The organism is Rufibacter ruber, assembly GCF_014138425.1.
GTDB classification, from domain to species: domain Bacteria; phylum Bacteroidota; class Bacteroidia; order Cytophagales; family Hymenobacteraceae; genus Nibribacter; species Nibribacter ruber_C.
Genome location: NZ_JACJIQ010000025.1, coordinates 1 through 51,608, shown reverse-complemented (window position 1 = coordinate 51,608; position 51,608 = coordinate 1). Strand labels below are relative to the sequence as shown.

The following is a 51,608-nucleotide window of genomic DNA, read 5'->3' as shown; positions in this document are numbered from 1 at the left end:
AATCTGTTTACAATTTTTACGTTTTTCTGGGGTAAATTCAAACCTGGCGCTTGGCTCTTTTTATAAACCCCCGATGTTTGTTTTTGGCCTGTTTTCCGGAAAACAGGCCAAAAACGCACGTCAAGATTCTTATGCGAAAGCTACACTTCGAACAAAAAGAAAGGCAAGGCCAACCCCGCCTTCTGCAGAATGGGTTTGGCCACATTGAAAACTTTAACGCCCTTTGAGGTCTGGCCCTCTAACGTGCCCACGTGGGCATGGCCATGAAAGCAGGCCACCACATTCTGCCGGTTCAAAGGCTCTGCCAGGCGGGAGCAGCCCAGAAACGGGTGAATGGCATCAGGCTCGCCTACCACGGTGGCTTTGATGGGCGCGTAATGCATGATCGCGATTTTTTTCACATCTGGGTGCTCAGAGTCCAGGCGCGAAAGAGCGCTTTCCAGTTTCAGGGCTTCGTCTACGGCGGTCTGCACAAAGGCTTTGTTTTCGGCCTCGCCGAACATGGAGAGCATGTACTGGTCAAACCCGCCGCCGTAGCCTTTGACTCCGGCAAACCCCACGTTGCCAATCACAATAGAATCTCCGTCTAAGAAATGCACGGTATCTTTCACCAGGGCTTTCCTGATGGCCTGGTGATCATTCTTGTCATGGTCATGGTTGCCCAGCACGCAGATCACCGGAATGGTGCAGGCCTTCATCTCCTCGCAGAGCACCTCTGCCTCAACCGCATAGCCATGGTCTGTGAGGTCGCCGCAGAGCAGCAGCACGTCTGCCTGCTGCGAAGCTGACCTGAAGAAGTCCACCCACTTGCCCTTGTCGGTTTCGCGCACGTGAATATCGCCCACGGCGGCAATCCTGAACGGCCTTGCCGGCTCTTGCGGTATGCCGGGCTGTTCAGAAACCATTTGCTGCGGGGGCTGCTGCGGCTGCGCCGATGCTGGGGGGACCGGCTGCAGGGTGTTCACGGGTTGCGGGTTGGTGAGGGGCTGTTGTTCCATTCTAGTTTAGATTTTAGACGCTAGACTGCAGATGTTAGACATCTTTGACAGACATAGAATACGTTCTATGGATAGGTGTTGGTTTAAAAAAGTCTTTCCTCCCTTTCTGGGAGGCGTATTGAAAAAATCCCCCTTGCCCGCAAAAGGCGAGCGAGGGGGATTTTTCATATAGCATCACTCAAAGCAAAGCTCCAGTTATTTCCCTACAGCATAACCAACCTCTACAACCTGGCTTCTACCTTCTTGCGTCTCTTTAAATAGTTACACTGGTGATGGCTTTGAAGCCCCACTCAGTCACCGCCGGCGCGTACTGGGTCTGGTCAAAGAGCAGGCCACGGCACACTTTCTCAGTGGGCGGGGGCATGTCAAACTGTTCTTTGGCGCGCAGCAGCAACTCGTCAAAAATGTCTCTGGGAATAATGTCGCGCTCAGACGGGTACACAAACTGAAACGACATGAACTGGGCCAGCAGCAGGTGCCAGTGGTGCTCCAGGGTTTCAAAAATACGGCGCCAGTTCATCTTGTCACCGTAGCGCAGAATGAGGTGGTTCAGGTCTGAGCCGTCATAGCGCTCCCGGTTCTGCACGTAGATTTTGCACTTGAACAGGTCCTCGGCCGAAATATATTTCACGGGTACCCCGAACTCGGTGCCCTCAGTGGTGTGCCGGTACCAGTTGTCATTCACGGGGGTAAAGCTGCCGGGGTTGTTGAAGATAAAGTCAACGTACTTGCCGTCTTTGAACGCCTTGGCCAGCCAGCGGGCATCTACCAGCTCGGTCTCAAAGCCTTCATCTGCAAACAGCTTGAGCAGGCGCGGGCAGTCGCCGGCGGTGCAGAACACATCCATGTCTTTCATGGCCCGCTGCATGCCGGTGTATTGGCGCAGCGCGAAGCCGCCGCCCATCATAAACGGCAAACCGCTCTCGTGCAGCATTTTCAATGCCTGCGGATAAAACTCCAAGGCCACCTCTGGGGCCATATCATCCAGTTCCATATGTATATCTTGTTTTGAAAAGTAGAAGAAAACGCCGCCGTTCTGGCCGCGCCGCCACCCGCTTTTCTTTGGCATACGCCGCAGGGCCGCAGCCGGTTAGAGCAAGTGGTATAGCATTTACTGAATTCTTGGAAAAATGTTATCCCAGAAAGGCGCGGCAGCGGCAGAAAACTGTGAGATTCCTGTTTTCGGGCTGTTTTTCTGAAAAAAGGTCAAAAACAGGAATCTGGCTTACAGACTCTAGTTGCGCTGGGATCTATGTGTTTAAAACGAACTTATTTTCTGACAATTGTTTTTCTCAATTGCAATTTCTGTGTGTTTGTCAGGGGCAAGCGTGCTCTGGCACAACTTTCTTTTTTCCTGCATCTGCCTAATCTTCTGTTCACCAGTTGGCAAACAGACTTACTATACAGCTAAGAAATATCCTTTTCTATATAATTCTCAATTAGTTGGGCAGTAAATTTTATTTATAGAAACATGTCAAAAACTCCCTTAATCGCTTTCAGCGGAAGGATATTTTCTTTTTATTTGCTGTAATTATACGTATAAATACGGTTTAACTTACTGCACTACCACTATCATAAGTTATTGATTATAAAATTATTAAACCTTCTCTTATTCAGAAATAAGCAACTTTAACTTTCTTTCGCCGTCACTCCCCCACCTCGGCAGATTACCCTTGGCGCACAGAACTGTGTACTGTCTGCGCGCCCTAAAACTTTACCATCTGGACCGGTAACTCCGCGAGGAACTACCTTTTCAGTTTTCTAATATACATCTATTACCGTTGGCCCAACCTCGTGGTTTTGACTTTCGAGTGTTGGCCGGCATTGCATGACCACCCTTATTCTTCAACACCACCAACCCCTACCCTTTATGAAACAGCTCTACCCCCGTTTCCTTTGCTTATTTCTGTTCGCTTTCCTGTTGTTAGGTAGCGTGCCAGCGCTTGCGTACAATTGGTTTTATGAGATCTATCACAATAAAGCCGAGGGCAGAATTTACCTAAAAGTGGCAGTACAAGAATATGATTGTCTGGTCTGTGATGACAACTGGTTAAGTGACCTGGATATTGATTACAGCCTGGATGGAGGCGCCACCTATTCCAACATTTTACGCGATGCCCAAAAAGATAATCGGCGGATGGGCGCCTCTAATAATGGCTGGATTGTCAACAATGGCACTAGCGGAAATGATGATTATTCTTTTCAACATTATTACATTAATGTGCCTTCTGAATGGTTAGGTAAAACAGTAAAAATAAGATCCCATTATTACTGGGGTGATAAAGATGATGTATCTGGCGACAAATATAATGACTTTACCATTGATGGCCTGGCCACGCCCACCATTGCCGCCTCTAGCTCCAACGGTGAACAAACCACTTTAAGCCTCAACTGGAACAATATTTCAGACAACGGGTACGGTTCTGGGCAGATTAAATATGAGATCATTCGTAACGGAGCATACCTGGCAACTGTGAACCATGGCACCACCAGCTATGTAGACAATACTGCCGCTGATAGAACCAAATACAACTACAAGATACGGGTTAGGGTACACTATACGGTAGGCTCTAGATCAAATACTATAGACGGTCCGGAAAAGCAAGTCTGGAAAAACCCCAGAATGGTGTTGAACAGAACCCAAAACCCCTGTGAGGCTGGGGTTACCTTAACCTGGACCAAGCCCAACTTAGACGCCACCTATAGTTACATTATTAAACGTAGTAGTAGTGCCAACTTCTTAGATGATGCCACCGAATTCTCAGTGCGGGACATCAACCAGGAAACCTACAAAGACAACACAGACCTTGAGCATAACAAGAGTTATTATTATAAGATATTAGTTATACGCTCAGACAGAACGGAAATCACCGCTTTAACTTCTGCGGCCATAAACCTTACCACAGTGCTTACCCCCGCCGCACCAGTGCTTGCTACGCCGGTAAAGGTGAGTGCAGACAAGTACACCGTTTCCTGGCCAAACTACAACTGCTCTAATGTTTCTGGTTTTGAATTGGTATATACTACCTTTCAAGGCAATCTGGAAGGGGTAGAGAAACGGGTTACTTTGGCCGCTAACATTAGCAGCTACACGCTAGAGGGACTTCGTTCTTGCCATACGTACAAAGTGAAGGTATATGCGCTTAACAGGTACCAGCAAAAGACCGTCAGCAACCTGGTTTCTATCACCATTTCAGAAACCATAGAAAATGCCTTCGCCCTGAGCACGACAGACAGGCAAGACCAGAGCCACGCCTTCTACAACCATGATTACAAGTTCAAAGCCTCTAAGGGTTTTTACACCAATTACATTCAGTTGCAGTGGGACGCTCTCTACAAAAGTACGATCCAGAGCTATGACATTTACCGCCGCATTGCTGACAACGGCACCGCCTTTGAGTTGGTAAAAGTAATTGAAGGAGGCAGCGCCACTATCTGGACCGATGAGTTCACTGAATCAAACACTATTTATGAATATAAAATAGTGGGCAACGCGCCCTGTGACGGGCAAATCATCAATACGGCACCGGCGTATGCCTTAGGGTTTAGAGCACCATTTGGTACTATTAATGGTAAGGTTTCCTTTGAAGGGGGCCAAGGCGTAGAAAACGTGCAGGTAAGGGTGCGGAGCAGTGATGGCCAATCAGGCAAGTCCATCCGGTTTACAAACACTACCTCCAGTATTGACATTGCGGCCTCGGCTGCATTTGTCCCCAGCCAGAAAGGCTGGAGTTTTGAGGCTTGGCTGCGCCCAGATGACGCCAATGCGAATTTTGTGCTTTGGGACCATCTGGCAGACGGGAAAGGCATTAAACTGGCGTATGTCAACAGGGAGTTTGTGTTAACCTCTGGCACCGAGGAACGGAAGATCACGCCGGGCACCCTGTTCAAATCAAATGAGTTCAGCCATGTGTCAGTGAGTATTGACGCCACCACCCTAGATGTGGTATGGGCTATCAATGACTCTGTATTTGCTGAACAGAAATTAGTGAATGGGCTTATACGGCACTCCAATAACAACCTTCCGCTTTTTGTGGGGAACAGCCGCACCAAAGACCAAGGGTTTAAAGGCGTGATAGATGAGATCAGGCTTTGGTCTATCCCGCATACCGGAGCCCAGTTCAAGCGCAACCACAACAGATTCCTGGTAGGCAACGAGACGGGCTTGACGGCTTACTGGAAAGCCGATGAAGGATTTGGGAACTATGCTTTTGACGGTTCAAGGGTAGACAAAAAATACAATGAAAACCACGCCCAAATAAAGGGCAGTTACGAGTGGTCTACCATTATCCCTTCTGAGAACCAACTGGCCAACGTAGCCTACACAGATGCCAAAGGTGATTACAAAATGACCGGGATCCAGTTCAGGGGTTCAGGCGAAGCCTTTGAGATTACCCCAATGCTGGGCGTGCATAAGTTTGACCCAACCTCCATGCAAATCTTTATTGGAGAGGGTTCCCTGAGCCACAATGGAAAAGACTTTAAAGATGTGTCTTCCTTCATCGCCAAAGGCACCGTTTACTATAAAGACAATTCTTTCCCGGTACAGGGTGTGCAGGTTCTGGTAGACGGCAAAGCCATTATCAGTTCTGAGAATACCCCGGTCATGACCAATGCCTTAGGAGAATTTGAAGCCCAGGTACCTATTGGCAAGCACACGCTCTCTTTCGTTAAAAACGGCCACGTTTTTGAGAACGGGTACTGGCCCGCTAAAAATGTAACCCATGATTTCCAGGAACACCTGAGAGGCCAATTAGAAATCATAGATACCACCAAAGTCTTGCTGAAAGGCAGAGTGGCCGGCGGACAGGTAGAAGAAGCCAAACCGTTGGGCATGGGCCTTTCTGTTAACAACATAGGGCAAGCTTTGATCACGCTTGAGCCAGAGAAAGGCGGCTATTATGACTCAACAAAAACCGCTAATCACAGGGTGTTAGAATTCACCACCAATCTGGCTACCGGCGAATTTGAAGGCTGGGTGATTCCAGAACGTTTTATCATTAAGAAAGTAGAAACTGTTAAAGCCAAAACTGACGGTTCCAGATACACGTTCCCAGAACAGGCCGTCCTGGATTTAAGCTTACCGGTACAGAGTTTCACCTGGGATTACCGCCTCAATGACAAAGGGGTAAAAGTAGACTCTGCCAAGTACCATTTCGCCAAAAAAATCACGCTGCATACGCCTGCCCAATGGGCTATCAACAATGGGGATTTAATTGGAGAGACGTCTATGAAACTGAGTGAGACTGGCCCTGAGATTGACCTTTCTTCCAAGCCTTTTGGCGCGCCTATCCTCAGAATGAACACGCAGTACGCTTTCCCGCTCAGTTTCTTTGAAGAGTATGAAAACGCCGATGACAAAAGCATTTCTAAAGTAGCCATTACCAATGCTACCATCAGCTTGAATAATAACTGGAAGGCCGGGCCAGCCCGGGAAGACCTGGTTTTGAACAACCAACAAGGCATTCTAAATTATACCTTCAGGGCGGGTGCCCCTAACTTAACGGGTTCATTCACTCATAATTTATCTGCCACCATTAAGATTAGTGACCAAGCCCCTATCACCTTCCCTGCAGTATCTGCCTATATTTTAGGTGAAATTACCTCTGGTGCCGGTTTCCTAACCAAAGGCCCAGATGTAGTAGAGTTTGTATTGCGTGACCCACCTGGAACCGGCAGTTACGCCTTCTTAAGCAAAGGCTCTTCTACCACTAAGAAAATGTCTGTTAGCAGAACAAATGGCAGTACTCAGGAAATAAACCCTACCCTCCATTTAGGAACGAAAGCAACTTTAGGCACAGGTTTGGGAGTATTTTTGGTTACAGAGAGTGAAGCCAAAGCCCAGGTATCTAATGAGGAAATCATAAGTGAATCCCATAACAAGGAAGGGGAGTTCGTTGAAACCATTGAGATAGGCGAAGGCTGGGAAACCAGTTCCAGCCCAGACATGGTGGGCAGCATGGCAGACTTGTTTGTGGGCAAGGCCATGAACTTCATTATAGGCAAGACAGAGAACCTGGAACTTTTACCGTTAGAGGGTGCTTTTGCCCAATTGCCTCGTTCCCAAAACACCTTTACCTATCAAGGCAAAGAATACGCCTTGGTGAGAAGACAAGGAATTGCCGCCGCACAGGACAATTTCAGTACGCGGTTCATGTACACGCAGCACCACATAGAGAACACGCTTATCCCAGAATTGAAGAAATTCAGGAACAACCTGTTCACCCGTGGCGATGGGGTATATGTCTCTAAACAACCCAAGGAATCAGAGAACTATGGTGCTGATAATTACGATGAACAAGCATTCCCTTCTTCCTTTCTTGCAAAATCATCTGAGGGTGTAGCTTCCCGGGGCCAATATACAGGCCCAAGCTACACCTTTAACCCCAAAAAAAGCACCGACCCGGACTCTGTCTATTTAATTAATCAGCAGATCAAGCTTTGGGAGAAAACCTTGCGGGACAATGAGAAAAACAAGCTTGATGCCAAGACCATTGGTTCAAAGGCAGATAACGTCTCTTATGACGGAGGTACCAATTACACATGGGAAAAAAGCCTGAGTTCAGAATGGGGAATTGCTAATACGTTTGAAGTAACCGCTGATGCCTCTTTAGAACTGGTAACTGGGTACCTGTTCAACAAATTTGGGATAGAGATGCGGGTAAAGGCAGAATATAACCATTCATCCACAAGTACTACCGGAGATTTTGAGGGCAGGAACCTAAAGTTTGGGTATGTCTTGTCTGACGGCGACAAAGGCGATTACTACAGTGTAGATGTCATAGATCCTTCCAAAATAACCTTTACTACGAATACGGAAGGCCAAGTAAACTGGGAAGATTATTATGACCTGGAAAAAGGACAGAAAGACCATAAAAATGGCTTCTACTCCCCCATGTTCTATACCCGCGGTGGTGTTACTTCCTGCCCTTATGAAGGGGAAGAAGTAACCAGATACTACCAACCGGGCAAAACCTTGAATGCGGCTACCATGCAACGCGAGAAACCGCAGTTACTTGTGGACAATGCCAGTGTATCTGGGGTACCGGAAACCAATGCCGCCGTTTTCAGACTGAAACTGCAGAACAACAGCGAGTCTGAGGAAGACATGTGGTATGGCATTCAGCTAGATGAAGCCTCTAATAAAGATGGTGCTATCTTACAAATTGACGGCTCGTCCCCTAACAGAGCGTTCAATGTGCCTTACGGTAAAACTGTTGAGAAAATACTCACCGTGAGAAAAGGGCCTGGCGCCGTGTATGAATACAAAGACCTGGGTATTATCCTGGCCTCTTTGTGTCAGCCAGAGGAAATCGCGGACACCGTCAGGGTTTCAGCTTATTTTGAGCCCGCCTGTACGCCGGTTACCATGCTATCGCCTTTAAACAATTGGTTGGCAAATGTAGACTCTAAGGGAGTGGTGCCTATTCAGGTAAGCGGGTATGACATTAACATGGGTACGTTTGTAAGCGTAGAGTTACAATACAAATCTACCGCCTCTAACACGTGGGCCACTATACAGTCTTATTACAACCACGTAGATGATTATAACGCGGCCCTTGATAAAGGGGAGCCCGCTGCTTTGATAGACGGTAAAACCACCATTACCTACTCCTGGAACATAGCAGACTTGCCAGACCGGAACTATGAACTCAGAGCCAAGTCTACCTGCGCCGATGGTTCGGTGGCCTATTCTGAGGTGAAGTTGGGCTTGAAAGATGCTACCCCGCCTTTGGTTTTCGGCACACCGCAGCCCGCAGACGGTATTCTTTCTCCCAATGACGAGATCATGATCCAGTTTGCTGAGCCCATTGAGGCCGGTCTGATCACCAAAGCCAACATCAACGTGACGGGCGTATTGAATGGTTCTAACCGGGCACATGGCAGCTTCCTGAAATTTGACGGGCAGCAAGCCTCGGTGCGTATTCCAGATGGTGTGCGCTTAGATGACCGGTCTTTCACGGTAGAGTTCTGGGCCAGAAATGCCCCGGCCACCGGAGACCGGGTAGTGATTGCGCAGGGCGAAGGAGACCAAATGCTGCACATCGGGTTTGACGCCGCCGGCAGACTGTACACAGAATGGAACGGCCTGCCAAGGGTAACCGCTAACAGAGCCCTTGCCGCCAACACCTGGCACCATTACGCCATCAGTTTTGACTTGGCCAGTAGCCGCTTGAACCTCTATGGCAATGATGAGAGCCTGGCAGAACAAAACCAAGCCAGCAAATTTGGAGGATCGGGTTCTATGTTAATCGGGAAAACAGCCGCTGGCGCCAAACTCTATGCAGGTGACCTGTATGCCCTGCGTACCTGGGACATCTATAAGAGCCGTGACGAAGTATATGCCCTACAGTCAAAGAACCTAAACGGGACCGAACGGGGCCTTACCGGCTGCTGGCCCATGGATGACCTGAAAGGAACCGGGGTGAGAGACCTGGCCCGGGCGCTGCACGGTATCTCTACCGCACAATGGGTAGCCGAGCCTGCCTCCCATGCCGTTCAGCTTTCTGGCAACAGCTATCTAACCGTACCCAGCGGCCATACTCCTATTACCAAAAACGCAGACTTTACCCTGGAATTCTGGTTGAAAGCCGGGGCTAGCGCCCGTGAGACTTCTTTGTTTTCTGCTGCCCTCCCTAACACGGATATGAAATGGTCTTTAGACCTTGACAACAAAGGCAGCCTATTCCTGAGAAACCATGAACTGTTATTCAAAGGAATTGACAATGATGTGTTGGATGACAAATGGCACCATATTGCCATGGTGGCAGACCGCAGAGGCAACTTGTCTTTCTACTTAGACGGTGAACTCAAAAACTCCAGAAAAGCAGATGCTCTCACCAGATTAACTGCTGACAAACTGTACTTTGGGGTGCGCTATGATGCCTTCTCAGACGCCAACGGCACGCCACAGACTACACTCACCCGCCACTTTAAAGGCAACCTGGACGAGATAAGGCTATGGAATTCGGCCAGAAGCGCAGAGCAGCTCAACAGGTCTATCCATAAAAAGCAGCCAGACAATCTGCCTGATTTGCAAATTTACCTTCCGTTTGAGGCTTACCAGAATAACAGCGGGGTCATGTTGTCTACGACTTCTGCCAAGGAACAAAGTGGTAAAACCAAAGACGTGTCTGCTACTTTTACCAGCGCTTCTTTCACCTCAGAATCACCGTTGATTGACCGGCCACAGCCGCAGCAGAAAGTTGATTTCACCTACGTGATTAACCAGGACAAGATTCTGATCACGCTCAATGAACCTGCACCGTTGGTAGAGAAGACCATTCTGGACATTACCGTGAACGGAATCATGGACAAGAACAGCAATGCCATGCAGGGGTCTAAAACGTGGTCGGTGTTTATAGACAAGAACCAGGTGAAGTGGGCAGATTCGCGCCGCCAGTTTGAGAAAGAACTCTACAAAGGGCTCACCTTTGAGGTAGACATTGTCAACCAGGGCGGCTCTCAGCAGAACTTCAGCATTGAAGGACTGCCTGGCTGGCTTACGGCCGTGCCTGCCTCTGACATTATTGAACCCAACAGCCGCAAAACCATCAAGATCACGGTAGAAGAAAGCCTGAACATTGGCAACTACAGCAAAGACCTGTACTTGCGCACGGGTTTTGGGTATGATGAAAAACTGGCCTTGGATCTGAAAGTATTCGCCGTTCCGCCGAAGTGGGTGGTCAACCCGTCTAACTTTGACAAGTCTATGAGCGTGACAGGGATGGTGAAAATAAACGACCGCTTCTCTACCAACGCAGATGACAAAGTTGTAGCCTTGGCAAACGGCGAAGTACGGGGCGTGGCGCAACTCCGGTACGTGGCAGGCTATGACCGCTACATGTTCTTCATGGATGTGTATGGCAACGTGAACGAAACCGAGAAGGTGAAATTCAATATCTGGAACGCCAGCCTGGGCGTAGTACACACAGACGTCACCCCTGCCCAACTCACGTTCCGGGATGGCGAAGTGTACGGGACCCCGGCACAGCCCCAAATCTTGACGGCTTCCAATGAAGTGTACCAAGACATCGCCCTCAAGAAAGGCTGGAACTGGATTTCCTTCAACGTGAACGTTAACCAAAAGCCCATTGAAACCGCCTTTGACCCTGCCCTCCTGAACCGGAACAGCGTTTTAATGGCCGAAAATTGGTTTGCAGAGTACTCGGCAGGCATGTGGTCTCCGCCGGGTAAAACCCTCAGCAACGCAACCAGTTACTTACTGCGAGCCGATGCCGCCGCCCAACTTACCATGAAAGGCGGATTGCTGAACACGGCCAATGAACCTATCACCCTAAAAGAAGGCTGGAACTGGGTAGGCTATACGCCACAGGCCAGTATGCCGGTGAAAGATGCCTTGGCCAGTGCTATTCTAAACCCTGGCGATATTATTAAAGGGCAAACCGGTTTTGCCATTTATGACACCTACATGGGGTGGGTAGGCAGTTTGTCTTACCTGAAGAGCGGGGAAGGCTACCGGGTAAAATCTTCTAAAACCCAAAACATCACCTTCACTTACCCGAAAGCCTCTGTCAACTCTGGCGGCAGAACGGGCCAGACCGAGCAGGAAAAAGCGTTTGCAGCTACCAATCAGTTCTTCAGTATCCTGGTGCAGCCTACCCAGTTCCGGCACAATATGTCTCTGCTGGCACAAATTGACTCAGACCAAATACTACCCGGTTCTGTGATCATGGCCACCAACGCCAATGGGCAGCAGGTAGGCTGGGGCATAGGCCAGGAGTTGGGTGACAAGGTGGTTTTCTTTATTACCTTATTTGGAGACCAGCCGCAGCAAGAGCTTTCTTTTGCTTACTATGATGCCCAAGGCAAACAGCTGATAGGGTTACAGGAGAAAGTAACGTTCAGGCCTGACCAGACACAAGGTTCCTTAGCCGCTCCGTTTAAGTTCAGCACTTCCGGAGAGCTCAAAACCCAAGTACGTCTTACGTCTTTCGCCCAGGTGTTCCCTAACCCATTCTCAGAAAAAGTAACCATTGTTTGGGCTAACACGCCTGACCAGGAAACTACTCTGGAACTCTATGACTTGGCCGGCCACAAAGTAGCCACCCTCTGGAAAGGCAGCCAATCTGCAGAGACCGGCACATTTGTCTGGGAACAGCAAACCCAACCTGTAGCAGCCGGCATGTATCTGCTTCGCGTTACCCACGGGTCTAAACAAGAGATCATTAAAGTAGTGAAGTGGTAACGCAACCTGCCTCCAACAAGCTCAATTGATATACCAACCACCTGTCCCCCAGTAGCCTATTGTCTACTGTGGGACAGGTTTCATACCCTTTATAACATCATGCGGAATAGAATTAGCGGAATCATAGCATTCGTGCTTTGGCTCTGGACTTTTGAAGCCAGCGCCCAGGCACCCAACTGGCAGGTAAGCGCGCAGAATTACCAGTACCAAATGGTAACGGTAGGCGCTTTAAACCTGAACGGAATAGAATCAACAGACACCAATGACCTCTTGGGAGCCTTCATCAACGGAGAGTTACGCGGGGTGGGCCGTCCGGTGTACATTGCATCAGCGAACCGGTACTTGGTGTATATGAACATCTACCACCATGACGGCAGCGGGGAAGTAAGCTTCAAGATCTATGATGCCAGTGAAAACAAAACGGTAGACCTGGAACAGAAAGAGGCGTTTGAGATTCAGGCAGTCAGGGGCACCACCACCGCCCCGGTGGTTTACTCCCACCCCAGGCTGAGCAGTGAGGCTAACTTTCTCACGTTTACTTTGCCCGGCCAGGAAACTTCAGTCATCAACGGTTCCAACATTACGGTCACCATGCCTTACGGCTATGACGTGAGAAACATTGCCCCGGTCTACACCACATCGGCGTTAGCCAAAGTTTTGGTCAACAACTTGGTGCAGAGCAGCGGTTTTTCAAGCCATAATTTCACGAACCCTGTGTATTACCGGGTCATAGCCGCAGACGCTACCTCTGAGAAAAACTACACCGTTACCGTAAAATTTGCATCGGCGCCGCTAGAAGGAGTAGTATTAAGCCGGACCCAGCTGAGCGAATCATCTGCTCCTGGCACTACGGTAGGCACGTTGCGGGCCATTGACCCAGACGGCGAAGGCACGTTTACCTACCACCTGGTCAACGGTACCGGAGACAAAGACAATTCCTTTTTTGAGATCACCAATGACCAATTAGTCCTTCGGAAGAAAATGGACTATGAGACGCAGATTACCCACTCCTTGAGGGTAAAGGCCATAGACGAGAACAATAATTCCATTGAAACGGTCCTGCAGGTAACGGCCCTCAATGAAAACGATGAAAAGCCTTTACCCGTCAGCGCAACTGTCCCAATCCCCGAGAACCAACCTACCAGCACCTTGGTGCACACCATGCAGGTAACAGACCCAGACGGTCCTTCTAATTTCACCTACAGCATTTATGACGGCAACATAGACGGTAAATTCTCAATCCATGCCCAAAAAGGCGAGATACGGGTTGCCAAACTCATGGACTTTGAGCTGGAGAAAAGAATCTACGAGCTGGATATTCTGGTTTCTGACGGCATCAATGAGAACCACGCCAGCCTCACCTTCCAGATTTTGAACGTAAATGACAACGCACCCACGGTGACCGTAGAAACCTTGAGCGTACAGGAAAATGCCGCCGTGGGCACCATCATCCATACCTTAAGCCCAACAGACCCAGACGGCCCTTCTACGTTTACCTACCGGTTACTAGACAGCCAAACCCCGTTGCAGGTAGAACCCAATGGTGCCATTACGGTAGCCAATGCCATTGATTTTGAAAAGAACCAGAGCTACACCCTCAAAGTAGGCATTAGTGACGGAGTGAATGAAGGCAGCTTCCAGTTTCCGGTACAGGTAGTGAACCGCAATGACGAGGCACCGGTAGTTATTGGCAAAGCGTTAACCCTTTCTGAAAAAGCCGCTGTTGGCACGTTGGTCACCACCGTAGAAGCTACTGACCCAGACGGCCCCACCACGTTTGCGTTCCGGATTACAGAAGGCAACGCAGATGGCAAATTCGCTATAGACGCCACTACCGGTAAGCTTACCCTGCAGAACGTGGTAGACTATGAAAAAGTCACTTCCTACGCATTAAAGATAGCCGTAAGCGACGGTGTACAGGAAACCTCTGCTAATTTTCCGGTACAGATTATCAATGAAAACGATGAGAAGCCGCTGCCAGTCAGCACCACGGTAACTATCCCCGAGAACCAGCCAAACGGCACCTTGGTGCATACCTTGGCCGTCACAGACCCAGATGGCCTTAGCACGTTCAGTTTCAGAATTCTCGCCGGGAACGGCGAAGGGAAGTTTTCCCTGCACGAGCAGAAAGGCGAAATAAGAATACTGCGGCTTATTGACTACGAGACAGACAACCGGGTTTATGAACTGGATATCACCGTATCAGACGGCATCAATGAGAACCAGGCAACCATCACCTTCAACCTCCTAAATCTGAATGATGTAGCTCCTACCGTTGCCATTGAAACCCTGCGTATCTCTGAAACCGCCGCTACGGGAACCGTTTTCCATACCCTCACGCCTTCAGACGCAGACGGTGCCAGCACGTTCACCTACCGGGTGATAAACACCTTGCCCGTTCCGTTCGCAGTGAATGCGGCCGGGGCCATTTCGGTGACGGGGGTGTTAGATTATGAAAAAGTGAAAACTTACTCCTTGCAGATTGGCATTAGTGATGGGATCAATGAGGGCACCTTCACGTTTCCGGTGGAAGTAGTCAATGAAAATGATGAAGCCCCCGTGGTGGCCGGTAAGTCTGTAACGTTGTCAGAAAAAGCGGCAATAGGCGCCCTGGTAACCACGGTAGAAGCTACTGACCCAGATGGCCCTACCACTTTCTCTTACCGAATCACAAGCGGCAACGCCGACAACAAATTCAGCTTAGAAGCGAATACTGGCAGAATCACCCTCCAGAACCTGGTAGACTACGAGAAAGTAACGGCCTACCAATTACAAGTAGCCGTGAATGATGGCCTGCGGGAAACCTTGGCCAACGTAGCCATACAGGTGCTGAATGAAAACGACGAGAAACCGGTACCGGTGAGTGCGTCCGTAGACATCCCAGAAAACCAGCCAACCGGCACCCTGGTACATACTTTAGCCGTTACTGACCCAGACGGAACTAGCGCGTTTACCTTCAAAATTTTGGCGGGGAATGATGACGCCAAGTTCACCATCAATGAGCAAAGGGGCGAACTGAGAATTGCCCGACTGATTGACTTTGAAACCGACAAGAAACAGTTTAACCTAGAAGTACAGGTTTCTGACGGGGTAAACACCAATGAAGCCATCATCACCTTCAAAATTCAGAACATAAATGATGTAGCGCCTACGGTGGCGGTAGAAACCATCTCTGTGAGTGAAACAGCCGCGTTGGCCACTTCTATCCATCAACTGCATCCAGAAGATGCCGATGGGGCTAGCACCTTCACCTACCGCATTCTCAATACCCAGGTTACCCCGTTTGCAGTAGATGCCACCGGTAGCATTACCGTTGCGACCCCATTAGACTATGAGAAAGTAAAAACGTACTCGCTGCGCATAGGCATTAGTGACGGGGTCAATGAAGGCCAATTCACCTTCCCGGTGGAAGTACGGAATGAGAACGATGAAAAACCGGTGGCCATTAGCCGGAACCTCACGGTTTCAGAGAATTCCCCCATCGGGCACTTGGTGCACAAAGTAGAAGCTACTGACCCAGATGGAGCCACGGCGTTTACTTACACCATCACGGGCGGCAACGCAGACAACCGCTTTGCCCTGGAAGCACAGACCGGCGAACTGAAACTGCAAAGCCTGCTGGACTATGAAAAAGTGACAGCCTATACCCTTACGGTAGCGGTAAGTGACGGCGTGCAGCAGACTACGGCTACCTATCAGGTACAGGTGCTCAATGAGAATGATGAAAAGCCGCTTCCGCTCAGCAAATCCATCACTATCCCAGAGAACCAGCCAACGGGCACCTTGGTGCACACCATGGAAGTAACCGATCCAGACGGCAGCACTAGTTACAGCTACCGCATCTATGACGGCAACCTGGAAGGCAAATTCACCATTCACCAGCAGAAGGGCGAACTCCGGATTCTCCAACCCATAGACTATGAATTTGACAAGCGCAGCTATGAACTGGAAATTCTGGTGTCTGATGGCATCAATGAAAGCTTTGCCACCATCAGCATTCAAATAGAGAACCTGAATGACAACAAGCCTTTCGTGGCCGAGAAAGCGCTGACCGTGCAGGAAACCTCGCCTATAGGTACCCTCCTGCACCGCTTAGAGCCCACCGACCAGGACGGTGCCACTACCTTTACCTACCGCGTCTTGAACCCGGCTACTACCCCGTTTGCCGTAGACGCAGACGGTATTGTAACGGTGGCCGCCGCCCTTGATTATGAGAAGATAAAGAAGTACGACCTCAAAATTGAGCTAAGTGACGGCCTGAACAAAGTGACCTACACGTTCCCGATACAGGTAATCAATGAGAATGATGAAAAGCCTGAACTCAGCTTTACCACCGCAGACGTGATGAACACTGCCGCACCGGGCACCCAGTTTGCCCAGCTGCAGGCCACCGACCCAGATAATGACGGTAGCCCGATTACCTATTCCCTCATCACCACCAACACTCCGTTCGCGCTTACCCCAGACGGCAAGTTCACCATCACCCAAGCCCTGGCCTTGACAGACCAGAACCGCTACGTAGTGAAAGTGGGCATTACCGACCAGGTGAACACCCACGTGCAGGAGTTCACGGTGAATGTGATGGATGAAGGCGAGTTTGACATGGAAATCGCTAATGTGCTCACGCCTAACAATGACGGGTACAATGACTTTTGGGAGATTAAGCGCGGGTACCTGTACCCCAACTACATCTTCCGGGTATTTGACACCCGCGGGCAGGAAGTGTTCTTCAGCAAAGGCTACCGTGAAAACTTCTGGGACGGCACTTTCCGGGGCAAGAAACTCCCTACCGGCACCTACATCTACACGGTTCAGTCTGAGAACAAACGCAAAGTGTACAAAGGCACACTGAACATTCTGCATTGATTTATCCCCATACAAAAAGACAGACAAGCGCCTGGCGCTCCTAATACAATACAAATATGAAGAGGTATATATGGTCACTGGTTTTTCTGGCAATGGCGGGTGCGGCACAAGCACAGTCTGTACAGGATTACTTTTTTAAGAGCTGGGACCTTTCTTACGTAAGTGCGGCCGCACTCACGCAGGAAGGCGGGCTAAAAGGAAATCTCTATTACCAACAAGACCGCGTGGGCAGCGTGAACAGCAATGAGGGCGGTCTGCTGCAGTTGCACACCAATGTGGGGCGCAACCATGGCGTGGGCATTACCATGCAAAGCACCCGATCGGGCATTTTGCGGAGCAGCAACATTGGCGCCGGGTACGCGTACCGCGTGCAACTGGCCCAGAACCAGACCCTTTCGGCCGGGGGCCGATTCAGTTATTTCCGGTACAGCCTGGACCGGGCCGCCGTGACCCACGCAGACGTAGCCGACCCTATCCTGTACGGCGACATGTTCCAGCAGAACAGCTTATTGCTTTCTACCGGCATTCTGTATGAATGGGGACTGTTCAGATTGGCCGTCAACGCCCCGGAGCTGGTTCCGCTGGAAGGCGGGCGTTACGCCAAGAAGCACTTCAGCGCCTACACAGACTATTCTTTCCTGCTGGACAACTGGCAGATTAGGCCCAACGTGTACTATGAGCAGTTGGCCGCCCTGGGCGGATGGTTTGAGGCCAACCTTTACACTTCATTCAAAGACCGGGTAGCGGTAGAAGTGGGGTACACCTCTGAACATGCCATCAGGGCCAAGGCCAGCGTAAACTACAGCGCCTTTACGGTGGGCTACGGCTACAACGCCGGCAAATCTGCCAACGAGGGATCTTCCAGCCAGGCGGGGCATAGAATTTATCTGGGCTATACCTTTGGGGATGTGTTTGAGAAGCGCAAAAAGCGCCGGGACCAGGAAGAACAGGAAAAGCAGGAATTGGAGACCATCATCAAAGAATCGGCGCAGCTGATTGAAGATTACAAAAAAATGCTGGCCCAATCTGAAGAAGCTGCCCAAAAAGCCCTCCAGCCACAACCGGATACCTTCATCACGTCCAAACCTAACCCAACGCCAGAACCAGCTCCACCATTAGCAAATGAAAATGTAAAGCCATCCCCTAAGACTCCATCAGTTATGGGTGGTTTCTATGTAGCCATTGCCGCGTTTGACACCATGAGCGGGGTAGCTGCTTTCATGGACCAAAACAGAAAAGCCGGTTTCACCCCCAAAGTGCTGTACCACGGAGGGGCTAAAAAGTTCAGGGTGTATTACAACAACTACAAAAACTACAGAGAGGCACTCAAAGCAAGAAACCAGCTAAGGAGTAAAGGCTTTAAAGACAGCTGGATTTTTGAAGTAAAATAGCATCACCAACCTTTAAACAGAACAGCCGCCCCAGACAACAGGGCGGCTGTTCTGTTTAAAGCTTTTGCGTTTTCGGCCTGTTTTCCAGAAAACAGGCCGAAAACGCAAAAGCAATTGGCCCATGAGTTTCCCCCGGAAATGAATAGCTTTGTCTTCACTATTCAAGCAAGGCTATGTCTGGGAAGAAGTTGAAATATGTATTGGGGGCAGTTTTTATTGGGCTGGTGCTCTGGTTCATCAAAGACGCCTTCACCCAACCCGGCGTGCAAGACCTGCAAGGCGGCTTTGAGGAAGTGGCCCTCTACCGCAACGAGAACAACACCGGCCCCATTCAGCGCATCTACGCCGTGACCGTGGCCGACACCCAGCGTGCCCAATTGCAGCAATACGGCGATTACATGCCCCACACCAAATACGGCAGCACCAAAGTGTACTTTTTCCTGAAAGGGGAGCCCGCGCCGGTGAAAGTTTTCCCGGGGGAGCAGAATTTTGACGCGCAGTTTCAGAAGAATTGCCTGGCCGTGTATGAGAAGGATGCTATGGGGCAGATGCGTTTGGTGAAGTGGCCGTTTAAGTAGTAAGGAGAGTCAACTTAAATTCTCTCTTCTCCTGTCATCCTGAAAGGATCTTGGCGGCGAGCGGCTATACCACTGGGAAAGCGTTCTTACAGCTTGCCCACAAGATTCTTCCAGAATGACATAAGAGTGGACACAACCTATTTATCCTGATAGGTAAAAACTCACTCAACCGTTTCCGGCCTGTTTTTCCCAAAACAGCCCCAAAACGCACCCGCCATTGCACTAAACCAAGAACCTGCACACCGCCTACTTTTTCCGTTGCGCAAACAAACCAGAATAGAGTAACTTTGTAGAGCGATGGAGAATTTTGTTGTATCGGCCCGTAAATACCGTCCTACTACCTTTGACAGCGTGGTGGGGCAGCACCATATTACCACTACCCTCAAGAACGCAATCAGCAGCAACCACCTGGCGCAGGCCTTTTTGTTCTGCGGACCAAGAGGTGTGGGCAAGACCACGTGCGCGCGTATTCTGGCCAAGACCATCAACTGCCAGAACATTACCCCAGAGGTTGAGGCCTGCAACGAGTGCGACAACTGCAAAAGCTTCAACAACAACAGCTCGTTCAACGTGCACGAGCTGGATGCCGCGTCTAACAACTCGGTAGATGACATCCGGAGCCTGGTGGAGCAGGTGCGCTACGCGCCGCAGACGGGCAAGTACAAAATCTACATCATAGATGAGGTGCACATGCTCTCCACCTCGGCGTTCAACGCGTTTTTGAAGACCCTGGAGGAGCCGCCGTCGTACGCCATTTTTATTCTGGCTACCACGGAGCGGCACAAGATTATCCCCACCATTCTCTCGCGCTGCCAGATTTTTGACTTCAACCGCATACGCATTGAAGACATGGTGCAGCACCTGGGCCGCATTGCCTCTAAAGAGGAGATTCAGGCCGATGACGATGCCCTGCACCTGATTGCCCAGAAAGCAGATGGCGCGCTGCGCGATGCCTTGTCGATTTTTGACCAGATGGTGACCTTTTCGGGCAACCACCTCACCTACAAGGCCACCGTGCAGAACCTGCACATTCTGGATTATGACTATTACTTCCGGCTCACCGATTTCCTGCTCACCCAGAACCTGAGTGGCGCGTTGCTTTTATATGACGAAATCCTGAAAAACGGATTTGACAGCCACAACTTCGTGCTGGGCATTGGAGAACACTTCCGGAGCCTGCTGGTCTGCAAAGACACCGTGACGGTGCAGCTGCTGCAGGTGTCTGAGAACATCAAGGCGCAGTATGCGAAGCAGTCGCAGGAGGCAAGTTTGAGTTTCCTGTTGTCTGGGTTGAATTTGGTGGGCACCTGCGACCAGAACTTCAAGTCGGCGAAGAACCAGCGGCTGCACGTGGAGCTCCTGCTCATGAAGCTGGCGCACCTGCCGCACGCCCTCCAGCTGGCCTCAGACGTCTCTCTCACCGGGGACGTCAAAAAAAAAACTAATGGCCAATCCGGCGTAACAGCTGCCGCTCCCACAAGTTCGGCTCCGGGCGTGGATACTGCCCCGTCTGCTCCGGCAACCACGGCTGCTTCGGCTACGCCGAAAATGCCCACGCCTGCTTCTACTGATACTTCATCGGCGCAGCCAGTTTCTGCCTCTTTTGCAAAAAACAGCCCGGAAACGCACCATAACACGGCTCCTGCTGACATGGATTCGGGCGAAGACCCCATCTTTGACACCTACCCCGAGGAAGCGCCTTCTCTGGTGCCTTCGGCCGTGGCCGTGAAACCGGCTCCTGCCGTGGCAGCGCCCGCCGCCCCTGCTCCGCCGACCAGAGCCGTGGCTTCGCCGCTGGCCAACCGGAAACTTTCCAAGCTGCCCAGCCTCAAGAACATTGAGGAGCAGATGGCCGCCAAAGCCACAACCGTGGCCGCGCCCGTAGAGGAAGAAGCCGAAGACTACGTACCCGGCTCGCTGCCCGCCATCAACGAACTAAGGCTGCAGCAACTCTGGCAAGCCTACGTGAACCAGGTCAAGCACACCGACCGCACCCTGGAATACACTATCCTGAACCGCGAGTGGCACTTTGACGCCGAAAAAGCCGAGGTGCACCTGCACGTGGAGAATGACGTACAAGTAGCCGAGTTTAACAGTTTCAAACCAGATTTCATGGCCTATCTGCGCCAGGGCCTGGGCCACAACCGCCTGCAGGTGGTCATTGACGTGCAGCACCAGGAAACCGGCCGCAAACTTTACACCACCCAAGACAAGTACAATTACCTGTCTGAGCTCTACCCCGCCCTGAAAGACCTGAAAACCCGCCTGGGGCTGGACACCGATTTTTAATTTCATACCAACCTGCCAAGCTTTAATTAGCCGCACAGGTTTACCCGCCCATGCAAGACCTTTTTGACCGTAAAACCGATCCGTATTTTGGCTCCCTCCGTTACCTGGGCTACCTGCTGCTTCCGGCAGGTATTATTGTGGCCGGGGCGGCGGCGTGGTCAGGTGCAGATGCGGTTCAGTTAGTTTCGGTGGGCGGGCTGTTGTTTTTGCTGGGGCTCCTTTTCCAGACCACGCACCACGGGTTCCAGATAGATTTCAAGAACCGCCGCGTGCGCGAATACCTGACCATGTTCGGGGTGAAAAGTGGGAATTGGGTGCCGCTTCCGCAATTCCAGAAGGTGGTACTAAGCTCTAACCTGGCTCCCGCCGATGACCATGACCACGCGCACGACCACCATCACGATGATAAACCTGCGCCTTTGGTCACCTGGTACACCATTGGTTTGTATTCGGCCTCGCCCGAGGCCAATTTTGAGCTGCGCACCGGCCACCAGCAAGACGCCTTGAAAACGCTGCACCTGTTGGCGGCTAAATTAGGAGTCCCCGCCGAAGACAAGACAGACGCTTCCCTGTAATTTTCTGTTTTCGGCCTGTTTTGGCCAAAACAGGCCGAAAACGGAAAGGCGTTGTCCCTTCTCCCCCTGGGAGAAGGTTAGGATGAGGGCGAGGCGGTTGCAGCGGTAATTGGCGCAGACGCTCGCAGGTCCTCCGGACGCTACGAGGTCTTGGGAGAATGGCTGATGGTGTATGGTAAATTGTTTAGGAGATCGATCACTGGCGCGAGTCTCTGACTCGTGACCTGGGATGGTGCGAGTCTCCAGACTCGCCGGGAGCCATGATAAGATCAGCCATGCGTGGGACCCACCCCTACCCCTCTGAGGAGGGGAATTACCGGGAACGCGTGCAGGTGTATGTAATACGCTCCTACACCTGCAATGTGTGCCCTCCTGTGTCAACATCCCCTTCGCCCCCTTCAAAGGGGGAGTATCAAATATGCGTGGGAGACAAGGCGGTGCCTGGTCTCTACCATTCTCCGAAACGTCTGAACCAGTCCAACAGGCAAGCAGCAATGATCAATCTACCCTTCTGCTCTGGCTGATGTGCGCAGCACGGGCTCGCCTCAGGCTAGCGGATCAGCAGTAGTTACCTACAGAAACAGACAGAGCAAATAAGGCTGATCAGAAGAGGAACCGAAACCAGTCCTGGGGGTGAGCGCCTCTGTTAATACGGTGCCGCACCAGCGGCAAGGCCGGAGGGCCTAGTTTTAACAGCAGTGCTCACCCCCAGGACGGGGCCCCGCGGCCGTGAGCGCTTACCGGAAAAGATGAAACAACTCAGTGAGTGAGGCACCCCGTCAAGCGCCAAAGCCAGGGGAATAGCGAACTACGGTAGCAGTCCAGCAGCAGCAACTGGCAGTCACCAAATACAGCATCAAGCGCCACCGCCAAGGGAACAGCAGACTACGCATTCCTACGCTGCCCCGGAGCAAACGGTCAAAGCAAACGAACAGCTGACTACAAATGGCTTTAAATCAACAAGATTAAGGTGATAGCTCCCACTATAAGCCCAGGATAAGTGATAACCAAACACCACGATCCTGTTTTTGGCCTGTTTTTAGAAAATCAGCCCCAAAACGCACTCCTCGATATTCCTGAAAAGAAAAGAACAAGACAAAACCGGGGCATTCGTTATATTTGACTTACTACACCCACAACCCAACTCTTAAATGAAAAAAAGAACCCTTGCTTTTTCATTGATAGGCACTTTGCTGTTTGCCCAATGCAAAACCAGCACGCCGCCCCAGACTGCTTCTACAGCCACGCAATCTGCTACCGAAGCTCCGGCTAAAAAAGAACTCACCTACACCACCGTTCCCAACGACCCGCTCAAGACCCGAATTTACACGCTGGACAACGGGCTGAAGGTGTACCTGTCGCAGTACAAGGCGGCGCCGCGTATTCAGACGTACATTGCGGTGCGCGCGGGCAGCAAGAACGACCCGGCCAATGCCACCGGTCTGGCGCATTACCTGGAGCACATGGCGTTCAAAGGTTCTACCCGCTTGGGCACCATAGACTGGGAAAAGGAGAAAGTAGAGCTGGCCAAGATTGAGGCGCTGTATGAACTGTACCGCACCCAGAAAGACCCGGCGCTGCGCCAAAAAACCTACCACCAGATTGACTCTATTTCGGGCGTAGCGGCCAAGTACGCAGTGCCCAATGAGTATGACAAGCTGGTGGCGGCTATGGGCATGAAGAACTCCAACGCCAGCACCTGGGTGGAGCAGACCATTTACTACGGCGACATTCCCAGTAACCAGCTGGACAAGTGGGCCATGCTGGAGGCCGAGCGGCTGGGCGTGATGATTCCGAGGCTGTTCCATACCGAGCTGGAGGCCGTGTACGAGGAGAAAAACCGGTCGTTGGACTCAGACAACAACAAGGCGTTTGAGGCGGCCTTCGCGGCGCTGTTCCCCACGCACCAGTACGGCACCCAGACCACCATTGGCACCGTGGAGCACCTTAAAAATCCGTCAATCACCGAGATTAAGAAGTACTTTGACCAATACTACGTGCCTAACAACATGGCCATCGCCATGAGCGGCGACCTGGAGTTTGACCAGACCATTCAGGTGATTCAGGAGCATTTCGGGCGGTGGCAGAAGAAGAATGACCCCGTGTACCGCGCGCCGCAGGAGAAGCCCATTGCCGCGCCGGTGGTGAAAGAAGTGTTCGGCCCAGAGGCCGAAAGCCTGCTGCTGGCCTACCGTTTCTCGGGGGTGAAAAGCAAAGACGCGATTGTGTTGCGCATGATCAACCAGATTCTGAGCAACGGCCAGGCGGGTTTGATTGACCTGAACATCAACCAGAAACAGGCGGCGTTGGGCGCGGGCTCGTTCGCCGAGATTTACAATGACTACAGCGCGCATTTCCTTTCGGGGAACCCGCGCCAGGGGCAAACGTTAGACCAGGTGCGCGACTTGCTATTGCAGCAGGTGGAGCTGGTAAAGAAAGGACAGTTTGAAGATTGGCTTATTCCGGCTATTGTGAACAAGAACAAGATTAGCAAGATGAAGAGCTACGAGAGCAACGCCGCGCGCGCCACGGCTTTCGTAGACGCGTTCCTGGCGCACATGGACTGGTCAGAGTACCTGCAACAGGAAGAGGCGTTTGAGAAAATCACCAAACAAGACGTGATGGACGTGGCCAACCGCTACTACAGCAACAACTACGTGGCCATTTATAAGCGCACCGGCCAGGACCCCACCGCCCAAAAAGTAGAGAAACCTGCCATTACGCCCGTGCCCGCCAACCGCGAGGCACAGTCTGAGTACTACAAGCTGGTGGCCAGCAAACCGGCCTCTGACCTGCAGCCGCAGTTTGTAGATTACCAGAAAGATTTGCAGGAAGGCAAGCTGAAATCAGGGATTCCTATTTACTACACCCGCAATGCGGAAAACGGCCTGTTCAACCTGTACTACGTGCTGGAAATGGGCACCAACAACGACCCCAAAATTGGCTTGGCCGTGGACTACCTGCAGTACCTGGGCACCGACAAATACACCGCCGAGGAGCTACAGAAAGAGTTTTTCAAGATTGGCTGCTCGTTCAGCGTGTCTTCGGGGCAGGACCAGGTGTATGTGTCTCTGAGTGGCCTGGACGAAAACCTGGAGCAGGGCCTCACGCTGTTTGAAAGCCTGCTGCAAAACCCCAAAGCTGATAAAAAAGCGCTGGAAGATTTAGTGGCCGGCATCTTGAAAGACCGCAAAGACGCCAAGCTGAACAAGAACGTGATTCACAGCGTGGCCATGGTGAACTACGCTAAGTACGGCCCCAAGAACCCGTTCACCAACATTCTGTCTGAGCCGCAACTCAAGAAAGTGAAGCCAGAGGAGCTGCTGTCCATCATCAAGAGCATTCCCACGTACCAGCATCACGTGTTGTACTACGGCCCTCGGCCGATGCAGGACGTGACCGCTACGCTGAATACGGGGCATAACGCACCGGCCTCGCTCAAGCCTATTCCGGCGGCCAAAGAGTTCAAGGAACTGGACATTACCAAGCGCCAGGTGCTCTGGACCGACTACAACATGGTGCAGGCCGAACTGCTGTTCCTGACCAAATCGCTGAATTATGACCCCAAGATGGTGCCCACTATCAGGCTCTACAATGAGTATTTTGACGGCGGCATGGGTGCCATTGTGTTTCAGGAACTGCGCGAATCACGGGCGTTGGCATACAGCGCCAGCTCAAGGTTCAACAACGCCAGCCGGAAAGACCGCGCCAACTACATCATGTCGTACATCGGTACGCAAGCCGATAAACTACCCGAGGCCATGGCCGGTATGCAGGAGCTCCTGAACGACATGCCGCTGGCCGCCACCAACTTTGAGAACGCCAAAGCCTCGGTGCGCAACAGCATCGCTACGGAGCGGGTGAACAAGGTAGGCATCTTGATGAACTATGAGCAGGCCCGTAAACTGGGCGTGGACCATGACATCAGAAAAGACATCTACGAAAGCCTGGACGCCCTCACCCTGGACCAAATCAAAGCCTTCCAGCAGCAGTTCGTGAAGGGCCAAAACCAGACCATTCTGGTGATTGGCTCCAAAGACAGGCTCAACTTCAAAGAACTGGCCAAGTACGGTACCGTGAAGCAGCTCACGTTGAAGGAGCTGTTTGGGTATTAGGTTAGTTGTTCGTTGGTAGTTATTCGTTATTAGCAGAAGGAGCAGCCGTAAGGTTGCTCCTTCTTGCGTTTTTGGCCTGTTTTGGCGAAAAGAGGCCAGAAACGCGAACTATTCATTTAGAAACCGAAAGAAACGGGCTAAAGATTTAACAGACTGGAGCAATTCTTCCTAAACAAAGAGTATATTTAATGTAATTCTATAGTCATTTATCTATTCCATATTTTATGAAACCTGGAAATCTAGTATTGTTCGTCGTCTTCATTTTCAGCTCCGCTTTTGCCTTCGCTCAGGAAAAACCCAAAGAAGGCGGGTTGCTCTTAGACCAGCATGACAAACCCATCAGCAAAGAGGCCTTCCTCAAACTGATTGACCAGCCAGACATTATGCTGGCCAAAAATGACTCGCTGCCTATTTACAAGGCCGTAGGGGAGCGCTCAGAGAAAGGGCAGGTTGAAAACTATGAAAAAATAATCTCTACGCTCACACAAGCCAACATTGCCGTAGACCGAACCAAGCCGCTTGTCATAATTTACTATCCTGGAAAAGATGCCTGCAATTCATCTGGTTCAGGTTCTGCAGCAAACGTATCTCCACAAAAGGATGAATTGACGAGAAGGACCCAAAAGATTGCCAACGTGAATCCCGTGCGCATATACAGAACCTATGCAGGCTTAGAAAATAAAAGAAGCGGTGCTACTTGGCACAAAGACCCCGAGCAAGTAATTGAGAAAACATTCTTCAAGTACCACTACCCGTGTGGCTCTTATGTCATTCTAGCCCCTAACGGGAAGTATATCTCCTATTTCGGAGAGTTCATGCAAGAGCAGCTATTGAAAGAACTGAAGGAAATAATGAAAGGCAGCGGGTAGACCACTAAGGATTTCAATTTTGCATTTCTCTCAACATTTACATCGTCTTATAGAGAAGGAGCAGCCGTTAGGTCGCTCCTTCTTCGTTTTTGGGCAGTTTTGGCTAAAACAGGCCGAAAACAGCTCTTGATGTAATCATAATTTCTAAAGAACAATTGCTTCGCTTCGGCTTGCCCTCTTGAAAGGATCTTGTGAGTGAATTAGAAATACAAACCTACTCCCTGACCGCCGCTTGGTACTGTTCTTTTAAATCCATTATGCCACTTACTTTCTTATTTTCATTTCCCAAGGATGCCTTAAAAAGATTATATTCATATGCATACAAACCTAACAAAACTAGCCTCGTTATATCTAATTACATATAATTCACTACTTTTACAGAAAAGTATATCTGAAAACATATAATGAAGCGTTTAGCAGAGTTCGTGAAAGCCCGCAGGCGGGAAGTGAATCTTACCCAGGAGGAATTTGCGGAACGGGCGGGGGTGGCACTCACCGTCATCAGGAAAATTGAACAGGGAAAAACTAATCTGAACCTGGACAAAGTGAACCTGGTGCTAAACATGTTTGGGCATGAGCTGGCGCCGGTGAACAGGAAAGAACTGGGCCAATGAGACGGGGCAAAGTATTCTACCAAGACTGGTATGCCGGTCTGGTCACCGAAACCGAGGAAGGCGACTACGTTTTTCAATATGATGCGCAGTATGTGCAAGAGCACCCCAATGCCTTTCTCACCTTCACCATGCCCGTCACCGATAAACCTTATACTGACAACCGCCTGTTCCCCTTTTTTGAAGGATTAATCCCCGAGGGTTGGCTGCTGGAAATTGCTTCTACCAGTTGGAAGATAAACCGGAATGACCGCATGGGCCTATTGCTGGCCTGTTGTCAGAACTGCATTGGTGCGGTAAGTGTACACCCTATCCCAGAAGATGATGCAGCATAAATGCCTGTACTGTTATGAACCATTGGCGGGCCCTGCTTCTTTCCATAGCCAGTGCAGCCTCCAGTTCTTCGGGGCTGCTACCCCGCCACAGATACCTTACTCCCTAGACCAAATGACGGCTCTGGCGCAGGAGGTGGTAGAACGCAGCGTGACCGTGCCGGGGGTACAACCCAAGCTCTCTATGTCGCTGGTGAAAGAAGCCCAATCCTCCGCTGAAATCAGACTGACGGTGGTAGGCGCGTTGGGCGGAAACTACATTTTCAAACCGCCTTCTGATCAATTCCCGCAGATGCCCGAGAACGAGCACGTGACCATGCGCATGGCTGAGGCATTTGGCATACGGGTGGTTCCTTCCAGTTTGATCAGGTTGGTTTCTGGGGAACTGGCCTACCTTACCAAACGGATTGATCGCACCCCCACGGGGGAGAAAATCCATATGCTGGACATGTTCCAGATCACCGAAGCTTTTGACAAGTACAAGAGCTCTATGGAGAAAGTGGGCAAGGCCCTGCACAAATATTCAGATAACACGTTGCTAGACAAGATTCTCTTCTTTGAGCTGGCGGTGTTCAGCTTCCTGACGGGCAACAATGACATGCACCTGAAGAACTTCTCCATGCTCCAAAGTCCCTCGGGTTGGGTGCTGGCCCCTGCCTATGACCTCCTGAACGTAGCCATTGTTTTTCCAGAAGACACCGAAGAACTGGCGCTCACCCTGGGAGGCAAAAAGAAGAAACTCAAACGGGAGCACTTTGAACGCTTCGGGAAAGGGCTGGAACTGACTGACAAGCAGATTCAGGGAGTTTTTAAACGAATGGTGAAGAATAAGCGCCTCGCGCTGAAATGGATTGAAAAGTCTTTTTTGTCTGATGAGATGAAAGAGGCTTATGCGCAACTGCTCGAAGCACGGTATGTGCAGCTAAGCTTGTAAAGAATGGTGACTTCTCTTTAAGACCGGCTCAATTTCATGAAACTGGCCAAGTACGGCACCATGAAGCAACTGACATTAAAGAATCTGTTGGGTATTGAGTTAGTTGTTCGTTGGTAGTTATTCGTTTTTAGCAGAAGGAGTGGCCGTGAGGTTGCTCCTTTTGCGTTTTTGGGCTGTTTTGGCGAAAAGAGGCCGAAAACAGGTAAGGGCAGAAGTGGGCAATCAGAGAACGGCATTTCATCAACCCACTCCTTGCATACACGTATAATATTTTATATCTTACACGTATGGAAACCAAACTCACTTTAGTTCTTGACCAGAAAATTATCGCGAGAGCCAAGTCTTATGCTTCTCACAAAAAAACGAGTGTCTCAAAATTGGTAGAAGCGTATCTGGAAAAAATCACAGTGGACGAAAATGAAACTACAGAGATTTCGCCTTTGGTGAAAAGCCTTTCTGGAGTGCTTACGCTCCCTGCAGAACTTGACCATAAAAAGGAATATGGAGACCATTTAGCGGATAAGTACCTCCATGACTGAAATCTTCATTGACACCGATGTGTGCCTGGACCTTTTAGCCCAACGAGAACCGCACTATGTCTATGCCGCTTCGCTATTTACCCTCGCTGACAAAGGTGAGATAAAACTGTATGTTTCTTCCCTTTCTTTCTCAAACTTGTATTACCTTTTGTCCAGGCAATACTCCATGCCCGAAGCCCGGCGCATTTTAAGCAAGTTCAAGGTTTTGGTGCAGGTGTTGGCCGTAGATGACAAAGTCATTGAATTAGCCCTGCATTCTAAGTTCAAAGATTTTGAAGACGCCATTCAGTATTTTACTGCCATTGAAACTGGGATAAAGTTGCTGTTGACTAGGAATCTGAAGGATTATAAAAAGGCAGAGATACCGGTGCAGACACCGGAGTTGTTTTTGAAAGGGAGGGAGGTGTAGATTTAAGTATTAAAACATACCTTAACTTGTAGTTTATTCTCTCATGCGGGAGACTCGAAACCTAAGCAGATTTTATTAAAAAAACACTACATTTACATTTATTAACTATTTTCCTCCAAACCCCCTTTCGCCATTAAACACGTTACTTAAGACATATTTAACATCTGATGATATTTATTTTCAAAATAAGGTTATGCAATCAATCACAGAAAAACTCACAACAAATACTAGAGTAATAAAGAATCATTTCACCAAATATGGTGATACTTTCAAAGCGTTTAAAGAATTGATTAATAATTCAATTCAGGCAGGCGCTAAGAATATTAGAATAAATATAGTTTACAACAACTCGGCTAGCTGTAAATCTGGTATTGAAAAAATATCAATACTTGATGACGGTAGTGGTGTTTCTTTCTCTGAATTCAAAAAGAAAATTCTGCAAATAGGAACAAAAGTAAAGGAAAAAGGTCAGGGGATAGGAAGATTTAGTTCCTTTCAAATTGGAGAGTTAATGAAAATCGAAACCTTAGCTTATGATGAAAAGGAAAAAAGTTTTAGTAAAACTCTCTTTGGCATTGATACTACTGATCTAGAAGATATTGAACTTGAAAAGACTGACATAAAGGTTGATTTCCAAATTTTTGATGAAGCAGGCTTAACACCTTATTACAGAGTAGATATTGAGCACTTGCACCATAATACTCAGGCTAAAATTGCAAAAAAGAATAAAATTACCACAAACTTTTTAGAGTCAAATATTGCTCAAAGCCTTTTTGAGAATTATCCATATGAAATTTTTAATGGAAAAATAAACTTCTATGTAAATGAAAATAAGTTATTAAGGAGCGATTTTGTTATTGATGAGCCTGTGTTTAGAAACGTTATTTATACTGACAAGAACGGAAAAGAACACAATATCAACTTTTACTTCTACAATGTAAGATCAAACTTAAATAAAGTAAAGGTATTCTTCCAGATAGACAATGCTGGAATCAAATCAGTAGCATACGAATACACATATTCATCAGATTGGTATACACCAGACCTAGGAACTTGGTTTATATATATTGAATCCGACTTTTTCGATATTGATCTATTTAGAAATTTAGATATTGAATCCCTTGGAGAAGAAGAAATTAAAAACCTGAAGAATACTGTTAAGGAATCAATTAATGAATTTTTTAAAGCAAGGAATAAGCGCTTTGAAAAGTTTGTAAATAGTTTAGAAAATGACAAGTTCTACCCTTATAAAGATGATCAACCAGCTTCAATATCTCAAGAAGTGGTGTTTAAGAAAATTGCATATTTGCTTGAAGATGAACATCACTTAATTCAAAGGGATGAAAAGATAAGGAATTTTCTTTATCCTTTACTTGATAAAGCCATTAGCAATGGGAATATAGAATACATTTTCAAAAAAGTTTTAAAGTTATCTGAAGAAAACTTAGAAAAATTTCATTCACTTCTTCAGAAAACAGATTTAGAAGATGTGATACACTTTACTAGCCAAGTATCTGAAAAGCTAGAGTTCTTGAGCTTCCTCCATGAGCTTGTATATGGGGAAATTTCTAAATATTTAAAAGAAAGAAGTCAACTTCACAAGATCATTGAAAATGAGCTATGGCTATTTGGTGAAAACTATAATGGAGCGCCACATTTATGGTCAGACAAAAAAATCGGTAATATCTTAGATGAATTACGATATAAATTTTTTGGCTACAGCCCATCAGAGGAGGATGAAAACGTAATAGAGGTCGAAGGTAATATGGACGATATTACTGATTTATTCTTTTACAATGAAAGAATAACAGATAATGATGTTCGTGAAATAATGGTTGTTGAATTAAAGTCACCAAAATGCGCTATAGGTCAAAAAGAATTGAATCAAATTGATCGCTATGCGTTTACCATTGAAGAGAACTCCGCTTTACCGTCAGAGAAAGTAAAATATAAGCTTTTATTAATTTCTTCTAAACTTAACGGATACGCGAAATCAAAAGTAAAATCACAAAGAGAGAACTTTAAAGACAATCCATTCTTATATGACAGGAAAACAGAAAAAAATATAGAGGTTTATGTAATGGCTTGGTCAGAACTGATAGAATTAAACAAAAGGAAACTAGGCTATTTACACAACCAACTCTCAATTAAGGACAAATCTGTAAAGGAAAAATTTGAAACAGAATACCCCGATTTGATTGATGAAAAAATAAGCGCCCAGCTTAGAAAAGTATTATAATCTTCAGATACTTTTAAAACAAAAGAGGCCGCTTGAGATTTCTCCCAAGCGGCTTTTATATTCAAAACCAACTCTCCTTAGAACCCGGTCAATAAACCCTTTCAACGGTGCACTTGGCCGCATAGCTTCGGCTACTTTGCTAAAGTCTGGGTGGAAGTAACCGCCCATATCTACGGGCTTACCCTGCTCGGCAATTTGCTCCTGTACAATCTTCTCTTCGATCTCGGTCAGCGCTTTGGCCAGGGCTTGTGCCCAGTAAAGCGCCAGATAGAAGTGGCTTCCGCGGTTGTCAATGCCGCCTATTTTATTGTTTAAGCAGTTGCGCAAAGACCGCTTACTCCCGTAAAACTATTCTATCATATTTTGTAAAACGGGGAAGGAGCAGCTAATGGTTGCTCCTTCCCCGTTTTTGGTCTACTTTTAGAGAACATGGGTGATTCAACAAATATCTGTTTGTCTTGTGGGTCCTGTTGTGACGGCACTATGATTGGTTTTGTACAGCTTGGCCGTGAAGAGTTGCCTGTCATGAGAGAGTTCATGGACGTTGAGAATACAAATGGTGATGGTTTTTTCCTTCAACCCTGTCGCAACTATTGTGATGGTTGCACCATTTATCCTAATAGACCGAAACAATGCGCCAATTTTGAGTGCGGACTTTTAAAGTCTGTCGAACAAAAGGAACTAGATTTTGATTCGGCTGTTGAAATAGTCAACGTGTTGAGGCAAAAAAGAATCGCCATTGAAAAAAAGGGAGCGCTCCTACCCTTTGATCTTCAGTCCCCCTCCTTTTATTTTAGAATGCAGGAATTGAAAAAGCTGTTACAGAAAAACAAGCCTGAAGGGCCATCCACCCAAACTCATCTAGATTTACTATCAGACCTCCAGCAACTGGATACGCTGCTGTCAAAAGAATTTGGTGTCTCTCTGTTTTAAAAACAAGAGATGATTGACGAATAAAAAGGCCGCTTGAGATTTCTCCCAAGCGGCCTTTTTTGTTTAACCTCAGCTCCTCTTAGAACTGATCAATATAAGAGTTCAAGGTAGCGCTGGGCCGCATAGCTTCAGCAACTTTAGTGAAGTCTGGGTGGAAATAACCGCCCATGTCTACCGGTTTGCCTTGCTCGGCAATTTGCTCCTGCACAATCTTCTCTTCGTTCTCGGTCAACGCCTTGGCGAGGTCAGAGAAGCGGGCTTTCAGTTCCTCGTTCTTGGTTTGCTCCGCCAGGGCTTGAGCCCAGTAAAGCGCCAGGTAGAAGTGGCTGCCGCGGTTGTCAATGCCGCCAACTTTACGAGCCGGCGACTTGTCTTTCTCCAGGAACTCAGCATTGGCCGAATTCAGAGCCTCTGCTAATACTGCTGCTTTCTCGTTCTTGGTTTTGTAAGCCAGGTCTTCCAGCGAAACGGCCAGGGCCAGGAACTCACCCAGAGAATCCCAACGCAGGTAGTTTTCTTCCTGGAACTGCTGCACGTGCTTAGGCGCAGACCCGCCGGCACCGGTTTCAAACAATCCGCCACCGTCTAGCAACGGCACAATAGACAGCATTTTAGCGCTGGTACCCAGTTCCAGAATCGGGAATAAGTCGGTGAGGTAGTCACGCAGTACGTTACCGGTCACTGAGATGGTGTCTTTTCCGGCTTTAGCGCGCTCACAAGAGTAGCGCATGGCTTCTACCGGCGACATGATTTTCACCTCAAGGCCGTTGGTGTCGTGGTCTTGCAGGTACTTTTCTACTTTCTTGATCAGGTTGGCATCATGCGCGCGCTGCGGGTCTAACCAGAAAATGGCAGGCGCACCGGTAATGCGGGCGCGGGTAACGGCCAGCTTCACCCAGTCCTGAATTGGCAGGTCTTTGGTCTGGCACATTCTGAAGATATCGCCTTCCTCTACTTTCTGCTCCATAAGGGCGTTGCCGTTGGCGTCTACCACGCGCACGGTTCCGGCCTCCGTCATCTGGAAGGTTTTGTCATGCGAACCGTATTCTTCGGCCTTCTGGGCCATTAAGCCGATGTTCGGCACGGTGCCCATGGTTTTAGGGTCAAACGCGCCGTTCTCTTTGCAGAAATTGATGACTTCTTTGTAGATACCCGCGTAAGAACGGTCCGGAATCATGAACTTGGTGTCGTGCGGCTTGCCATCGGCGCCCCACATCTTGCCCGATGTTCTGATAGCGGCTGGCATAGACGCGTCAATAATCACATCATTGGGGAAGTGCAGGTTGGTGATGCCTTTGTCAGAATCTACCATGGCCAGGGCCGGTCCGTTCTCAATAGCCGCTTTCAAATCAGCTTCAATGGCCTCGCGCTTATCAGCCGACAGTTTCTGGATTTTGCTGTACACATCGCCTAAACCGTTGTTAGGGTCTACGCCTGCCTCTTTCAGCGCCTCAGCATGCTTTTCAAACACATCTTTGAAGAACACCGTCACGGCGTGGCCGAACATGATAGGGTCAGACACCTTCATCATGGTAGCTTTCAGGTGCAGAGACAACAGAATGCCCGATGCTTTGGCCTCGGCAATCTCTTTCTCAAAGAACGCGCGCAACGCCTTCTTGCTCATCACTGATGAATCAATCACCTCGCCTGCTTTCAGCGCGATGTTTTCTTTCAGGGTTTTGGCAGCACCGTCAGCGCCTACAAACTCAATCTTCACGCTGGTGGCGTTGTCTACTACCACAGACTGCTCGGTGCCGTAGAAATCGCCGCCGTCCATGTGGGCCACGTGTGATTTAGAGTCTGCTGACCAGGCACCCATGGAGTGCGGGTTCTTCTTGGCGTACTGCTTCACGGCATCGGCTACGCGGCGGTCAGAGTTTCCTTCGCGCAACACCGGGTTCACGGCACTGCCCAACACTTTGCCGTAGCGGGTTTTGATTTCCTGCTCAGCGTCATCTTTCGGCGTAGCCGGATAATCTGGAATATTATAGCCCTGCTCCTGCAGCTCTTTAATAGCGGCCGTCAACTGCGGAATAGAAGCCGAGATGTTGGGCAATTTAATGATGTTCGCCTCGGGAGTTTTGGCTAGTTCGCCCAGCTCGGCCAGGTCATCGGCTTGCCGCTGCTCAGCGGTCAGGTTCTCTGGGAACGTAGCCAGAATACGGCCCGCCAGGGAGATGTCTCGGGTTTCCACGTCAATACCGGCGGCCTTGGTGAACGCCTTGACAATGGGCAGGAACGACTGGGTGGCCAGGGCCGGGGCCTCGTCGGTGATGGTATAGATAATCTTGTTTGCTTTGCTCATGCTGTTCTTTTGGGTTAAAGATGATACGCCGGGGCGTCTAACGTAAGCCCCTATCTGCCGGGCAGGCTTCTACCAGGCAGACAAGGGCAAATATACGTGTCTTTTCAATACGGGCTAGCCCGAAGGCACATTCCTGCCCCGCTTTTCGCAGGGGCTGCGCCAGCGCTTTCTAAGCACTGTTTTTAGAGACAGCATTCCTGTTTTCGGGCTATTTTCTGAAAAACAGGCCGAAAACAGGAATTCAGGTAAGAGCATGTTTAAATTTGTCTTTTGCGCTGCAAACGGGTATCAAAAGAACCTGACTTTGCCTTTTTCTCGCACCATAGCGGGGCGTATGCTGCTCAAAAAACGCTATAGAAGAACCTTTCGCTCCCCGTTTTCGCTTGCTAAATCAAAATGTAAACAAGCTCTAAGCTGGCAGGAGCAGCTCAACCAGTACCGGGCAATGACTTTCAAGCAGGCAGGCTAAACATAAGGCTCCTCGGCTGTTCGGGGTTATGAACCCAGAACTTCAGCCCCTGCAAATTTGTAAAGCGCAGCGCCTGCCGGCTGCATGGTGCCGCAACGGGAACCGCACATCTGCTTAAGACCTGTTCCAGATGACAAATTAGAAAGAGAAACACGCATCAAATCTGGAGGAGCAGCGCATAGCAAGAGTAACAGCAACCGTTTAGCTTATAGAACTTTTCACCTAAGCCCCACCTGGCTTTACTTTTCAAACCACGTTCCGTATATAGCAGCATGAAGATATTTGCCCCTATTCTTGCCTCTACCCTGCTTTTCGGGTTTGGTTGCCAACCAAATACAGCTTCCCGGAACGCAGAGACTTCTACCGTAGAAACCGCCTCGCCTGCCCCGGCGGCCCCCACTACTGCAGAGACCCGGCAACAAGAGACGGTCCTTCAGCAAGACACCCTCAATGCGGTGCAGGAGGAGGTGGTGAAAAAGCCCACGCCCAAAGCGCAGGAAAACTTTACCGCTTTCTTCCAGAACTTTGAGGCCATCATCAAAAAGCAAGACACGGCGGCTTTCAACCAACTGATTGACCCCGAGCACGGGCTCTACCTCATTGACACGCCCGGTGCCCTGCCCCAGTTCACCCACGTCACAGATATCAGCACTTTTAAGCGGGCAGACATAGAACAGCGCCCCTTCTTCACCATCAGGGAAACCTTCAGAAACTGCCGGTTAGAGGAAGTCAAAACGCTGCCCAAGGTGACCTGCGAGGGAGATGCAGCCCCGTATGAGAAAAAAGGGTGCTTTGTGGCAGACGGTTCGGCGTTCCGGAAATACAACGCCTACCAATACGCCAGCCTACCCAAAGAAGAGGAAAGAAAAGTGGCCCAGACCCAGTTACTGGTCAACAAGACCGTGCTGCACACCGGCAGCGGCTTTAAATTCCATTTTGGGCAGATCAAGGGCCAGTGGCGGGTGCTGTTTATAGACTTGATGACGCCGTGCAGTGCATAATTGGTATCGCGTAGCAAGTAGCAAGATTTGGGAGGCAATTCTGTTATGTAGGCTGGCTGCATATAACCCAGCCTTACCCCAGGAGGGGAGTTATCTGGAATGCGTGGGAGACAAGGCGGTACCTGGTCTCTACATCAGGATTTGCTGCAACCCGTATTCAGCAGGTGTCAACATCCCCCTTCGCCCCCTTCAAAGGGGGAATATCTACTAAAGTGGCAGGCGCCAAACAACTCCCGCAAAAAAAGAACTGCAGGCTCATGCATTGCAGATAATTCCCCTCCTGGGAGGGGTAGGGGTGGTTAACTGCCAATGGTAATACCGCCGCAAATCTGATAAGGCAGGCAGGTAGCAATGGCACGTGAAATCTTCTTGGGGTGGAGCGCCGTAAAGGGGAATGCGCTTTCTGTTTTCGGGCTGTTTTCAGAAAAACAGCCCGAAAACAGAAATCACTCAGGACTTAGAACTCAAGACTCAGAACTACAAATATGGCCTGGCCTCCCCACCTTCCACCGCCCGACCCGCAACTGGTGAGAACCCTCACGGAGCAGCAGGAGAAACTGCGCCAGCAGGTGGTGCTCCAAAAACCGGACTTTGACCTGAAACTGCTGGCGGGCTGTGACTCGTCGTTTATTGGGGAGAATATCTTGTCGGTGTTTGTGGTGCTCACGTACCCGGAACTGGAGCTGGTGGAGAAAGTGTGGCACTACGGGCCGGTGGAGATGCCGTACATTCCGGGTTTCCTGGCCTTCAGAGAAGCGCCCAACCTGGTGCAGGCGTACGGCAAGCTGGAGCGCACCCCCGATTTGATCATGGTAGACGGCCACGGCATTGCGCACCCGCGCCGCCTGGGCATTGCCAGCCAATTGGGCGTGCTGCTGAACAAACCCACTATGGGCGTGGCCAAGAAAGTACTCACGGGCAAGTTTGAGGAACCGGCTTCCGTTAAAGGCAGCATCACGCCCCTCACCCACCGCCAGGAGCACATTGGCAACGTCATTCGCACCAAAGACAAGGTAAAGCCGGTGTTCGTCTCGCCGGGGCATTTGATGGACCTTGAAACCACCACCGCCCTGGCGCTGCAGACGTCCCTCAAGCACAAACTGCCGGAGCCCACCCGCCTGGCCGACCATTACGCCGAAGTCTTCAAAGCCGAAGTTGGGTAACTACCGGTACCATTTAGCGTTCTACCACTAAAAACAGAGCAAAGCACGTGCTGCTGCCCGGATGTTAAGGCAGGTTCGCCTCCAGCAACGCTTTTCAGATTCTGCACTGGCTCCTTTTACCTGAAATCCCAGAGGCTGGAACGCAAAGCAAGCCATTTGCTTCCAGCTGGGCGCCTTGGGGCTTACCCTAACTTAACCTGCCCCGCGGGGAATGCGTTATAAGAAGACGAACGTAATACCATCCCTCACCAATACACCTAACCCTTATGGAAACTTTGCACACCTTTACCGGCTCTACCCAAGATGAAATTTGGCAAAAAGTAGCCTATGACATGGCCAGCCAGAAAGAACTTCTCAGCTACTCGGCTCTGGTGCAGTTAAATGATACCCAAATCTATTTTGATACCGACCTTGATTTAGGCGGCGGCTTTGAGGGTGGCATCTCATCTACCAACTTCATGGCGCCGGTACCAGAAAATGTGTCGCTGCGTTTTTCCCTGCATGAGCAAGGGTGGATGGACGAGGTAGGCAAATTCTTCGGGATGGAAGATGTGGAACTGGGTTACCCAGACATAGACGAGGCCTTCATTATCAAAACCAACCAACCTGATACACTCAAACAGCTGCTCTCTGACCCTACGGTGCACCAGCTGCTCCTCAACCACAAAAGCTGCGAACTCAAACTGCATGATGACGCTGATGATTCTGGCCATGAGACCGTGCTTACCTTTTCTAAAGATGAAGCTATCTTAAACATAGCCGAACTGCGCGAAATCTATGACATGCTGTACAGGCTGTTACAGCAGCTGCGGCAGTTGGTGTAACAGGCGTAGACACTCGTAGGAGCTTCGCACACTACGAGGTCTGTTGAGCAGGCGGCGTTAAGTTTAGAAACTTTAAAAGATGCAGAAAAGTGTTCCTTTAGAAGCGGGCAAGTTTTACCACGTCTACACGCGCGGGAACAACAAAGAGACTGTCTTCATAAGTAAGGAAAACTATAATTACTTTTTGCAGTTGTACAGGAAGTATTTGACTCCTTATGTACACACCTATGCGTACTGCTTATTGCCAAATCATTTTCATTTGCTTGTCCAGGTAAAAGAGGAGGAGGCACTAAGATGGAAGAGCGCAGATGGTCAGATGGAGGAAAAGCTGGTGAATATCTCTCAGCAATTTTCACACTTGCTAAACGCATACACGAAAGCATTCAACGCAGTGAATAAAAGAGTTGGAAGCTTGTTTCAAAACAGGTTTGGCAGAAAAGAAGTTACCTCAGAAGCCTATTTTACACGCCTGGTGTACTACCTCCACTTCAACCCACAACATCATGGGATAGTAGAGGATTTTCAGGAATGGCCATATTCCTCGTACTACAGCCTTCTCTCCCTTAAGAAAACCAACCTGCTACGGGAGGAAGTGCTGCAATGGTTTGGCGGCAAAGACTGGTTTAAAAGCATTCATCTAGAAAACGCTGCAGACTTCAACTTCATTACCCCACTCTTAGAAGACGACCTATAGCGCTGGCTCAAATGACCTCGTAGTGTGCGAAGCTCCTACGAGTGTCTACGCCAACCACACCCAGCCATTCTGTCTTACAACTATTCAAACAGCCCATCCAACTCTGACATTATTTCCGAAAAACAGCCCCAAAACGCCTCGGCACCTGCTTTGCTTTACCCGTCGTAGGGTAAAAAACTAGAAACTACGGAAAAACAAAACATATGAACTTTAACAACTATACCATCAAAAGCCAGGAGGCCGTGCAGAAGGCAACCGAGATTGCCGGCGGCAACCAGCAGCAGGCCATTGAGACGGGGCACTTGCTGAAGGGTATCCTGCAGACCGACGAGAACGTGACCGGTTTCTACCTGAAGAAGCTGGGCGTGAACGTGAACCAATTCAACACCCGCCTGGACGAGATTGTGAACGCCTACCCTAAAGTGAGCGGCGGCAGTCCGTACCTGGGCAATGATGCCGCGGCGGCGTTACAGAAAGCCAACTCGTATTTGAAAGAATTTGGGGATGAGTACGTGGCCATTGAGCACTTATTGCTGGGCTTGCTGGCCGGCCGTGACAAAACCGCTACGCTCTTAAAAGACAGCGGTATCACGGAGAAAGGCCTGAAAGCAGCCATCAAAGAACTGCGCGGTGACTTTAAAGTGACTGACCAAAACGCCGAGGCGAAATACAACTCGCTCAAGCGTTACGCCATTGACCTGAACGAGCAGGCTCGCCTAGGCAAGATTGACCCGGTGATTGGCCGTGACGAGGAAATCAGGCGCGTGTTGCAGATTCTGAGCCGCCGTACCAAAAACAACCCGATTCTGCTGGGTGAGCCGGGCGTAGGTAAAACCGCCATCGTAGAAGGTCTGGCCCAGCGCATTGTGTCTGGTGACGTGCCCGAGAACCTCAAGTCCAAAACCATCATGAGTCTGGATATGGGCTTACTGGTAGCAGGAGCCAAATACAAAGGCGAGTTTGAGGAGCGTCTGAAAGCGGTCATCAAAGAAGTAGTAGACTCTGAAGGTGAAATTGTGCTCTTCATTGACGAGATTCACACCCTGATTGGAGCCGGTGCCGGTGGCGACAGCGCCATGGATGCCGCGAACCTTCTGAAACCAGCTCTGGCCCGCGGGGAATTGCATGCCATTGGTGCCACCACTTTGAAAGAGTACCAGAAGTACTTTGAGAAAGACAAAGCCATGGAGCGCCGCTTCCAGGCGGTGACGGTAGATGAACCCAGCATTCCAGATGCTATTTCCATCCTGCGGGGTATCAAAGAGAAGTACGAGCTGCACCACGGGGTTCGCATTAAAGATGATGCCATTATTGCTTCTGTGGAACTGTCCAGCCGCTACATCTCCGACCGTTTCTTGCCAGACAAAGCCATCGACTTAATTGACGAGGCAGCTTCCAAACTGCGCATCGAGATTGACTCTTTGCCAGTGGAGTTGGACGAGGTGCAGCGCAAAATCATGCAGCTGGAGATTGAGCGCGAAGCCATCCGCCGTGAGAACGACAAGGAGAAAGAGAACCTGCTTTCTAAAGAGATTGCTGATTTAAGCGAAACCCGTGACGCCCTTCGTGCGAAGTGGCAGAGCGAGAAACAGGTGATTGAAGGCATCCAGAAGCAGAAGGAAGCCATTGAGCAGTACCGTCTGGAAGCCGAGCAGGCCGAGCGGGCCGGTGATTACGGCCGCGTAGCCGAGCTGCGCTACGGTAAAATCCAGGAAGCCGAAGCCAAGCTACGCGAACTGCAGGAGCAGGTGAAACAGCAGCAGGAAGGTGACCGCATGCTACAGGAGGAAGTGACCTCTGAAGACATTGCTGAAGTGGTGGCCAAGTGGACCGGCGTACCGGTAAACAAAATGCTGCAAAGCGACCGCGAGAAACTGTTGCATCTGGAAGAAGAACTGGGCCGTCGCGTGGCCGGTCAGGAAGAAGCCATTGCCGCTATTTCTGATGCCGTGCGCCGCAGCCGGGCCGGCCTGCAAGACCCCAAACGCCCTATCGGTTCGTTTATCTTCCTGGGTACCACCGGGGTGGGTAAAACCGAGCTCGCCAAGGCGCTGGCCGACTTCCTGTTCAACGACGAGAACGCCATGGTGCGCATTGACATGAGTGAGTACCAGGAGCGCCACGCCGTGAGCCGTCTGGTGGGAGCGCCTCCGGGATACGTAGGCTACGATGAAGGCGGTCAGTTGACCGAAGCCGTTCGCCGGAAGCCGTACTCTGTGATTCTGCTGGACGAGATTGAGAAAGCGCACCCAGACGTGTTTAACATCTTGCTGCAAGTGCTGGATGATGGTCGTTTGACTGATAACAAAGGCCGCGTGGCCAACTTCAAGAACACCATCATCATCATGACGTCTAACATTGGGGCGCACATTATTCAGGAGAACTTCCAGCATCTGGATGAACTGAACCCTGAGCCCACCATTGACCGGACCCGTGACGAGGTGTTTGAGCTCTTGAAGAAGACCCTGCGCCCTGAGTTCCTGAACCGGATTGATGAGCTGATCATGTTCCGACCGTTGAGCTCCAAAGAGATCCGGAAGATTGTGGACATCCAGTTCCGTCAGATCCAAGACCGTCTGGAAGACACCGGCATCCGTCTGGAAGCCACCGACGAGGTACTGGACTTCCTGGGCCACGAGGGTTACGATCCGCAGTTCGGCGCCCGTCCGTTGAAGCGCGTGCTGCAACGTCGCATCCTGAACGAGCTGTCAAAAGCCATCCTGGCCGGAGACATCCGGAAAGATGCCGTGGTAGAAGCGGTACTGGAAGACGGCAACATCAAGTTCATCAACGTGGACATTGACCTGCCCATTGACAGGTAATTGATAGTGAGTGATTAAAAGTGGTGAAGCGGCCGGAGAATTTCTCCGGCCGCTTTTTTTACGGGCTTCCGTTTTGGGGCTGTTTTCTGAAAAACAGCCCCAAAACGACTTAGCGGGTTTTCTTCTCCCTGCGGAAAAGGTTTTTCAGTTGTTATGGCAAAAGCAACTGGCACAGACGCTCGCAGGTCTGAAAGACGCTACGAGGTCTTTTGAGCAGGCGGTACAGCGGGGGCAGGTGTATAGAACCCACCCTTCCCGGGAGGGGAGTTTTCTGGAATGCGTGCTCTCCTGAGTCAAACATCCCCCTTCGCCCCCTTCCAAAGGGGGAGTGTCAAAGTGAGTTCTGAGTTATGAGTCTTGAGTCCAGAGTCCTTTCTTTTCCCCTTAGGGAATTCAGCCGGAATGAAGCAGCAATGCCTGGTTTCGCCGCCGCGCCGCGGGGGCAGCCAGAGACCGCCCGTCATCAGTAGACACGATTCTGGGGACTCGCGCCAGCGCGTGAGTATCAGCTGGCGTTAGAAGGCACGGAAGTAACTTCCGCGCCATAGAGGGGCATGAGAGGGAGCTATAGAGGGCAGAAGTAATGTGAGGCTGCCGCCCCATGTAAGCTGAAAGCTTCCGCCATTGTAGGTCCAAGTTGGAAACTTGAACCAGAGAAAGCGGCAGGCAAGCAGCAAGAAGTAAACCAACAAACAACAATGAACAATCAACACTTCTGCTGGTGGCACCTCTGTTAATTAGCACTTCTGACCCTGGCTGATGTGCGCAGCACGGGCTCGCCACAGGCTAGCGGAACAGCAGCGGTTACCTGCAGAAACAGACAGAGCAAGTGAAGCTGATCAGGAAAGGAACTAGAACCAGTCCTGGGGGTGAGCGCCTCTGTTAATACGGTGCCGCTTCAGCGGCAAGGCCGGAGGGCCTAGTTTTAACAGCAGTGCGAGACGCCAGGACGGGGCCCCGCGGCCGTGAGCGCTTACCGGAAAAGATGAAACAATGCAGCTACTAAACCACCGCGACAAGCGCTAAAGCCAAGGGAGCAGCGGACTACGTATTCCTAAAATACCGGCACTGCAGCAAGCGGCAAAGCCAAGGGAATAACGAACTACGCATACACTCCTGCTAACAACAATGAAACAGAAGGGGCTTTTGATGCCCTGCTTCCAACTGCACTGCCAAGGCAACAGCAGACTTCGCCTTCCAGCCGCAGCCAGGGGAACAGCGATCTGTATTCCGTCAAGGGGAACAGCAAAGTAGATATTGCCACTGTAGCTACAACTTCCGGTGAAACCGCAGACTACCCATTCTTGCAGCAAACACTTCCGGTGAAAGCACACACTACTCTTTCCTGCACCTCCATCCAGCAAAAAGACACATATTTCTGTTTTTAGCCTGTTTTTCCAAAAACAAGTCAAAAACAGAAACTCATCAGCACCCTTGCCAGAGCCCCAGCATTTTCTAATTTTGTCAACTGTTCCTGTGTACCCCCTTATTCTTCTTTCTGTGTCTTCTGTCTTCTACACGTACCTCCAACTGGGCTTTCACCATATTTTCAACCTGCAGGCGTATGACCACATGGTATTTGTGCTGGCCATGTGCGCGGTGTACTCCGGCAGTGAGTGGCGTAGAATTCTGGCGCTGGTCACCAGTTTTACCGTTGGCCACTCTATCACGCTGGCGCTTTCCACGCTGGAGATGCTCACATTCAACACGGCCCTGATTGAACTCCTGATTCCCGTCACTATCTTAATCACCTGCCTGTACAATTTCACCCAACTGAACAAAGGCAAGAAAAAAGGCGGCGCGCTCTGGTCCTGGAACAATGTATTCGCCATTGCCTTCGGGCTAATTCACGGCATGGGGTTCTCCAATTACCTGAAGTCTTTGCTGGGGAAAGGGCAGAACATTGTGCTGGAGCTGTTTGCGTTTAACGTGGGCATAGAACTGGGGCAGTTGCTCATTGTGGCGCTGGTGCTGCTGATCAACCTCCTGCTCACCCACATCCTGCACGTAAAGAAACGGGACTGGATACTTGGCGTGAGCAGCGCCGCGGGGGCCATTGCGCTCATGCTGATTCTGGGCCAGGATTTATCGGCTGTTTTTTAGGGAACAGCCTTTTTTTTAGGGAACAGCCTTAAAACAGGAACGTACACCCCATGTTCCTTTTACATTTTCTCTCATGCTGGCGGAGTCATACAGAGTCTTGCAACTTCCGTACGGGGCGCAGATGCCCCAGATCAGGCAGGCCTACCGCCAGCTGGTACTCCAATACCACCCAGACCGGAACCGCCAACCGGGTGCCTATGAAGTATTCCTGCAAGTGCAGGCAGCGTATGAGTACCTCCAAAAGTACCACACCGTTGGCGTTGCCGCCCCTGCTTTTCCCCCTGCCCCCCAAACTGCTGCCACCAAAGCTGAACGCGACTGGGAAAAGTACCGGCACCTGTATGAACCGCCCGCAGACCCCAGAGAGTTTGCAGCCTGGGCCGAAGTTGCGCGCGAGCGGGTACGCCGCCAGAAGGAGAAAGACCATGCCGCCTACGTGCAGCGCACGCTGGAGATGAAAAAGCAATGGTGGTACGGCATTGCCTTGGCCAGCAGCTATGCCCTGCTCCTGGCCGGCAGTCTGACAGGAATTGTCATTGCCATCATTCCGTTTCTCTTTCTGCTGAGCGACCACCCCAAACGGGTGTTTCTGGCGGTCATTCTGGTGCCCGTTGGCTGGCGAATTGTCAACATCATGCAGAACTTCCGGCAAGACATCCGGCGCCACTTTGGGGAAGACCTGCCGGAAGAATGAAACTGGCACCCCGGCGTTTTTTTCTTTGGCGGCAAATCGCGAAATTGCCCTTTCACCCGAACCACAAACAACCCATCCGTTTCAATGAAGATATCTTTGCTCGCCGCCGGCCTGTTGCTTTCATTGGCAGGCTCCGCCTTGGCGCAAGAGAATACAGATAAATCAAAGTTCAGGCAGCTGGCACAGGAACTGCCCACCCCCAACGTGTACCGCTCCGCCTCCGGGGCTCCCGGCCATGAGTACTGGCAGCAGCGCGCCGACTACAACATCAAGGTGGAACTGAATGATGACAACCAGTCGGTGACCGGTTCTGAGACCATCACCTACACCAACCTGTCGCCAGACGTGTTGACGTACCTCTGGGTGCAGCTGGACCAGAATATCTTTGAGAAGAATTCCATGACCAGCCTCACCCAAACCAGCCGCATTCTCGCCAAGCCCACCTTTGAGGCCGCTGAGGCCCTGGCCGAGCAGACGTTTGACGGCGGTTACAAAATCAAAGCGGTAAAAGACGCCAACGGCAGAGCTTTGCCCTATGTGATCAACTTCACCATGATGCGCATAGACCTTCCAACGCCATTGAAGCCCAAGCAGAGCGTGAAGTTCAGTATTGACTGGTTCAACAACATCAATGACCAGAAGAAACAGGGTGGCCGCGGCGGTTACGAGTATTTCCCTAAAGACGGAAATTACGAGTACCAGATGGCCCAGTGGTTCCCGCGCATGGCCGTGTATGATGATGTGAACGGCTGGCAGCACAAGCAGTTTCTGGGCACGGGAGAGTTCGCGCTTCCGTTTGGGGATTACCGCGTGAGCATTACCGTTCCCGCTGACCATGTGGTGGCCTCTACGGGTGAACTGCAGAACCCAGACCAGGTCATGACCAGCACCCAGCGCAGCCGCATGGCACAGGCGCAAAAGGCAAACAAGCCCGTTCTCATTGTGACCCAGGCTGAGGCGGAGCAAGCCGAAAAAAACAAGGCCAAAGGTAAAAAGACGTGGGTGTATTCAGCTAAAAACGTGCGTGACTTTGCCTGGGCCAGCTCCCGTAAGTTCATCTGGGATGCCATGAACGTGAACGTAGCCGGCAAGAACACCTTGGCCATGAGCTACTACCCCAAAGAAGGCAACCCGCTGTGGGGACAGTACTCCACCGAGGTGGTGGCGCACACGCTAAAGGTCTACTCCAGGTTCACCATTGACTACCCGTACCCCGTGGCTATCTCAGTGCACGGCGCCGTGGGCGGAATGGAGTACCCTATGATCTCGTTCAACGGGGGTCGGCCAGAGGCCGATGGCTCGTATACCGAGCGCACCAAGTACGGCATGATCTCAGTGATCATCCACGAAGTGGGCCACAACTTCTTCCCCATGATCATCAACTCAGACGAGCGCCAGTGGACCTGGATGGATGAAGGCCTCAACACATTTGTACAGTACCTCGCAGAGCAGGAGTGGCAGCGGGATTACCCGTCGCGCCGCGGCGAGCCCCGTAACATTGTGGAGTACATGAAGATGGACAAGAGCCTGCAGCAGCCCATCATGACCAACTCTGAGTCTATCACCCAGCTGGGCAACAACGCCTATGGCAAACCGGCCACCGCCCTCAATATTCTGCGGGAGACAGTGATGGGCCGCAAGCTGTTTGACTATGCTTTCAAGGAATACGCGCGCCGCTGGGCCTTCAAACACCCCATGCCGGCAGATTTCTTCAGAACCATGGAAGACGCCTCTGGCACTGATCTGGACTGGTTCTGGAGAGGCTGGTTCTACACCACAGACCACGTAGACCAGGAACTGACGGGGGTGCGTTGGTTCAGTGTTGACTCCAGAAACCCAGAGGTGGAGAACGCCCGCCGCCGGTCAGAGATTAACGCGGCCCCGCAGAGCCTTTCCCAGCAGCGCAACCTGCAGGACATCCCCAAGACGCTGGTTGACGTGAAGCCGGAACTGAAGGATTTCTACAACACCTATGACCCACTGGCCGTGACCGAAGAAAGCAAAGCGCAGTACCAGAAGTACCTGCAGAGCCTCACCCCAGAAGAGCGCGCCTTCCTGGAAAAAGGCTTCAACTTCTATGAAGTGGGGGTTAGGAACAACGGCGGACTGGTGATGCCCCTGGTGGTACAGATGAACTTTACAGACGGCACCAACCAGGTTGTGCGCATCCCCGCTGAAATCTGGCGCTACAATGAGCAGGAGATCACCAAAGTGTTTGTCACTGAAAAACCCGTGGCCAGCTTTGTGCTAGACCCTTTCCAGGAAACGGCAGACATCAACCTAGACAACAACGCTTATCCGCAGCGGGCCCAGCCTTCACGGTTTGAACTGTTCAAGCAGCAGCCCCAGGGTAATACGCCAAACCCGCTCCAGCAGCAGATGCAACGCCAGCAAGGGAACGGCAGATAGCTTCTATTTTTGGCCTGTTTTCTGAAAAGTAGGCCCAAAACAGAAAGGAACAAACAGAAAGGCTCCACTAGTGGGGAGCCTTTCTGTTTTTCTGGCCATTTCACCCGTGCCTGGCAGAGGAACGGCTGGGTATTTCCTGGCTTTTGCTCTATTGTACCACCCCGTAGACCTGCAACAAAGAACTGATTTGCATTGGGAGCAGGGGGCCTTCACTTCAAGATTACGTTTTTGGCGTGTTTTGTAAAAAGTAGGTCAGAAACGGAAAATGGTGCAGACGCCCACAGGTGCTGCGCACGCTACAAGGTCTTTTTGAAATTGCTGATTGTTCATTGCTGATTTAAATAAAGGAACTGGCGCGCGACTCCTGTCTTGTGCCATGGGCTGGGGCGAGTCTCCAGGCTCGCCGGGAACTGTATGACGTTCAGGAATACGTGGAACCCACCCCTACCCCTCCAGGGAAGGGAATTTCAGCAATGCGTGGGACCTATGCCCTATGCCCGTATACCTCTGGCATGCGTGTTCAGCAGGTGTCAACATCCTCCTTCGCCCCCTTCAAAGGGCAGTGCCGTTAAGTTCTACTAAAATGAAGTTGCTCTTCCTGATTTGCAATCCGGAAGCAGGTAATGCGGGGATTTGCAATCCCCGTCTCAGCCCTCCAGACCTGCACAAGCCGCGGATTACAAATCCGCAGGATACGCTAGTTCGGAATTGCAAATCCCGAACAGCCGAGAACTTAACAGCCCTGCCCTTCAAAAGGGAGGTAACGAAAGGAGTCCTGAGTCTTGAGTTCTGAAGTCATTTAATCCCGCTCTGGCAATCCAGCACGGGCAAACCAGCACTGCGCATGGTCGCTGCCCGGCAGCGAGGGTAGTCAGAGACTACCCATCATCATTAGACACGAGTCTGGAGACTCGCGCCAGCAGGACCTGCTGCAGTTGCTGTAGCTGCTGCAGCAGCCACTATCAGTCTGCCATAGCCAATCCACCACTTCTGCCCCCCGACTGATGTGCGCAGCACGGGCTCGTCTCAGGCTAGCGGATCTACAATAGTTACCTGCAGAGGCAGCAATAAACAGGAAAGACTGATCAGGAAAGGGACAGAGACCAGTCGTGGGGATGAGCGCCTCTGGTTCTCGGTGCTGCTTTAGCAGCAAAACCGAAGGTTTAGAGAAGCAGCAGTGCGAATCGCCAGGACGGGGCCCCGCGGCCGTGAGCGCTTACCGGAAAAGATGGAACAGCAAAGTGATTGCGCACCGGAGCAAACGGCAGAGCCATGGGAACAGCAAACCACGTATTCCCACAACAGCAGCACTTCGTCAACCAGACCAGCCAAGGGAATATATAAATTACACATTCCAGCAGAAGCAATTCAAAAAGAAAGTTCGTGAGGCATTACAGCAACTTGTATAGATTAGTGAACAGTATAACATTACAACTGCAACAACACCAACCGTAACTTAAACCTTTGCACCGCATAAAAAAGCAGCAGGCCGTTCTACAAAAGAACGGCCTGCTGCTTTTTTATTAAAGAAATTCCTATTTAATCCTTCTTCTTAAAATCCCCATTCTTGATTGACTTAATCACCTGATACCAGGCAAACGGGTTCAAAAGCGGGTTATTGGCCGCAGGGTTGTACCCGCCGCGCCGCAGCATCTGCTGGTTCTGCAGATTAATATAGTTGCGGTAATTGGAGTTTCCATCCATGGGGGTGTTCCGGAACATCTGCTCCAGAATCTGGGCACTCATGGCATTCTGCTCATCAATGCCTTTGTCAGGCAGTTCCATGGCAAGCACCGCCTGGGTAAACTCCCGGAAAGTGGCGTACGGGAACACCCGTACCTCTGGCAACACATTGGGGTCTTCCAGCATCTCTATGATGACAGAATAACTGTCGCGCTCAAAAGACTGCGGCACAATGATAGACTGCTTGGCGTACCCCAAGGAACTGAAGACCACACTATCGCCGGCCAGAACCGGTATAGAGAAAAAGCCATACTCATTGGTGTTGGTGCCACGCCCGGCTTTGGGTATCACCACACTGGCCCCGGGCAAACCCAAAAGGCTGTCACCCGCCGTGACGACCCCGGTTAATTGAATCACTTTTTTTCCGCCCTGGGCGCACACCGGGTTCCAGCTACCGCCCAGAAACAAGAAGAGGAGTACGCCAAAAACTAAAAAGGCGGGTTTAAAGCGTGAAAGCAGAAAAGAGGGTTTGGTATATAGCGTTGTCATGGGTAAGTTCGTTTACAAGTATAGGCTTTTTATGGTACTTTGTGCCGCTAGAGGACTTTTTTATTTACGGGAACCGCACCATGAGGCTCAAAAATTTTAACGTTGGTTTTGGTGAACAAGTATTCAGGGCCATGGGAGACTCTTCCAGAATCAGAATTCTGAACCTGCTGCTCAAAAACAAGGAACTTTGCATTGCTGATCTGGAACTGGTGCTGGACTTTACCCAGACCAAAACCTCACGCCACCTGATTTACCTGAAGAACGCCGGCATGGTCTCCTTCCGTAAACAGGATCAGTGGGCGTTTTATTATATCAAAGATGAGATGATGGACTTTCTGGGGCAGATGTTTGGGTATTTAGAGCGCGACCCGCAGTTGCTGAAAGACCAGGACGTGTACAAGACCTTGTATTCTAACAGGGAGTTGGCTGTGAACCGGCTGCAGCAGCGGCATTTCACGGGATTTATCAGCTAGACCATAAAAGGAAGAACTTTGCCCACCCGCCAGCCGTTCCTCTTAGGCGCAGCATTAGCTTTATGAGAAAACCAAAGACTTACCGTCACCTGTTCTTTGACCTGGACCACACCCTGTGGGACTTTGAGAAGAATTCAGAAGAGACGCTCCACCACCTGTATGACCATTTCAACCTAGGCCAGCTGGGCAGCTTCAGCCGTGACTCTTTCTACCGCAAGTACAGCTTCATTAACCAGCGGCTCTGGGATCTCTACCACAAAGGCAAGATCACGCAGCAGGAACTGCGGGAGAAGCGGTTTGTGAAGTGCCTCACCGGCTTAGGGGTGCCTGAAGCCGAGGTGCCTGAAGGACTCAGTGAAGCCTTTACCAGCCTCTGCCCTACTAAAACCGCCGTTTTCCCCTTCACGCATGAGGTGCTGGGGTACCTGAAGGAGAAATACATTCTGCACATCATCACCAACGGGTTCAAAGACGTACAGTACATTAAAATGAGGTCGTCTGGGTTAGATGCGTATTTTTCAGAGATCATTACCGCAGAATGCATCAACTGCACCAAACCAGACAAACGAATTTTTCAGCATGCGCTGGAGCGGGCCGGTATCACCGCGCAGGAAAGCCTTATGATTGGCGACAGCCTGGAGGCTGATATCCTGGGGGCCATGAATGCGGGCATAGATGCGGTTTTTTTTAACCCCGAGCGCAAAAAGCCGCGTATGCGGCCCACCTACACGGTTACCTGCCTGAGTGAACTCAAGACGTTTCTGTAAACCTGTTTTGGGGCTGTTTTGGCAAAAACAGCCCCAAAACAGGGAACATAATTCTGCTGGTTTTTGTCTAGTATTTGGTTACTTTTGCAGGCTGTTGGCCGTAAAAGGCCAGAGAAGTTCTTTCACAATTGGGGATGACCGGAATTGACAGCTTGAGCAAGCTGGGTGTAAGCATGTCGGGCGTTGGCAGAATTTCCCGTAAATCAAAACTGACCGAACAATTATCTGGCGAGTCTAACTACGCCATGGCTGCCTAATCTAGGTATTAGGTAAATGCCATTGTTCTGCAGCCCCTCTGAACGGTGGGAGCTGGTCACAGGGCATCGTAATGCCGTTCTAGCAGAGGCTAAGGTGTGGAGTCTGTGCGAAGCTAAAGCACCTACGGTGTCTTCTTAGGCGAGTTCTGGGCCTGAAGCCACCTGACAATCTAATCAGGACTAAACATGTAGAAAGCGCTCAAGTTTCCTTGTCTGGACCAGGGTTCGACTCCCTGCATCTCCACAAAACAAAAAGCCTGACTATTGAGTTATAGTCAGGCTTTTTGTTTTCTCTATGCCATGCCTACTTCTAAAAGTGCCAGAGCGGTTTTCCTGTTCAGTTTGCGTTAGCCAATTTTACTGAGGCTGGGTCAGGTGCTCCCCATCATTTGTTTGAATCATCAATTTTGTCTATGAAGCTGTTTAGAGTTTAATAACTTCCAAAGAATTAGGGAGGTAAAAGTGTTTGCGACAACATTTCTCACCAAGCCCTAACTCAATGGAAGCG

The 51,608-nt window shown here is 50.3% G+C and carries 31 protein-coding genes and 1 other RNA gene; 27 read left to right on the top strand and 5 right to left on the bottom strand.

All coding sequences use genetic code 11. The annotated features are described in order from the left end of the window. Positions 1–140: 140 nt before the first annotated feature. Both FHS90_RS20815 and FHS90_RS20810 read right to left on the bottom strand, forming a co-directional pair. A complete protein-coding gene (locus FHS90_RS20815; protein ID WP_246387285.1) occupies positions 141–998 on the bottom strand; it encodes a metallophosphoesterase family protein in 858 nt (285 codons plus the stop codon). A gap of 253 nt (positions 999–1,251) precedes the next feature. Then, positions 1,252–1,992, bottom strand: coding sequence for a nucleotidyltransferase (locus FHS90_RS20810; protein ID WP_066831810.1), 741 nt, complete (start codon positions 1,990–1,992; stop codon positions 1,252–1,254). A 1,011-nt stretch (positions 1,993–3,003) separates the two neighbouring features. On the opposite strand from FHS90_RS20810, the gene FHS90_RS20805 reads away from it, so the two are divergent. From FHS90_RS20805 to FHS90_RS20740, 14 genes are all read left to right on the top strand, one after another. Next, positions 3,004–12,207, top strand: a complete 9,204-nt coding sequence (locus FHS90_RS20805) for a LamG-like jellyroll fold domain-containing protein (protein ID WP_182514442.1) — start codon at positions 3,004–3,006, stop codon at positions 12,205–12,207. A 99-nt stretch (positions 12,208–12,306) separates the two neighbouring features. Then, positions 12,307–17,073 (top strand): cadherin domain-containing protein, encoded by a 4,767-nt coding sequence (locus FHS90_RS20800; protein WP_182514441.1) that lies wholly within the window; start codon positions 12,307–12,309, stop codon positions 17,071–17,073. 56 nt (positions 17,074–17,129) lie between these two features. Next, positions 17,130–18,464: a PorP/SprF family type IX secretion system membrane protein gene (locus FHS90_RS20795; RefSeq protein WP_182514440.1), complete on the top strand. Its 1,335-nt coding sequence runs from the start codon at positions 17,130–17,132 to the stop codon at positions 18,462–18,464. Between the two features lie 173 nt (positions 18,465–18,637). Beyond that, complete coding sequence (locus tag FHS90_RS20790) at positions 18,638–19,042, top strand: hypothetical protein (RefSeq protein ID WP_182514439.1); 405 nt, start codon at positions 18,638–18,640, stop codon at positions 19,040–19,042. 297 nt (positions 19,043–19,339) lie between these two features. Then, on the top strand, positions 19,340–21,331 hold the full coding sequence (locus tag FHS90_RS20785) for a DNA polymerase III subunit gamma/tau (RefSeq protein WP_182514438.1): 1,992 nt from the start codon (positions 19,340–19,342) through the stop codon (positions 21,329–21,331). 50 nt (positions 21,332–21,381) lie between these two features. After that, a complete protein-coding gene (locus FHS90_RS20780) occupies positions 21,382–21,906 on the top strand; it encodes a hypothetical protein (RefSeq protein WP_182514437.1) in 525 nt (174 codons plus the stop codon). A 1,151-nt stretch (positions 21,907–23,057) separates the two neighbouring features. After that, positions 23,058–26,021 (top strand): M16 family metallopeptidase, encoded by a 2,964-nt coding sequence (locus FHS90_RS20775; RefSeq protein WP_182514436.1) that lies wholly within the window; start codon positions 23,058–23,060, stop codon positions 26,019–26,021. Positions 26,022–26,245: 224 nt separating this feature from the next. Then, entirely contained in the window at positions 26,246–26,890 is a 645-nt protein-coding gene (locus FHS90_RS20770; protein WP_182514435.1) for a hypothetical protein, read from the top strand. Between the two features lie 404 nt (positions 26,891–27,294). Then, complete coding sequence (locus FHS90_RS20765) at positions 27,295–27,504, top strand: helix-turn-helix domain-containing protein (protein ID WP_182514434.1); 210 nt, start codon at positions 27,295–27,297, stop codon at positions 27,502–27,504. After that, on the top strand, positions 27,501–27,836 hold the full coding sequence (locus FHS90_RS20760; protein ID WP_182514433.1) for a HipA N-terminal domain-containing protein: 336 nt from the start codon (positions 27,501–27,503) through the stop codon (positions 27,834–27,836). Before FHS90_RS20765 ends, FHS90_RS20760 begins: the two co-directional genes overlap by 4 nt. Further along, positions 27,823–28,767, top strand: coding sequence for a HipA domain-containing protein (locus tag FHS90_RS20755; RefSeq protein WP_246387277.1), 945 nt, complete (start codon positions 27,823–27,825; stop codon positions 28,765–28,767). Before FHS90_RS20760 ends, FHS90_RS20755 begins: the two co-directional genes overlap by 14 nt. A gap of 287 nt (positions 28,768–29,054) precedes the next feature. Next, positions 29,055–29,306, top strand: a complete 252-nt coding sequence (locus FHS90_RS20750) for a DUF6364 family protein (protein WP_182514432.1) — start codon at positions 29,055–29,057, stop codon at positions 29,304–29,306. Then, positions 29,299–29,715 (top strand): type II toxin-antitoxin system VapC family toxin, encoded by a 417-nt coding sequence (locus tag FHS90_RS20745; protein ID WP_182514431.1) that lies wholly within the window; start codon positions 29,299–29,301, stop codon positions 29,713–29,715. The genes FHS90_RS20750 and FHS90_RS20745 overlap by 8 nt, the downstream gene beginning before the upstream one ends. A 193-nt stretch (positions 29,716–29,908) precedes the next feature. After that, positions 29,909–31,954, top strand: a complete 2,046-nt coding sequence (locus tag FHS90_RS20740; RefSeq protein ID WP_182514430.1) for an ATP-binding protein — start codon at positions 29,909–29,911, stop codon at positions 31,952–31,954. Between the two features lie 3 nt (positions 31,955–31,957). On the opposite strand, the gene FHS90_RS22675 is transcribed toward FHS90_RS20740, so the two are convergent. Next, positions 31,958–32,281, bottom strand: a complete 324-nt coding sequence (locus FHS90_RS22675) for an NADP-dependent isocitrate dehydrogenase (RefSeq protein WP_182514429.1) — start codon at positions 32,279–32,281, stop codon at positions 31,958–31,960. A 156-nt stretch (positions 32,282–32,437) separates the two neighbouring features. Here FHS90_RS22675 and FHS90_RS20730 point away from each other — a divergent pair, with 156 nt between their 5' ends. Then, on the top strand, positions 32,438–32,887 hold the full coding sequence (locus FHS90_RS20730) for a hypothetical protein (protein WP_182514428.1): 450 nt from the start codon (positions 32,438–32,440) through the stop codon (positions 32,885–32,887). A gap of 79 nt (positions 32,888–32,966) precedes the next feature. Here the strand turns inward: FHS90_RS20730 and FHS90_RS20725 are convergent, their stop codons facing one another. Beyond that, positions 32,967–35,192 (bottom strand): NADP-dependent isocitrate dehydrogenase, encoded by a 2,226-nt coding sequence (locus tag FHS90_RS20725; RefSeq protein WP_182514427.1) that lies wholly within the window; start codon positions 35,190–35,192, stop codon positions 32,967–32,969. A gap of 253 nt (positions 35,193–35,445) precedes the next feature. Between FHS90_RS20725 and FHS90_RS20720 the strand changes: the two genes are divergently transcribed. The 9 genes from FHS90_RS20720 (at position 35,446) to FHS90_RS20680 (ending at position 47,371) form a co-directional block, all read left to right on the top strand. Beyond that, a complete protein-coding gene (locus tag FHS90_RS20720; RefSeq protein WP_182514426.1) occupies positions 35,446–35,661 on the top strand; it encodes a hypothetical protein in 216 nt (71 codons plus the stop codon). A 272-nt stretch (positions 35,662–35,933) separates the two neighbouring features. Continuing rightward, on the top strand, positions 35,934–36,662 hold the full coding sequence (locus FHS90_RS20715; protein ID WP_182514425.1) for a hypothetical protein: 729 nt from the start codon (positions 35,934–35,936) through the stop codon (positions 36,660–36,662). Positions 36,663–37,147: 485 nt separating this feature from the next. Next, a complete protein-coding gene (nfi, locus tag FHS90_RS20710) occupies positions 37,148–37,825 on the top strand; it encodes a deoxyribonuclease V (protein WP_182514424.1) in 678 nt (225 codons plus the stop codon). Between the two features lie 266 nt (positions 37,826–38,091). Continuing rightward, positions 38,092–38,649, top strand: a complete 558-nt coding sequence (locus FHS90_RS20705) for a hypothetical protein (protein ID WP_182514423.1) — start codon at positions 38,092–38,094, stop codon at positions 38,647–38,649. Between the two features lie 79 nt (positions 38,650–38,728). Beyond that, on the top strand, positions 38,729–39,343 hold the full coding sequence (locus tag FHS90_RS20700; RefSeq protein ID WP_182514422.1) for a hypothetical protein: 615 nt from the start codon (positions 38,729–38,731) through the stop codon (positions 39,341–39,343). Between the two features lie 203 nt (positions 39,344–39,546). After that, on the top strand, positions 39,547–42,165 hold the full coding sequence (clpB, locus tag FHS90_RS20695) for an ATP-dependent chaperone ClpB (protein WP_182514421.1): 2,619 nt from the start codon (positions 39,547–39,549) through the stop codon (positions 42,163–42,165). Between the two features lie 1,461 nt (positions 42,166–43,626). Next, positions 43,627–44,268 (top strand): HupE/UreJ family protein, encoded by a 642-nt coding sequence (locus tag FHS90_RS20690; RefSeq protein ID WP_220483120.1) that lies wholly within the window; start codon positions 43,627–43,629, stop codon positions 44,266–44,268. A gap of 97 nt (positions 44,269–44,365) precedes the next feature. Beyond that, a complete protein-coding gene (locus tag FHS90_RS20685) occupies positions 44,366–44,962 on the top strand; it encodes a J domain-containing protein (RefSeq protein WP_182514420.1) in 597 nt (198 codons plus the stop codon). 84 nt (positions 44,963–45,046) lie between these two features. Further along, positions 45,047–47,371 carry a M1 family metallopeptidase gene (locus tag FHS90_RS20680; RefSeq protein ID WP_182514419.1) on the top strand — a complete coding sequence of 775 codons (2,325 nt, stop codon included), beginning with the start codon at positions 45,047–45,049 and terminating at the stop codon, positions 47,369–47,371. A 1,539-nt stretch (positions 47,372–48,910) separates the two neighbouring features. Here FHS90_RS20680 and FHS90_RS20675 read toward each other — a convergent pair. Then, complete coding sequence (locus tag FHS90_RS20675) at positions 48,911–49,603, bottom strand: carboxypeptidase-like regulatory domain-containing protein (RefSeq protein WP_182514418.1); 693 nt, start codon at positions 49,601–49,603, stop codon at positions 48,911–48,913. An 80-nt stretch (positions 49,604–49,683) separates the two neighbouring features. Here FHS90_RS20675 and FHS90_RS20670 point away from each other — a divergent pair, with 80 nt between their 5' ends. From FHS90_RS20670 to ssrA, 3 genes are all read left to right on the top strand, one after another. After that, positions 49,684–50,076: an ArsR/SmtB family transcription factor gene (locus FHS90_RS20670; protein ID WP_066831815.1), complete on the top strand. Its 393-nt coding sequence runs from the start codon at positions 49,684–49,686 to the stop codon at positions 50,074–50,076. Between the two features lie 62 nt (positions 50,077–50,138). Further along, positions 50,139–50,843 carry a YjjG family noncanonical pyrimidine nucleotidase gene (locus FHS90_RS20665; protein WP_066831773.1) on the top strand — a complete coding sequence of 235 codons (705 nt, stop codon included), beginning with the start codon at positions 50,139–50,141 and terminating at the stop codon, positions 50,841–50,843. 130 nt (positions 50,844–50,973) lie between these two features. Further along, positions 50,974–51,347: a transfer-messenger RNA gene (gene ssrA / locus FHS90_RS20660) on the top strand. Positions 51,348–51,608: the final 261 nt, after the last annotated feature.

Bases quoted from the DNA above. Each gene is read 5' to 3' on its own strand.
- FHS90_RS20815 (WP_246387285.1), bottom strand. From the start codon at position 998: ATGGAACAACAGCCCCTCACCAACCCGCAACCCGTGAACACCCTGCAG.
- FHS90_RS20810 (WP_066831810.1), bottom strand. From the start codon at position 1,992: ATGGAACTGGATGATATGGCCCCAGAGGTGGCCTTGGAGTTTTATCCG.
- FHS90_RS20800 (WP_182514441.1), top strand. From the start codon at position 12,307: ATGCGGAATAGAATTAGCGGAATCATAGCATTCGTGCTTTGGCTCTGG.
- FHS90_RS20795 (WP_182514440.1), top strand. From the start codon at position 17,130: ATGAAGAGGTATATATGGTCACTGGTTTTTCTGGCAATGGCGGGTGCG.
- FHS90_RS20790 (WP_182514439.1), top strand. From the start codon at position 18,638: ATGTCTGGGAAGAAGTTGAAATATGTATTGGGGGCAGTTTTTATTGGG.
- FHS90_RS20785 (WP_182514438.1), top strand. From the start codon at position 19,340: ATGGAGAATTTTGTTGTATCGGCCCGTAAATACCGTCCTACTACCTTT.
- FHS90_RS20780 (WP_182514437.1), top strand. From the start codon at position 21,382: ATGCAAGACCTTTTTGACCGTAAAACCGATCCGTATTTTGGCTCCCTC.
- FHS90_RS20775 (WP_182514436.1), top strand. From the start codon at position 23,058: ATGAAAAAAAGAACCCTTGCTTTTTCATTGATAGGCACTTTGCTGTTT.
- FHS90_RS20770 (WP_182514435.1), top strand. From the start codon at position 26,246: ATGAAACCTGGAAATCTAGTATTGTTCGTCGTCTTCATTTTCAGCTCC.
- FHS90_RS20765 (WP_182514434.1), top strand. From the start codon at position 27,295: ATGAAGCGTTTAGCAGAGTTCGTGAAAGCCCGCAGGCGGGAAGTGAAT.
- FHS90_RS20760 (WP_182514433.1), top strand. From the start codon at position 27,501: ATGAGACGGGGCAAAGTATTCTACCAAGACTGGTATGCCGGTCTGGTC.
- FHS90_RS20755 (WP_246387277.1), top strand. From the start codon at position 27,823: ATGATGCAGCATAAATGCCTGTACTGTTATGAACCATTGGCGGGCCCT.
- FHS90_RS20750 (WP_182514432.1), top strand. From the start codon at position 29,055: ATGGAAACCAAACTCACTTTAGTTCTTGACCAGAAAATTATCGCGAGA.
- FHS90_RS20745 (WP_182514431.1), top strand. From the start codon at position 29,299: ATGACTGAAATCTTCATTGACACCGATGTGTGCCTGGACCTTTTAGCC.
- FHS90_RS20740 (WP_182514430.1), top strand. From the start codon at position 29,909: ATGCAATCAATCACAGAAAAACTCACAACAAATACTAGAGTAATAAAG.
- FHS90_RS20730 (WP_182514428.1), top strand. From the start codon at position 32,438: ATGATTGGTTTTGTACAGCTTGGCCGTGAAGAGTTGCCTGTCATGAGA.
- FHS90_RS20725 (WP_182514427.1), bottom strand. From the start codon at position 35,192: ATGAGCAAAGCAAACAAGATTATCTATACCATCACCGACGAGGCCCCG.
- FHS90_RS20720 (WP_182514426.1), top strand. From the start codon at position 35,446: ATGTTTAAATTTGTCTTTTGCGCTGCAAACGGGTATCAAAAGAACCTG.
- FHS90_RS20715 (WP_182514425.1), top strand. From the start codon at position 35,934: ATGAAGATATTTGCCCCTATTCTTGCCTCTACCCTGCTTTTCGGGTTT.
- nfi (WP_182514424.1), top strand. From the start codon at position 37,148: ATGGCCTGGCCTCCCCACCTTCCACCGCCCGACCCGCAACTGGTGAGA.
- FHS90_RS20705 (WP_182514423.1), top strand. From the start codon at position 38,092: ATGGAAACTTTGCACACCTTTACCGGCTCTACCCAAGATGAAATTTGG.
- FHS90_RS20700 (WP_182514422.1), top strand. From the start codon at position 38,729: ATGCAGAAAAGTGTTCCTTTAGAAGCGGGCAAGTTTTACCACGTCTAC.
- clpB (WP_182514421.1), top strand. From the start codon at position 39,547: ATGAACTTTAACAACTATACCATCAAAAGCCAGGAGGCCGTGCAGAAG.
- FHS90_RS20680 (WP_182514419.1), top strand. From the start codon at position 45,047: ATGAAGATATCTTTGCTCGCCGCCGGCCTGTTGCTTTCATTGGCAGGC.
- FHS90_RS20675 (WP_182514418.1), bottom strand. From the start codon at position 49,603: ATGACAACGCTATATACCAAACCCTCTTTTCTGCTTTCACGCTTTAAA.
- FHS90_RS20670 (WP_066831815.1), top strand. From the start codon at position 49,684: ATGAGGCTCAAAAATTTTAACGTTGGTTTTGGTGAACAAGTATTCAGG.
- FHS90_RS20665 (WP_066831773.1), top strand. From the start codon at position 50,139: ATGAGAAAACCAAAGACTTACCGTCACCTGTTCTTTGACCTGGACCAC.